General features: G+C 69.5%; 54 protein-coding genes and 7 pseudogenes. 30 read left to right on the top strand and 31 right to left on the bottom strand.

Annotated features, from left to right (window positions below):
* Window positions 1-13: 13 nt before the first annotated feature.
* Window positions 14-487: an NUDIX hydrolase gene (locus AB8Z75_RS01450; protein ID WP_369199467.1), complete on the top strand. Its 474-nt coding sequence runs from the start codon at window positions 14-16 to the stop codon at window positions 485-487.
* A gap of 354 nt (window positions 488-841) precedes the next feature.
* On the opposite strand, the gene AB8Z75_RS01445 is transcribed toward AB8Z75_RS01450, so the two are convergent.
* Window positions 842-1,156 carry a hypothetical protein gene (locus AB8Z75_RS01445; protein ID WP_369199466.1) on the bottom strand — a complete coding sequence of 105 codons (315 nt, stop codon included), beginning with the start codon at window positions 1,154-1,156 and terminating at the stop codon, window positions 842-844.
* A 673-nt stretch (window positions 1,157-1,829) separates the two neighbouring features.
* On the opposite strand from AB8Z75_RS01445, the gene AB8Z75_RS01440 reads away from it, so the two are divergent.
* Together AB8Z75_RS01440 and AB8Z75_RS01435 are read left to right on the top strand one after the other, a co-directional pair.
* A complete protein-coding gene (locus tag AB8Z75_RS01440; protein WP_369199465.1) occupies window positions 1,830-1,979 on the top strand; it encodes a hypothetical protein in 150 nt (49 codons plus the stop codon).
* A 292-nt stretch (window positions 1,980-2,271) separates the two neighbouring features.
* Window positions 2,272-3,858, top strand: a complete 1,587-nt coding sequence (locus AB8Z75_RS01435; RefSeq protein ID WP_369199464.1) for a sensor histidine kinase — start codon at window positions 2,272-2,274, stop codon at window positions 3,856-3,858.
* A gap of 247 nt (window positions 3,859-4,105) precedes the next feature.
* On the opposite strand, the gene AB8Z75_RS01430 is transcribed toward AB8Z75_RS01435, so the two are convergent.
* Both AB8Z75_RS01430 and AB8Z75_RS01425 read right to left on the bottom strand, forming a co-directional pair.
* Window positions 4,106-4,909, bottom strand: coding sequence for an ABC transporter permease (locus tag AB8Z75_RS01430; protein ID WP_369199474.1), 804 nt, complete (start codon window positions 4,907-4,909; stop codon window positions 4,106-4,108).
* Between the two features lie 5 nt (window positions 4,910-4,914).
* Entirely contained in the window at window positions 4,915-5,874 is a 960-nt protein-coding gene (locus AB8Z75_RS01425; RefSeq protein ID WP_369199463.1) for an ABC transporter ATP-binding protein, read from the bottom strand.
* Between the two features lie 227 nt (window positions 5,875-6,101).
* Between AB8Z75_RS01425 and AB8Z75_RS01420 the strand changes: the two genes are divergently transcribed.
* Entirely contained in the window at window positions 6,102-6,746 is a 645-nt protein-coding gene (locus AB8Z75_RS01420) for a response regulator (protein WP_369199473.1), read from the top strand.
* 290 nt (window positions 6,747-7,036) lie between these two features.
* On the opposite strand, the gene AB8Z75_RS01415 is transcribed toward AB8Z75_RS01420, so the two are convergent.
* The 4 genes from AB8Z75_RS01415 to AB8Z75_RS01400 form a co-directional block, all read right to left on the bottom strand.
* A complete protein-coding gene (locus tag AB8Z75_RS01415) occupies window positions 7,037-7,852 on the bottom strand; it encodes an SDR family NAD(P)-dependent oxidoreductase (protein WP_369199462.1) in 816 nt (271 codons plus the stop codon).
* Window positions 7,849-9,258, bottom strand: coding sequence for an MFS transporter (locus tag AB8Z75_RS01410; protein WP_369199461.1), 1,410 nt, complete (start codon window positions 9,256-9,258; stop codon window positions 7,849-7,851). The genes AB8Z75_RS01415 and AB8Z75_RS01410 overlap by 4 nt, the downstream gene beginning before the upstream one ends.
* Window positions 9,259-9,383: 125 nt before the next feature.
* On the bottom strand, window positions 9,384-9,980 hold the full coding sequence (locus AB8Z75_RS01405) for a TetR/AcrR family transcriptional regulator (protein WP_369199460.1): 597 nt from the start codon (window positions 9,978-9,980) through the stop codon (window positions 9,384-9,386).
* 171 nt (window positions 9,981-10,151) lie between these two features.
* Window positions 10,152-10,628, bottom strand: coding sequence for a hypothetical protein (locus tag AB8Z75_RS01400; protein WP_369199459.1), 477 nt, complete (start codon window positions 10,626-10,628; stop codon window positions 10,152-10,154).
* Between the two features lie 340 nt (window positions 10,629-10,968).
* Between AB8Z75_RS01400 and AB8Z75_RS01395 the strand changes: the two genes are divergently transcribed.
* Both AB8Z75_RS01395 and AB8Z75_RS01390 read left to right on the top strand, forming a co-directional pair.
* The gene (locus AB8Z75_RS01395) at window positions 10,969-11,166 is read left to right on the top strand and encodes a hypothetical protein (RefSeq protein ID WP_369199458.1); all 198 of its coding nucleotides are present in this window, start codon (window positions 10,969-10,971) and stop codon (window positions 11,164-11,166) included.
* Between the two features lie 172 nt (window positions 11,167-11,338).
* Window positions 11,339-11,887, top strand: coding sequence for a GNAT family N-acetyltransferase (locus AB8Z75_RS01390; RefSeq protein WP_369199457.1), 549 nt, complete (start codon window positions 11,339-11,341; stop codon window positions 11,885-11,887).
* Between the two features lie 230 nt (window positions 11,888-12,117).
* On the opposite strand, the pseudogene AB8Z75_RS01385 reads toward AB8Z75_RS01390, so the two are convergent.
* Window positions 12,118-12,504 (bottom strand): annotated as a pseudogene (locus tag AB8Z75_RS01385) (fumarylacetoacetate hydrolase family protein); the annotation flags it as partial.
* Window positions 12,503-12,742, bottom strand: a pseudogene (locus AB8Z75_RS01380) (fumarylacetoacetate hydrolase family protein); the annotation flags it as partial. The pseudogenes AB8Z75_RS01380 and AB8Z75_RS01385, both read right to left, overlap by 2 nt.
* A gap of 502 nt (window positions 12,743-13,244) precedes the next feature.
* On the opposite strand from AB8Z75_RS01380, the gene AB8Z75_RS01375 reads away from it, so the two are divergent.
* Window positions 13,245-13,622: a hypothetical protein gene (locus AB8Z75_RS01375; protein WP_369199456.1), complete on the top strand. Its 378-nt coding sequence runs from the start codon at window positions 13,245-13,247 to the stop codon at window positions 13,620-13,622.
* 283 nt (window positions 13,623-13,905) lie between these two features.
* Here AB8Z75_RS01375 and AB8Z75_RS01370 read toward each other — a convergent pair whose 3' ends face one another.
* From AB8Z75_RS01370 to AB8Z75_RS01360, 3 genes are all read right to left on the bottom strand, one after another.
* The gene (locus AB8Z75_RS01370; RefSeq protein ID WP_369199455.1) at window positions 13,906-14,580 is read right to left on the bottom strand and encodes a DsbA family oxidoreductase; all 675 of its coding nucleotides are present in this window, start codon (window positions 14,578-14,580) and stop codon (window positions 13,906-13,908) included.
* Between the two features lie 320 nt (window positions 14,581-14,900).
* The gene (locus AB8Z75_RS01365; protein ID WP_369199454.1) at window positions 14,901-16,400 is read right to left on the bottom strand and encodes a UbiD family decarboxylase; all 1,500 of its coding nucleotides are present in this window, start codon (window positions 16,398-16,400) and stop codon (window positions 14,901-14,903) included.
* 163 nt (window positions 16,401-16,563) lie between these two features.
* Window positions 16,564-17,187: a UbiX family flavin prenyltransferase gene (locus AB8Z75_RS01360; protein ID WP_369199453.1), complete on the bottom strand. Its 624-nt coding sequence runs from the start codon at window positions 17,185-17,187 to the stop codon at window positions 16,564-16,566.
* A 98-nt stretch (window positions 17,188-17,285) separates the two neighbouring features.
* Between AB8Z75_RS01360 and AB8Z75_RS01355 the strand changes: the two genes are divergently transcribed.
* Complete coding sequence (locus AB8Z75_RS01355) at window positions 17,286-17,747, top strand: MarR family winged helix-turn-helix transcriptional regulator (protein ID WP_369199452.1); 462 nt, start codon at window positions 17,286-17,288, stop codon at window positions 17,745-17,747.
* Between the two features lie 130 nt (window positions 17,748-17,877).
* Here the strand turns inward: AB8Z75_RS01355 and AB8Z75_RS01350 are convergent.
* Window positions 17,878-17,988 (bottom strand): annotated as a pseudogene (locus AB8Z75_RS01350) (oxidoreductase); the annotation flags it as partial.
* A gap of 130 nt (window positions 17,989-18,118) precedes the next feature.
* Window positions 18,119-18,883 carry a glucose 1-dehydrogenase gene (locus AB8Z75_RS01345; RefSeq protein WP_369199451.1) on the bottom strand — a complete coding sequence of 255 codons (765 nt, stop codon included), beginning with the start codon at window positions 18,881-18,883 and terminating at the stop codon, window positions 18,119-18,121.
* Window positions 18,884-19,443: 560 nt separating this feature from the next.
* On the opposite strand from AB8Z75_RS01345, the gene AB8Z75_RS01340 reads away from it, so the two are divergent.
* Window positions 19,444-20,370 (top strand): helix-turn-helix transcriptional regulator, encoded by a 927-nt coding sequence (locus AB8Z75_RS01340; RefSeq protein WP_369199450.1) that lies wholly within the window; start codon window positions 19,444-19,446, stop codon window positions 20,368-20,370.
* A gap of 1,201 nt (window positions 20,371-21,571) precedes the next feature.
* Here the strand turns inward: AB8Z75_RS01340 and AB8Z75_RS01335 are convergent.
* Complete coding sequence (locus tag AB8Z75_RS01335) at window positions 21,572-22,030, bottom strand: ASCH domain-containing protein (RefSeq protein WP_369199449.1); 459 nt, start codon at window positions 22,028-22,030, stop codon at window positions 21,572-21,574.
* A 73-nt stretch (window positions 22,031-22,103) separates the two neighbouring features.
* On the opposite strand from AB8Z75_RS01335, the gene AB8Z75_RS01330 reads away from it, so the two are divergent.
* The 8 genes and pseudogenes from AB8Z75_RS01330 to AB8Z75_RS01295 all read left to right on the top strand — a co-directional run.
* Window positions 22,104-22,229, top strand: a complete 126-nt coding sequence (locus tag AB8Z75_RS01330; RefSeq protein ID WP_369199448.1) for a hypothetical protein — start codon at window positions 22,104-22,106, stop codon at window positions 22,227-22,229.
* 42 nt (window positions 22,230-22,271) lie between these two features.
* Window positions 22,272-22,423, top strand: a pseudogene (locus AB8Z75_RS01325) (IS5/IS1182 family transposase); the annotation flags it as partial.
* 566 nt (window positions 22,424-22,989) lie between these two features.
* Window positions 22,990-23,397, top strand: a complete 408-nt coding sequence (locus tag AB8Z75_RS01320; RefSeq protein WP_369199447.1) for a hypothetical protein — start codon at window positions 22,990-22,992, stop codon at window positions 23,395-23,397.
* 336 nt (window positions 23,398-23,733) lie between these two features.
* Complete coding sequence (locus tag AB8Z75_RS01315; RefSeq protein ID WP_369199446.1) at window positions 23,734-24,096, top strand: ArsR/SmtB family transcription factor; 363 nt, start codon at window positions 23,734-23,736, stop codon at window positions 24,094-24,096.
* Window positions 24,093-24,599 carry an SRPBCC family protein gene (locus AB8Z75_RS01310; RefSeq protein ID WP_369199445.1) on the top strand — a complete coding sequence of 169 codons (507 nt, stop codon included), beginning with the start codon at window positions 24,093-24,095 and terminating at the stop codon, window positions 24,597-24,599. The genes AB8Z75_RS01315 and AB8Z75_RS01310 overlap by 4 nt, the downstream gene beginning before the upstream one ends.
* Window positions 24,600-24,734: 135 nt before the next feature.
* Window positions 24,735-25,691: a GlxA family transcriptional regulator gene (locus tag AB8Z75_RS01305; protein ID WP_369199444.1), complete on the top strand. Its 957-nt coding sequence runs from the start codon at window positions 24,735-24,737 to the stop codon at window positions 25,689-25,691.
* Window positions 25,692-25,816: 125 nt separating this feature from the next.
* Entirely contained in the window at window positions 25,817-26,815 is a 999-nt protein-coding gene (gap, locus tag AB8Z75_RS01300; protein WP_369199443.1) for a type I glyceraldehyde-3-phosphate dehydrogenase, read from the top strand.
* A gap of 27 nt (window positions 26,816-26,842) precedes the next feature.
* Window positions 26,843-27,004: pseudogene (locus tag AB8Z75_RS01295) on the top strand (SAM-dependent methyltransferase); the annotation flags it as partial.
* Between the two features lie 267 nt (window positions 27,005-27,271).
* Here AB8Z75_RS01295 and AB8Z75_RS01290 read toward each other — a convergent pair.
* Window positions 27,272-28,180 carry a 2Fe-2S iron-sulfur cluster-binding protein gene (locus AB8Z75_RS01290; protein ID WP_369199442.1) on the bottom strand — a complete coding sequence of 303 codons (909 nt, stop codon included), beginning with the start codon at window positions 28,178-28,180 and terminating at the stop codon, window positions 27,272-27,274.
* 32 nt (window positions 28,181-28,212) lie between these two features.
* A pseudogene (locus AB8Z75_RS01285) lies at window positions 28,213-28,838 on the bottom strand (MSMEG_1061 family FMN-dependent PPOX-type flavoprotein).
* 134 nt (window positions 28,839-28,972) lie between these two features.
* Here AB8Z75_RS01285 and AB8Z75_RS01280 point away from each other — a divergent pair.
* Window positions 28,973-29,647 (top strand): TetR/AcrR family transcriptional regulator, encoded by a 675-nt coding sequence (locus AB8Z75_RS01280; RefSeq protein ID WP_369199441.1) that lies wholly within the window; start codon window positions 28,973-28,975, stop codon window positions 29,645-29,647.
* A gap of 230 nt (window positions 29,648-29,877) precedes the next feature.
* Here AB8Z75_RS01280 and AB8Z75_RS01275 read toward each other — a convergent pair whose 3' ends face one another.
* The 3 genes from AB8Z75_RS01275 to AB8Z75_RS01265 all read right to left on the bottom strand — a co-directional run bounded on the left by AB8Z75_RS01275 (window position 29,878) and on the right by AB8Z75_RS01265 (window position 32,044).
* Window positions 29,878-30,225, bottom strand: coding sequence for a VOC family protein (locus tag AB8Z75_RS01275; protein WP_369199440.1), 348 nt, complete (start codon window positions 30,223-30,225; stop codon window positions 29,878-29,880).
* A 404-nt stretch (window positions 30,226-30,629) separates the two neighbouring features.
* The gene (locus AB8Z75_RS01270; RefSeq protein ID WP_369199439.1) at window positions 30,630-30,980 is read right to left on the bottom strand and encodes a hypothetical protein; all 351 of its coding nucleotides are present in this window, start codon (window positions 30,978-30,980) and stop codon (window positions 30,630-30,632) included.
* Window positions 30,981-31,219: 239 nt separating this feature from the next.
* A complete protein-coding gene (locus AB8Z75_RS01265) occupies window positions 31,220-32,044 on the bottom strand; it encodes an alpha/beta fold hydrolase (RefSeq protein ID WP_369199438.1) in 825 nt (274 codons plus the stop codon).
* 71 nt (window positions 32,045-32,115) lie between these two features.
* Here AB8Z75_RS01265 and AB8Z75_RS01260 point away from each other — a divergent pair, with 71 nt between their 5' ends.
* From AB8Z75_RS01260 to AB8Z75_RS01250, 3 genes are all read left to right on the top strand, one after another.
* Window positions 32,116-33,066: a GlxA family transcriptional regulator gene (locus AB8Z75_RS01260; RefSeq protein WP_369199437.1), complete on the top strand. Its 951-nt coding sequence runs from the start codon at window positions 32,116-32,118 to the stop codon at window positions 33,064-33,066.
* Window positions 33,067-33,351: 285 nt separating this feature from the next.
* On the top strand, window positions 33,352-34,047 hold the full coding sequence (locus AB8Z75_RS01255) for an alpha/beta fold hydrolase (RefSeq protein WP_369199436.1): 696 nt from the start codon (window positions 33,352-33,354) through the stop codon (window positions 34,045-34,047).
* A 194-nt stretch (window positions 34,048-34,241) separates the two neighbouring features.
* Window positions 34,242-35,186: a phosphotransferase family protein gene (locus tag AB8Z75_RS01250; protein ID WP_369199472.1), complete on the top strand. Its 945-nt coding sequence runs from the start codon at window positions 34,242-34,244 to the stop codon at window positions 35,184-35,186.
* A 42-nt stretch (window positions 35,187-35,228) separates the two neighbouring features.
* Here AB8Z75_RS01250 and AB8Z75_RS01245 read toward each other — a convergent pair whose 3' ends face one another.
* From AB8Z75_RS01245 to AB8Z75_RS01210, 8 genes are all read right to left on the bottom strand, one after another.
* Window positions 35,229-35,789 carry a 2'-5' RNA ligase family protein gene (locus AB8Z75_RS01245; protein ID WP_369199435.1) on the bottom strand — a complete coding sequence of 187 codons (561 nt, stop codon included), beginning with the start codon at window positions 35,787-35,789 and terminating at the stop codon, window positions 35,229-35,231.
* Window positions 35,790-36,063: 274 nt separating this feature from the next.
* Window positions 36,064-36,990, bottom strand: a complete 927-nt coding sequence (locus AB8Z75_RS01240) for a LysR substrate-binding domain-containing protein (protein WP_369199434.1) — start codon at window positions 36,988-36,990, stop codon at window positions 36,064-36,066.
* Window positions 36,991-37,028: 38 nt separating this feature from the next.
* A complete protein-coding gene (locus tag AB8Z75_RS01235) occupies window positions 37,029-38,396 on the bottom strand; it encodes an MFS transporter (RefSeq protein ID WP_369199433.1) in 1,368 nt (455 codons plus the stop codon).
* A 64-nt stretch (window positions 38,397-38,460) separates the two neighbouring features.
* The gene (locus AB8Z75_RS01230; protein ID WP_369199432.1) at window positions 38,461-38,826 is read right to left on the bottom strand and encodes a hypothetical protein; all 366 of its coding nucleotides are present in this window, start codon (window positions 38,824-38,826) and stop codon (window positions 38,461-38,463) included.
* Window positions 38,823-39,971: a M20 family metallopeptidase gene (locus AB8Z75_RS01225; protein WP_369199431.1), complete on the bottom strand. Its 1,149-nt coding sequence runs from the start codon at window positions 39,969-39,971 to the stop codon at window positions 38,823-38,825. The genes AB8Z75_RS01230 and AB8Z75_RS01225 overlap by 4 nt, the downstream gene beginning before the upstream one ends.
* The gene (locus tag AB8Z75_RS01220) at window positions 39,968-40,642 is read right to left on the bottom strand and encodes a DUF1028 domain-containing protein (protein ID WP_369199430.1); all 675 of its coding nucleotides are present in this window, start codon (window positions 40,640-40,642) and stop codon (window positions 39,968-39,970) included. Before AB8Z75_RS01220 ends, AB8Z75_RS01225 begins: the two co-directional genes overlap by 4 nt.
* Complete coding sequence (locus tag AB8Z75_RS01215) at window positions 40,639-41,109, bottom strand: RidA family protein (RefSeq protein ID WP_369199429.1); 471 nt, start codon at window positions 41,107-41,109, stop codon at window positions 40,639-40,641. Before AB8Z75_RS01215 ends, AB8Z75_RS01220 begins: the two co-directional genes overlap by 4 nt.
* 12 nt (window positions 41,110-41,121) lie before the next feature.
* Window positions 41,122-42,408, bottom strand: coding sequence for a flavin-containing monooxygenase (locus AB8Z75_RS01210; protein WP_369199428.1), 1,287 nt, complete (start codon window positions 42,406-42,408; stop codon window positions 41,122-41,124).
* A 292-nt stretch (window positions 42,409-42,700) separates the two neighbouring features.
* On the opposite strand from AB8Z75_RS01210, the gene AB8Z75_RS01205 reads away from it, so the two are divergent.
* Together AB8Z75_RS01205 and AB8Z75_RS01200 are read left to right on the top strand one after the other, a co-directional pair.
* Window positions 42,701-44,179, top strand: coding sequence for a glycosyltransferase (locus tag AB8Z75_RS01205; RefSeq protein WP_369199427.1), 1,479 nt, complete (start codon window positions 42,701-42,703; stop codon window positions 44,177-44,179).
* Between the two features lie 65 nt (window positions 44,180-44,244).
* Window positions 44,245-46,464 carry an ArnT family glycosyltransferase gene (locus AB8Z75_RS01200; RefSeq protein WP_369199471.1) on the top strand — a complete coding sequence of 740 codons (2,220 nt, stop codon included), beginning with the start codon at window positions 44,245-44,247 and terminating at the stop codon, window positions 46,462-46,464.
* Window positions 46,465-46,687: 223 nt separating this feature from the next.
* On the opposite strand, the gene AB8Z75_RS01195 is transcribed toward AB8Z75_RS01200, so the two are convergent.
* Together AB8Z75_RS01195 and AB8Z75_RS01190 are read right to left on the bottom strand one after the other, a co-directional pair.
* Window positions 46,688-47,524, bottom strand: coding sequence for an alpha/beta fold hydrolase (locus AB8Z75_RS01195; protein WP_369199426.1), 837 nt, complete (start codon window positions 47,522-47,524; stop codon window positions 46,688-46,690).
* A 173-nt stretch (window positions 47,525-47,697) separates the two neighbouring features.
* Complete coding sequence (locus AB8Z75_RS01190; protein WP_369199470.1) at window positions 47,698-48,363, bottom strand: DUF4097 family beta strand repeat-containing protein; 666 nt, start codon at window positions 48,361-48,363, stop codon at window positions 47,698-47,700.
* A gap of 124 nt (window positions 48,364-48,487) precedes the next feature.
* Here AB8Z75_RS01190 and AB8Z75_RS01185 point away from each other — a divergent pair.
* The 3 genes and pseudogenes from AB8Z75_RS01185 to AB8Z75_RS01175 form a co-directional block, all read left to right on the top strand.
* Window positions 48,488-48,808: pseudogene (locus AB8Z75_RS01185) on the top strand (helix-turn-helix domain-containing protein); the annotation flags it as partial.
* Window positions 48,809-48,901: 93 nt separating this feature from the next.
* Window positions 48,902-49,369 carry a MarR family transcriptional regulator gene (locus tag AB8Z75_RS01180; protein WP_369199469.1) on the top strand — a complete coding sequence of 156 codons (468 nt, stop codon included), beginning with the start codon at window positions 48,902-48,904 and terminating at the stop codon, window positions 49,367-49,369.
* A gap of 481 nt (window positions 49,370-49,850) precedes the next feature.
* Window positions 49,851-50,681 carry an aldo/keto reductase gene (locus tag AB8Z75_RS01175; RefSeq protein ID WP_369199425.1) on the top strand — a complete coding sequence of 277 codons (831 nt, stop codon included), beginning with the start codon at window positions 49,851-49,853 and terminating at the stop codon, window positions 50,679-50,681.
* Between the two features lie 63 nt (window positions 50,682-50,744).
* Here AB8Z75_RS01175 and AB8Z75_RS01170 read toward each other — a convergent pair whose 3' ends face one another.
* Window positions 50,745-51,335, bottom strand: a complete 591-nt coding sequence (locus AB8Z75_RS01170; RefSeq protein WP_369199424.1) for a TetR/AcrR family transcriptional regulator — start codon at window positions 51,333-51,335, stop codon at window positions 50,745-50,747.
* 162 nt (window positions 51,336-51,497) lie between these two features.
* On the opposite strand from AB8Z75_RS01170, the gene AB8Z75_RS01165 reads away from it, so the two are divergent.
* The 4 genes from AB8Z75_RS01165 to AB8Z75_RS01150 form a co-directional block, all read left to right on the top strand.
* Window positions 51,498-51,953 (top strand): iron chaperone, encoded by a 456-nt coding sequence (locus tag AB8Z75_RS01165; RefSeq protein ID WP_369199423.1) that lies wholly within the window; start codon window positions 51,498-51,500, stop codon window positions 51,951-51,953.
* Between the two features lie 385 nt (window positions 51,954-52,338).
* Window positions 52,339-52,707, top strand: a complete 369-nt coding sequence (locus AB8Z75_RS01160) for a hypothetical protein (RefSeq protein WP_369199422.1) — start codon at window positions 52,339-52,341, stop codon at window positions 52,705-52,707.
* Between the two features lie 481 nt (window positions 52,708-53,188).
* On the top strand, window positions 53,189-53,851 hold the full coding sequence (locus tag AB8Z75_RS01155; RefSeq protein WP_369199421.1) for a class II aldolase/adducin family protein: 663 nt from the start codon (window positions 53,189-53,191) through the stop codon (window positions 53,849-53,851).
* Between the two features lie 271 nt (window positions 53,852-54,122).
* On the top strand, window positions 54,123-54,700 hold a 578-nt coding region (locus AB8Z75_RS01150; protein WP_369199420.1), incomplete at its 3' end, for a dihydrofolate reductase family protein.

Below are 54,700 nucleotides of genomic sequence, written 5' to 3'. Positions count from 1 at the left end.
TAGGGTGACGGAGATGAGTTTCCGGCTGGCGGCGTACGCCGTTTGCGTGGAGGACGGACGCGTGCTGCTCGCCCGTCATGTGCCCCCGAAGGGTGAGACCAACTGGACCCTTCCGGGCGGAAGGGTCGAGCACGCGGAGGACCCGTTCGACGCGGTGATCAGGGAGGTCGCCGAGGAGACCGGCTGCGACGCGGTGGTCGAACGCCTGCTGGGCGTGGATTCGAGGATCATCCCCGCAGCCGAACGCAACATTCCCGGCGACCGCGAGCATCAGAACGTCGGCATCTTCTACCAGGTGCGCATCACCGGCGGCCGGCTCCGGCCCGAGCCGAGCGGCGAGGTCGCCGAGTCGGTCTGGACTCCGGTTGCCGATGTCGCCGGTCTGCGACGCTCCTCGCTGGTCGACGTCGGCCTCGCGCTGGCGCAGAACCTCCCCGCGACCGGCCATGTGGCCACCGTGCCGGTCGGCGGACTGATTCAGCACTGAGGGCGCTCGCAGCGCCGGGACCGCGGAGGCCAGGCCCGGAGCGGTGCGGCCGTGTGCCCCCTTCCGTGCCGGCCGGCCGAAGTGCCACCGGCCAGTCGCCACCCCTTTGGCGTACACCGCTTCGGGAGCCCGTACGTCGAGCACGGCGCCGTCAGCGCCGAGGACCACCTCTGTGGTCGGGGGGGGCGGCTGAGAAAGCCCTGCAGGCTCGCCGACAGGCCGTACGCACCCATGTTGTCGATCCGCAGTGCGTCCCCGGGGCGGGGAACGGGAAACGGAGATACGGGCCGCGCGGGCGAGGACATCGAGCGGTGTGCACAGCGGGCCCACCAGCGTCAGCTCGGCCCGACCGGTCTACCCGGCGGCACCGTCCGCCTCGGCCGACGGCTGGACCGCCTGGGTGAGGAGCCGCCCGGCGCCGGACATGCCGCCGAGCACGTTGACACCCGCGTCGAGGACTACGTAGGTGGTGCCCCGGCTGTGCTTGACGTCGAGCACCGTGGTCAGCAGCGAGCCGCAGTCGGCGGCGAGGTAGCGGCCCGGCTCGAAGGCGACGCCGGGCCGGCCCGCACGCCACCGGGGCACCGTCGCGTCGAGCCGTTCCTCCAGAACGGCACGCAGCCCGGTGTACGCCGGTCGCTCGCCGGGGGCTGCGAACGGAGCGGACAAGCCGCCGCCGAGGTCGATCAGCGAGGGGCGACCCCGGCGGTGCCGAACGTGCTCAGCGCCGTGCGCAGGACCGAGTCGAACTCCTCGCTGAGGGCCTGCTCGTCAGCGATGCCGATTTGGTGGTCGGCGAACACCTGGGAGAGGGCGGTCCGGTCCCGTACGTCGATGACGTACAGCTCCGGGGACCCCGGCGCGGGCTATTCCCGCCGCACGCTCCAACGCACGCTCGCGGTGAACTGTTGGACGGTCGTCGACCACCCCCACTTCGTATCCGTGCTGGAGGAGTTCGACACAGGGTATGGCTGTCGATAAAACCGGCACCGCCGGGCACGAGAACTTTGGTGGGCATCACAGCCGGATTCTCCATCCCCCGGTCCTCGCTTGGCTCTTGTTCAAGGGTGGATTGCATCTTCCCCCGAACCGGGGTGTCCCGGAGTGCCCGGACATCCCGTTGCCCCTCTTTCGGTCCATATCTGGAGCATGGCATTCCATTCCTTAGGGCTTTGGGGATATATCTTTCGTTAGGATTGCAGTGCACCGTACTCCGTGCCAGCCCACGCGACGATCCTTGTGATGCAAGGTTATCAAGTGAGCACTTGACGCCTGCATTTCGCTGACGCTTCACTGCTGCACTCGCCGGGTAATGCAAACCCCCGACCGATCAGGGAGTGACATGGCCGAGAACAACGAGGGCGATTCCGTCGAGTTCCTCAACGAGGTCGAGGTCGAGACCTCGGAGCCTGAGCACATGGCCACCGCGCACCACAGCGCCGAGAACGTCCGCGAATGGGCCGAGCCCACAAAGTCGGGAACCAAGGTCTGAAACGGAAAGCGGGTGGCAGTCAGGCCTACCTGGGTCGGATCTCCGCCCGGGTCTCGCACCGGTCGCGGTGCCTGCGACCGTGCGGCGGGCCGGGGTCTGCGGATCGGGCGACGTGCTCGCCGATCAACGGCGCCAGTGCGGTACGAAAGGTGTCAACGAGCTGTATCCGTGCTGGAAAGTCCCTCGTCACAGCGGTTTTCGGGCTGGCGTCCCGCCCGGGGCCTTTGGGTAGTCTCGGCGCGTGATATGGCGAACCGGCAAGGCCGGAACAGGCGGGAGTTCCCGGTTTCCGGTGCCTTCCGTCAGGGTGGGTCCGGCGTTCTGGGACACGGCACTGTGGCTGCTGCTCTCCGGCATCGGGCTCCTGTGGTTCCTGCACAACGACACCGCTTCCTCCCCGCTCCTGGACCTCGTGCTGCCCACGGCGGTCCTCGCGGGTGCGGTGCCGGGCAGCCGGGCAAGCCCCGGGGCCGCGGTGCTGGCGGCCAACGGCATGTGCGCGCTCGGCCTGGCGAACGAGACCACCCCGGCCACCCCCTCGCTGCTGACGCTCGCGGTGATGAGCTACCTCATGGGGTCGAGGGCGACGACGACGCGCACCTCGCTGCTCGTGTTCGGCGCCTCCATGGTGATCGATCTGGCGCTGTGCGCGGCGCTGGGGGTTCCGCTCGTCTGGTGGTTCTACGTGCTGACGATGGTTCCGCTGGCGCTGCTGCCGCCCTGGCTCGCCGGCCGCTACCGAAGGGCGCGGGCCGCACTGGTGCGCGGCGGCTGGGAGCGGGCGGTGAGCCTGGAGCAGCGGCAGCGCTTCGTGGCGGAACAGGCCAGACTGCGGGAGCGCACGCGGATCGCGGCCGACATGCACGACTCGCTCGGACACGAGCTGAGCCTGATAGCGCTGCGTGCGGGTGCCCTCGAGCTGGAACCCGCGCTGCCCGACCAGCACCGCGCTGACCTCACCGAGCTGCGCGCGGCAGTGTCGGGCGCGGTGGACAACCTGCGGGACACCATCGGGGTGCTGCGGGACGCCGAGCCGGTGTCCACGGCAACGGCCACCGAGCCGGTGGAGGACCTGGTGCGCCGGGCCGCCACCTCCGGCGTCGAGGTGACGCTGCACCAGGAGGGGACGGTGCCCGTGCTGGCCCCGCTGGTGGACCGGGCGGTGTACCGCGTGGTCCAGGAGTCGCTGACCAACGCCACCAAGCACGCTCCGGGCAGCTCGGTGCGGGTCGCCGTCCGGCACGCTATCGACACCAGCGAGGTACGGGTGACCAACTCGGCGCCGCGCGCCGGGGCGCGGCCGGAGGGGAAGCGGCCGGTGCCGGGCAACCGGGGCCTGGCGGGGCTGCGGGAGCGGGTCGCGGTGATCGGGGGGACGCTGCGTGCGGGCCCGCACCGGGGCGGGTTCGAGGTGGTGGCGACGGTACCGCACAGGGTGATGGCCGACCGGCCGCAGAGCGCGGAGGTGCCTTCGCCCAGGGCGGGCTCGGAGTCGACGCAGCAGCTCGCGGTGGCACGGCGCCGGGCCCGGCTGCGGTTCGCCGCCGCGTTCCTGGCGCCGGGCGCCCTCGTCCTCACCGTGCTCCCCGCGGCGGCCCTGCTCGCCTACCAGCTCAGCACATGTGTGCTGCGGCCCGCTGTCTACGAGTCGCTGCGCGTCGGCGAGAAGCGTGCCGTGGTCGAACAGCGCCTGCCGGAGCAGCAGTTCAAATACCCGTCGGACGAGATGCGGGCGGCGCCCGCACCGGCGGGAGCCTCCTGCGCGTTCTACCGCTCGAACGGCAATCTCCTGGACGAGGTGGACGTGTACCGGCTGTGCTACTCCGGTTCCCGGCTCATCGCCAAGGACGTGCTGTCGGGACGCCCGGAGGGTTCCTGAACCCTCTACTGAACCGCCTACTGGGGCGCACTGCCCCCGGACGGCCGGTCTTCGGACGGCCGGTCCTCGGACGGCAAGCCTCCGGACGGCCGGCCGGTGCCAGCCGTGAGCCGTTCGGCCGGCGACCGGCGACCGGCGACCGGCGACCGGCGACCGGCGACCGGCGACCGGCGACCGGCGACCGGCGACCGGCCGATGGTGGCGACGGCCGGAGACCGCAAGGGACCTGGCGGCACCGCTCGAAGGGTCAGGCGTCCCTCCGTCGCAGCACGGTCAGGCCGAGGAGGTGGGCTGCCGTCGCCCAGGCCACCACGAGCAGCAGGCCCACCATGGACGAGTAGGGGGTGGTGTCCCCGGCCATGAAGTGATGGCCCGCGCTCTGCGGCAGGCCGTCATTGATCTTCAGGAGGGTCTCGCTGCCCGGGCCCATGAGGAGGAACGGCAACCCCGCGAGCAGGAAGAACAGCGAGGAGAGGGTTCCGACGGCGGACCGGCAGGCGAAGGACAGGCCGACCGTGAGTACCGCCACGAGCGCCAGGTACACGCCCATCGACAGCAGCTGTACGAGCGCTTCCGACATCTCGAAGGTGGCGTACCCGTCGAAGGAGGGCCACGCCACGGCCATCCCCAGGGCGCCGAGCAGTATCCCGGCGACGAACGCGACCGCGCCGTTCACGAGTGCCTTGGCCGCCTGCACCCGGTGCCGTACCGGTACCCACTGGAGCGAGGTGCGGATACTGCCCGTGGCGTACTCGCTCGTCACCGTGGTCATCGCCAGAACGACCACGAGGAACTGCACGAGGACCATGGCGGTGACCGGCGCGTTGCCGACCGGCTGCACCGGCTCGTCGTTGATCTGCGCGATGGAGCCGAAGTAGAAGGCGAACACCGCCATCAGCACGACGCTCGCCACCAGACAGGCGTACGGCGTGCGGATGGTCCACAGCTTGCCCCACTCTGCGGCCACCGCACCGGGGAGGCCACCGCCCTTGTGCTCCCGTGCGGACCGCTCGGGGGTCCCGGCCCCCGCCGTACGCGTCACCGCCGACATCTCGCTCACACCTTCGCCTTCCGCACCGGGGGCTGCGCGCCGAACACCGCGCTCGCCGTGCTGTACTCCACGCTCTCCGCGGTCAGTTCCATGTACGCCTGCTCCAACGACGCGGTGACCGTGCTCAGCGTGTGCAGTCGCAGGCCCAACTCGTGGGCGAGGTCGCCGACCTCCTCCACGCTTCTGCCCGAGACCGCGATCTCGTCCTGACCGACCGTCTCCACCTCGACGTCCGCACCGGCAGTGAGCTTCTCGGTGAGGGCCCGCAGGCCCTCGGGCTGCGGACTGCGCAGCCGCACACCCGCCCGTGAGCTCTGGGCCAGCAGGTCCGCGATCCGCGCGTCCGCCAGCAGTCGGCCCCGGCCGATGACGACGAGTTGATCCGCCGTCAGCTGCATCTCGCTCATCAGATGGCTGGAGAGGAAGACGGTGCGGCCCTCGGCCGCCAGTGACCGCACCAGCTCTCGCACCCATCGCACCCCGTCCGGGTCCAGGCCGTTGACCGGCTCGTCGAAGATCAGCACCCCGGGGTCGCCGAGCAGGGCACCGGCGACGCCGAGCCGCTGGTACATGCCGAGCGAGAAGCCTCCGGCACGCTTGCGGGCCACCTTCGTCAGGCCCACCGTCTCCAGGACCTCGTCCACCCGTCGCGCCGGGATGCCGTTGGTCCGCGCCATCGAGAGCAGGTGGTGGCGTGCCGAGCGCGCCGGGTGCAGAGCCTTCGCCTCGAGCAGCGCGCCGACCTCCCGCACGGGGTGGCGCAGCGCCGAGTACGGCTTGCCGTGGATGAGCGCCTCGCCCTCGGTGGGGTTGTCGAGGCCGAGGATCATCCTCATCGTGGTCGACTTGCCCGCGCCGTTGGGGCCGAGAAAGCCGGTGACCTGGCCTTCCTTGATGTCCAGGGTCAAGCCGTCCACGGCGACGGTGTCGCCGTAGCGCTTGGTCAGTCCTCGCAGGGTGATCACGTTGGTCTTCCTCGTTCGTCGCCTCGGGCCTCCGCGTTCTGGTGACACCGTAGAAATCCGGCACCACCCGGCACATCGGTCGTTCGGCAGCGACCCTTCCTACTTTCGGCACCTCGCACCTCTGACTTGCGTCAGGGGTGCGAGTGACTTTCGTCAGGGGTGCGAGGCGAGTGCCGTCAGCATCCGCCGCCTCACAGGGGGTTTCGTATACTCCACCTGTGATCCAGGTGATGCTCGCGGACGACGAGGCCATGATCCGTGCCGGTGTTCGCGCGATCCTCGCGAAGGCCTCCGGCATCGAGGTGGTCGCCGAGGCATCCGACGGGCACGAGGCGGTGGCGGCGGTGCGCCGGCACCAGCCGGACGTGGCACTGCTGGACATCCAGATGCCCCGGCTGGGCGGCATCGCGGCGGCAGCGCGGATCCGCCGCGAGGCGAGCGGCACGGCCGTCATCATGCTCACCACGTTCGGTGAGGACGATTTCATCGCCGGTGCCCTCCAGGAAGGTGCCAGCGGCTTCCTGCTCAAGGCCGGTGATCCCAGGGAACTGATCGCTGGCGTGCACGCCGTGGCGGCGGGCGGCGCGTATCTCTCGCAGAAGGTGGCCGCACGTGTGGTCGCCGGGCTGCGCATGGGACACGCCGCGGGCACCTCGCGCTACCCCATCGAGCAGCTCACCGAGCGCGAGCGCGGGGTTCTGGCACTACTCGGCACGGGCCTGTCCAACGCCGAGATCGCCGCCCGGCTCCACCTGGTCGAGGGCACCGTGAAGGCACACGTCAGCACCGTCCTCAGCAAGCTTGGCGTACGTAACCGGGTGGAGGCGGCCATCGCCGCGCACGAGGCGGGACTCACCGGCCGTTCGACGTAGCCGGGCCTGCGCGGGGCCCCGGTGTGGGCGTGGCAGTGGACGTAGCGGTGGGTGTGACCGTGGACATTGCGGTGGGCGTGGCGGTCCGCGCCGGTTTCCCGCCGCACGCTTGTCACGTACTGGCGGGCCCGGAGCCGGCCGCCGGTGCCAGCCCGAGCCCGGCCGCGAGGCCGGCCGAAAGGCACAGCTCGCGCGAGGGCGTCGGTGTCCGACCGCTCCGTCGGCCGCTCGGGAGCGGGTGCCGTCGAGTCGCCCGGCGGCTCGCGCCTGAGGCTGAGCAAAGCCAGCCGTCAGGCCGCGGCTCCTCCGTCCATGACGAGGTCGGTGCCGACGCAGAAGGCGGCTTGCGGTGAGGCGAGGAAGAGCACCGCTGCGGCGACCTCGGTCACGGTCGCGACGCGTCCCGCGGGCAGTTGCTGTGCGTAGCGGGCGTCACGGTCGGCCCTGGACTCGGAGGGCAGGTAGGACATCGCGGTGTCGACGGGGCCAGGGCTGACGGCGTTGATGCGGATGCCCTCCTGGCAGTGGTCAAGCGCCGCAGCGCGGGTCAGCGCGCTGAGGGCCGCCTTGCCGGCGCCGTAGGCGGCGGTGCCGCGAAAGCGGGCGTGGGCGCCGATGGTCGAGGAGATGTTGACGATGGTTCCCCGCCCGAACCGGCGCATATGACGGATCTCGTGCCTCATCGAGAGCATCGTGCCGGTGAGGTTGACGTCGAGCAGTCTGGCCCACTCGTCCTCGTCCAGGTCGCTCACGGGGCCGCCGGCGGCGAGCGTTCCCGCGCAGTTGACGGCGATGTCCAGGCTGCCGAGTTCCTCGACGGTGCGGGCGACCAGCCCGGCCACCTGGTCGCTTCGGGTGATGTCGGTCCGGACGGCGAGGGCACGGCTGCCCCGTGAGGTGAGGGTTTCGACGGTACGGGCCAGCTTGTCGGCGGAGCGCCCCGCGACGACGACGGCGGCCCCCTCCCCTGCGAAAGCTTCCGCGACGGCCTGCCCGATGCCGGATCCGCCGCCGGTCACCAGGACGTTCTGCTGCGCGAACCGTGCTGATGTGATGCCTGTGGCAGGCGTGGTGGCGGACGTCGGGGCAGACATGGGACTGGTCATGGCGCGCTGGTCTCCTTGGTGAGGTTGACGTCTGCGGTACGGCGGGGCAGGTGGCACGCGGCCACGGCGGCGAGGACGAATGCTGCGGCGTCGAAGACCAGAACGTGGCTGAAGCCCGTAGCCCCGCCCGCTGCGGGAGCAAGTGCGCCGGCCCCCGTGATGCCGAGCGCTCCACCGACGTTGAGCGCGGTGGGCAGGAGCCCGGAGGCGGAACCGACCGCTTCGGGGGTGACGTTGGCCAGGACGACGGAGAAGCCGGCTGCGGTGAAGCAACCGAAGGCGAAACCGCCCGTCAGCAGCGGCACGGCCCCCGCGAACGGGTGGTGGGCGACATCGGCGACCCGTACGGCGGCGGCGAGCACGGCCATGCAGCAGGCCAGCACCGTTCCGCAGGCCACGAGCAGGCGGTGTCCGAGGCGTCGGCCCAGGATGTCGGCGGAGCGTGACCCGGCGATCGCGGCGACGGCGAACGGCGAGAAGGCCAACCCAGCGTGCAATGCGCTGTGCCCGGCGGCCTGTTGGTAGACCGAGAAGAAGTAGGAGAACGAGGCGATGCCGACGTAGAAGAGCAGGACGACGATCAGCCCGCTGACGGCGCTGCGGTCCCTCAGCAGGCTCGGATGCAACAGAGTCTCGCGCTGCGCGCGCCCCCGCGCCGCCTGTACCAGGGAGAAGAGGCCCAGCACCAGGAGTGCGCCGAGCAGACAGCACCACATCCAGGCCGGCCACCCCTGCTGGGCTCCGAGCGCGAGCGGAAGCACGAGCAGACCCAGGCCCAGGGTGATCAGTCCGGCTCCGGCGCAGTCGAGGGGGGTTGCACTGCCCCGCCCGGCGGGGAGCACCCGTGCGGCGGCCAGGACCGCGACGCCCACGGGCACGTTGACGAGGAAGATGAGCCGCCAGCCGAGTCCGGCCAGGTCGGCGGTGACGAGCAGCCCGCCGAGGAGGGGACCTGCGATCGAGGCCACGCCCATGGTGGCACCGTAGAGCCCGAACACCCGGGTCCGGGAGGCCCCGGCGTACGCGCACTGGATGGTGGAGAGGACCTGGGGGTTCATCAGCCCGCCGCCGATGCCCTGGGCCACGCGGGCCGCCACCAGCACGGATACGGAGGGGGCGGCGGCGCTCGCTGCGGACGCCACAGTGAACAGGACCATGCCGAGGACGAAGAGGCGGCGGTAGCCGTAGCGGTCGCCGAGCCGGGCCCCGCAGATGAGGGTGCAGGCGTAGGCGAGGACGTAGCCGGCCACGACCAGTTCGACGGCGCCGGGTCCCGCGTCGAGATCGTCGCGGATGGAGGGCACCGCGACGTGGACGATCGTCACGTCGAGCAGTTCCATGAAGGTGGCGAGCAGGACGACGGGGAGGAGGAGGGGGGAGGGTCTCGCAAGGGACGAGTCCGACATGATCACACCTTTTTCTTGACTGTTTAGTCAATAATTCGGGCAGGGTGACCCGAGCACCCGGACGGAAGTCGCCGAGGCGCGGGGTCGAGAGGAAGGAGCAGGGCGGGGCAGGGCCGAGGCGGACGCTAACGGAGGGCGGAGAGCGTGACGTCGACGACGTCACGCAACTCGGCCTCGGGTGTGCCCATACGGAGGGCCACTTGAAGGCCTCGGAGGGCGTTGGCGAGGTAACGGGCGAGGGCCCGCAGGCCGGCGCGCCCGTCAGCCCGCCGCTCCGGCAGCTCCCCGGCGGCCGAGGCCCGTTCGAGCGCGGCCAAAAGCGCGGACTCGATCCGTTCGGCGTTGCGATGCACGCGCAACGCGGCCTCGGGGTCGCGCATGGCCACCTCGACGGCCGCGTTCACAAGGAAGCAGCCGCAGCGCATTCCCTCGCGCTCGCGAGGGTCGATCACCGAACGCAACACGCTCTCGATGGCACCGACCCCCTCTCCCGGAGCTTCCAGGACGGCAATCATCTCCTCCCGCAGTCGCGCCTCGTACCGGTCGAGCGAGGCCAGGTAGAGCGCGCGCTTGTCGCCGAACGTGTCGTAGAGACTCTGGCGCTTGATGCCGATACCGGACACCAGGTCGTCGACGGACGTGGCCTCGTACCCACGCGTCCAGAAGATTTCCACGGCGCGGTCGAGCGCGGCGTCCGGGTCGAAGCTCTTGGGTCGGGCCATGGAGAACCGTACCCATATTTCGGACTGCTTAGTCAAGAACAAGTCCGCGGAGCACCCTCACCGTGCCGCCCCGTGTCGCCGGGTGCCGCCCCGTGCCGCAGCCCCTTCTGAAGCGGCTCTGAAGCGACTCTGAAGACCGTCCCGTAGAAGGTCTCCGCGGTTGGCAGTGCGCTACCCCATGACTGCGCGGGCCGCGTCCAGAAACGCCAGCCGGTTGTCCTCCAGGTAGTCCCGCACGCTCTCGCCGTCGGGCAACCCCTCCCACACCGTCCTGTTGAGATCGAGGAAGTACGCGCGTGCCGCGTCGTGCACGGGCAAGGGAAACTGGATACGGACGAGCCGCTCCGCGACCCACAGCCTGTTCATGACGTCCTGGGTATTGAGGAACCAGGCGTCGGTGTCCACCCACGCGGAAGGCCGGCTGAACGCGGAGCGTTCGGCCTCGGCCGCCACCTCGACGAACCGCTCCAACAGGGCCAGCCGTTCGGCACGCCGGGTCTCTGACAAGGCGATCTGCTGTCGCTGCTGTTCAGCGCGTTCCGCCGAGAGCTGGGTCCGGTGCTGGACGAGGTAGGACAACATGCCGCCGAGGACAACGCCGCCCAACGATATGAGTGACACCCAGACCTGACCTGACATGGCGGTCATCGTGCCATGCCGTCGACCCCCCGAGACGATCCAGCTGCGGCTGCTGCGATCACGGCCTCTGAACCGTCCTGACCGGCCCCGCTCACTGGGCTGCGCCCACGTCTGTCCGGCAAGCTGGCCACCGAGGTCCGGCGCGGGAGCCGGATCCGCACCGACATCACGCCGGAACGCCATATTGACTCCCTCATGGGCGAACCATAGCTTTTGTGCTCACGAAGTGGGCGCCATCGAAGGTGAGTGCACGATGAGGCACAAAGAGACCCTCCTGGCATCGGTGGTTGCCGCCGTGACCGCATCAGCTGCGATAGCTTGGAGATCCGCCATGGCGTACACCGCCAACATGGATGAGGCCAGCGCAAGCTGGCTCGCCGGTCTCGACGAGCCGCAAGGCATCACCCATCTCGGCAACGGGAAGGTCAGATTCAGCCAATCCGCCTACTCCTACCTGCGGAACGTCCCGCCCCACATGGATGTCCACATCGACAGCCACGACCGCATATGCCTCTCAGAAGGCTCATACCAGCTGACCCGCTCCTGAATAGCTGACCCGCTCCCGATGGCTGACCCACTGCCGATAGCTGACGTCTCCCGTCGGCGCCTCCTTCGCGGGGCAGCACCCAGGCGACCAGGCTTGGGTTGATGCGGCCCTTGGACACGGTCCGCGCAGCACGTAGCCTGCGAGGACCCGAGAGCGTTCCGGAGCGGTCCTCATGGAGATCACGTGGCGTCGGATCGAGGAGCAGGACTTCCCTCTGCTGCGGATGTGGCTGAAGCAACCGCATGTGAAGCGGTGGTGGAATCATGAGACCACAGCGGAAGCGGTAGCACGCGACTTCGGCCCCGCCGCCCGAGGCGAGGAGCCCTCGGAGGATCTCCTCGCCTTCCTCGAAGGCCGTCCCGTCGGTCTCGTCCAGTGTTCACGCCTGCTCGACTACCCCGAGTACCTGTCCGAGCTGGCAGCCATCGTCCCTGTACCTGACGACGCGATGACCATCGACTACCTGATCGGCGATCCCCGCCAGACCGGCCAGGGCATCGGGACAGCGATGATCCACGCCGCCATTGTGCGGATCTGGGCCGAGTACCCGTCCGCACCGTGCGTCCTCGTCCCGGTGGTGGCAGCCAACCGCCCTTCGTGGCGGGCGCTCGAGCAGGCGGGGCTACACCGGGTGGGGACCGGAGACCTGGAGCCGGACAATCCAATCGATGACCCGGCCCACTACCTCTACCGCGTCGACCGGCCAGGGGCCGGCGACTGACGGTCTCACCCGTGCGTCAGCCAGAACGCACACCCTCGGAGAAACCAGCGCGCGTCCGGCAAGCGGGACGCTCAGTCAAACGAAATTCGCGAGCTGTCAAGCAGACAGCCTTAGCCACTACTCGACGGTGCTGCAGCAGCGCGCGACGACGTCGCTGCGGCGGGAGACGTGTCGGTCGAAGCCGGGCGGGGCGGGTCGCGTCGGCGGCCCCGGTCGGGGTTGCGACCCGGTCACGGCCATTCGCGCCGGCGGCGGCGCCCCGCCGGCAGTGCTACGGGGTCGGGACCGGGGATCACCGTGTTGGAGAGGATGCCGATCCCCTCGACAGTGAGCGTGACCCTGTCGTCGGGCTTGAGTGGGGGCGGAGTCCGTTCGCCGCGTAGTCCCCACAGTTCGGCGAGACAGCCACCATTGCCGCAGGTTCCGGAGCCCAGTACGTCACCTGGGACGACGCGCGTGCCGCGTGAGGCGTAGGCCACCATCTCCTCGAACGTCCAGCTCATGTTGGACAGCAGATCTTCGCCGACCACCTGCCCGTTGACCTCGGCCGTCAGCGCCAGGCGCAGGAAGCCCTCGGGGTCGCGATACTGTTCCAGTTCGTCCGGGGTCACCAGGTAGCTCCAGTTCCCAGACGGGCTGCTGGGCCCAGGCGGGCAGGGTGACGTCGTCGTACGGGCCGGTGATGGCACTCGGCAGTCCGATGAAGACGTACGGCCGGTCCTCCCTCGCACGTCCGTCCATGATCCCCGCGATCTCGGCACGGGCCTCCTCGACCGTACGCGGGTCGTCCGGTCGGCGGTGCGCGACCTCGAGGTCGATCACGTGCTGCCGGTAGTTCGCCCCGGACTGGAGTACACCCGCTCCCCGGTGGGCCAGCTGCGCGCGGAGCAGGCTGGTGTGCGAAGTGGTGGTGCATTTCCCGGCCCCACCACTCCCCCAGTCTCGCCTGATGACCGATGGCGTCGGGGTGAGAGTGGCGACGGTATGCCGGAGCCCGAGGCGGCGCAGTAGGCCGTTGGGCAGCCGGGCGGCGTCGGGCAGCGGGCGCGCCGCGCCCCGAGGTGGAGCCGGGGTTGGGCCGTGGGGTCACGTGCTCTCCGAGGCGGAGGCGGTGGACCCACCGCTCGGACACCTCGGATAGGCGGCATACCAGGAGTGTCCGGGGTATGCGGCAGGAAAGAAGCGTCCGGCGAACCTGCGCGGGCGGTCCCAGCAGCCGCGGAAACCGGACGCACCGGTTCGGGGTGTCGAGCCGTGAGCGCTGCCATAAGCTCAAGGTATGGGTGGGGAGCGACGGCAAGGGGTGCACATGGCGGCGGATGCTGAAGGGATCGGACCGGTGAGTTCGGTACCACCAGTGACGAGTCTGGCCCGTTTTCTCGCTGGGTTGGCGCTCACGCTGGTCGTGGTGGCCATGGTCCTGCTCTTCCTTCCGGTCAAGGCCGAAGGGGCCACAGACGACGACCCTTCGTGCGGACCGCTCGTGGCGCCGGAAGCCCCGCACCTGGACACCGTCGAGTGCAACACCCGGCACGTCCGCCAGCTGGGGCATGTCGCCATGATGGTGACCGGTGCCCTCGGATGCGCCGTGGTCAGCTTCATGCTGCGTATCGAACAGCGAGCAGGAGCGCACACCGATGGGCGGAGCCCCGTACAGGGCCACGATGGGATGAGCAGGAGGGAGAGCCCGGGAGTCACGACAGGAACAGACTCCCCGCATCCTGCCCAGGAGTGACGCGAGAACACCGGCGTTCGCTGCGGTCGCCGACGGTGCCCATGGTGATCAGCAGTTCGGCGATGCGGAATCCTTGGATATCGATGGCTGACAGCAGCTGCCCGCCGGTGGGCCCAAGTAGTCACTCAAATGCGGCACCGCGACGTTCAGGTCCGTCGTGCTCAGCGCGTTCGTGAGCGCGGGCAGCGCGAGCACGGCCTGCCCGAGTCCCTTCCGGGGACGCCACGTGACAGGCGTGACGGTGTATCGGGGAACCACCGGCGGGCGGCGGCCGGCGTGGAGGTCAGGCCGTCCGGGGAGCGTGTCCGTCACCGGGCGGGGTCTTCCGCTCCCATTCCTCGTTCAGCATCGCCAGCATGTTCTCGGCCTCCGCCACGCCGTGCAGGACCTGCCGCCCGTCGACCACGAAGGACGGCACCGAGGTCACGCCGGCGGCACGGGCCGCTTCCTCCTGCGCACGTACATCATGGGCGTACCGGTCTCCGCTCAGCACCGCCGCCACCTCTCCGTCCGGCAGGCCGGCCTCAGCGGCCAGTTCCCGCAGGACACCGTGATCGGCGATATTGCGGGTCTCGGCGTGATAGGCGTGGAAGAGAATGTCGAGCATGGTCGCGCCGGCACCGGCGTCGGCGGCGAGCAGGCAGATCCGGTGCGCGTCGAAGGAATTCACGGGACGCACCTGCTCAGGGCGCAGGGTGATGCCTTCCTGTACACCGAGCGCACGGATTGTGTCGAAGACCTCGGCGATCTCGGAGGGTTGCATGCCGTAGTTGGCGGTCATGAGCTCCGACAGCCGGCCCCCGGGAAGGCGCGGCTGGTTCCTGCGCAGTTCGAAGGCGCGCCAGACGACGTTGACTTCCTGAGCGTGCGGGAAACCGGCCATCGCCCTTTCCCAACGGCGTTTCCCCAAATAACACCAGGGGCAGACGATGTCGGACCAGACCTCGACCGTCAGCATCGAGCACTTCCTTTCCTGTGGCCGGTCTTCCCTGTCATGCGGACGCCGTGGGACGCCGGCGGACTCGCACGCCATGTTTCGACTTGAAGCGCAGTTGAGGTCAAGCGATGCGCCGAACGAGCCGGGCAGCTCGGGGGTCTCCCGCCCGCCGCCTCGGCACGTCACCGCGCCGGGCCTCTGCGAGTGCGCCCCGGCCGACGCGGGGTGAACGCCCGGTGTCCGGCCTCTTGTTGAGGACGCTGCTGGTTCGTCATGGCCACACGCCGGCGGCCGGCGCATCGCGGGCGAAGGCGATGACGCGCACATGGGCGCCTGGTCGCTCAGCGGACCTCGGAAAAACCGTACTCGGCCCAGTTGTCAAGGACGCGGGTGCGTACATCCTCCGGGTAGGAGTTGTCGAAGCACGCGGCGATGCCCGGGGTATGTCCCGTGAGCTGTTCGGGCAGCAGGCAGCTGGTGACGGACTTGCCTCCCCTGCCGGTGCGCGCCTCCTCTGCGGTGAGGTACGGGACCATCGGGATGCCGGGCGCGTCCGGGTAGACGTACTCGCCCGTGCCGGGGTGGTAGCGCGTCGCCATGGCCCAGGCCACCTGACGGATGTCGGTGACGTCGATGTCGTCGGCGACAAGGAGGACCTTGGGCACGAGCCAGCCGGTGTGCGAGCCGAACAAGACCTCGGCCACGGTGTCGGCGAGCTCCCGCTCGGTCATCTGCGTGCGGGCGAGTCGTTCGACGTCGAGGGCGAGGACGATCCAGCAGGTCGCGGCCTCGTACGAGCACCAGGCCATCGAGACCGGCAGGCCGTTCGAGCGCAGCACGTCCAGGCTCGTGGCCGAGATCATCGTTCCCCAGATCGTGTGGTTCTCCTCCGGCGGCAGGCCCGCCACGCAGATGGGGAGGATGGGGTTGTCGCGGTACGTCACCCTCTCGACGTGGAAGACCGGCTGCTGCTTGCCTTCGGGGAAGGCGTAACCGTGGTACTCGCCCATCGGGCCCTCGGGCGCCGTCTCGTCGGGGCTGATCCAGCCTTCGAGTACGATCTCGGCGTTGGCCGGGACGTAGAGGCCGCCCGACTCCGTGCGCACCACCTCGACGGCGCTGCCGGCCAGTGCGCCGACGTAGCCGTCCTCACTGACGTGTGCGGGCAGCGGCATGCCCGCGGCAGCCAGGGCCGCGGGCGGGGCGCCGAGCACCATCGCCCAGGGGGTTCGCTCGCCCTTGTCCCGCCACATCTGATGGATCATGCCGATGTGCTGCTGCGGCATGGCGGGACCCACCAGGGTGTTGCGTGTGTTGAGCATGGTGCGCGCGACGGACCAGCTCGTCCACGCGCCGTCGGGGGTGCGGACCACATGGAAGCCGTAGGTGCCGAAGTAGCGGCCACCGTCTTGTTCGTGCAGCAGCGGTACGGGAAAACGTTCCAGGTCGACGTCGTCGCCAGTGAGGACGTTCTCCTTACAGGGGCCATCGCCCACCACACGGGGAGGGACCGGGTCCGCGTGCATGGCTGCCACGAGGTGCTCGACGAGCTCTCGCGGCGCAGTGCTCCGCGGCAGGCCGAAGTGCGCGGCGAGACGACCGTACATCCCTCCCGGGAGGCTGCTCAGGCCGGCAGGTGCCCCGAGGATGCGGAATCCGGGGTCGCCCTCGGTGAGGTTGCCGAACAGCGGGGCGGGTCCGTTGGTCTCGTAGACGCGGCGGGTGATGGCACCGGCTTCGAGCGAGGGGCTGACCGGCGTACGGATGTCGACCGCGTCGCCAGCGGCGAGCAGTTCCCGGACGAAGTCACGGAAGTTGAGGGCGCTACCGCGCTGTGTCATGGCGATACCTTTCCTACGGAAGGGAGACGAGGTGACCGGCAGCGCGTAAAGCGCCAGGAGCCGATCGGGACGGAGCGGGTGCGGCCGTCCGCCCGCGCCGCGAGCCGCCCCGGCGGACGGCGGGGCGGGGGGCGCCTGTGCAACGGAGCGTCGTGCCCGAAGGTCACACTGGCGGCGGGGCCGTCCGTGGCGCCGGGTGGACGGAGTTCCCGCCCTCATGCGCGGCGGCCCGCATGCCCTGCCACCGCTTGGCGGTGGGCATGTCCAGGTCGAACTGGTCGAGAATGCGCACCACGAGGTGCTCGACCATGTCGTCGACGGTTGCCGGCCGGTTGTAGAACGCAGGCATCGGCGGCATGACAACGGCACCCAGCCGTGTCATCTCCAGCATGTTCTCCAGGTGCACGGCCGACAGCGGAGTCTCCCTGGCCATCAGGACCAGACGGCGCCGCTCCTTGAGCGTCACGTCCGCCGCGCGCCCGATCAGTCCCTCCCCGTAACCGGTTCGGATCGAGGCAAGCGTCTTCATGCTGCACGGCACGACAATCATGCCGTCCACTCGGAAGGACCCGCTCGAGATCGGCGCGCCCTGGTCGTCGGGGCTGTGGCACACCGAAGCGAGCGCCTGCACCTGGCGCACCGTGAGCCCGGTCTCCTGTGCGAGCGTGGCCCGGGCCCAGCGGCTGACGACCAGATGCGTCTCGGCGCCCAACTCGCCCAGCGCCTCCAGCAGGCGCACCCCGATGGGGGCGCCTGTCGCACCGGTCATCGCCACCACGAGCTTCATACCGCACACCTCCCGCTCCGCCACAGTATTAGGACGTGTACGTCCTAACGCGTCAACGGTATAGTACGTACACGTCCTAAACAAACGGAGGAGCGGCAGTGGACACGTCTCAGGACACCGAGACCCCTACCGATCTGCTCGCCGCACTCAGCGGCCTCGGCCCGCTGGCCCGCCAGCTGAACCAGGTGCACACACGCCTGTGGCACGAACAAGTCCACCAGTCACTGACCGGGCCTCAGTTCACGGTCCTCAGCCTGCTGCACACCCGCGGCCCCATGGATCAAGGCACCCTCGGCGCCCTCGCCCACCTCGACAAGTCCACGGCCGCTCCCCTGCTCGACCGGCTGGACCAACGCGGGCTCGTCGACATCACCCGCGACAGCAATGACCGGCGCCGGAAACTGGTCCACGTCACTGACAACGGCCGGGCGCTGGCCACCCGGCTGGCTCCCGCGGTCGTAGCCGTCAGCGAGCAACTACTCGATCCCCTCACCTCCGAGGAGAAGGCCCTCTTCCTCGCCCTGCTGCGCCGAACCGTCCACAAAGCTCAGGACCACTGAGTTTTCGTTTGGTGCCCGTGTCAGGTAGCGCGCCGCAACTCGACCTCACGCGAGGCTGAAGAGCGAGCTTGCGGCGGGTTGGAGGGCCGCGCCCTGACTGCTGCGGGCTCTCCGGCCGGGGCCCGGGATCTCATCGGGCGACGTAGCCGCCGCCGACGGGGAGAGCGACGCGGACGACGTAGCCGACGGCGGGGCTGTTGAGCCACAGGACGGCCTGGGCGATCTCCTCGGCGGTGCCAAGCGGCTGATGGGGCCGGCCGATGAGGGCGTCCGATGGGGGCGTCCGCTGCGGCGGCCTCGGGGGCGAGTTCTTCCCTGGCGAGCATGTCGGCAGGTTCATGCGGGTGATTCCTTCGCCGGTAGTCGGCGGGTCAGACGGTCTGGCCGCCGTCGACGACGAGCGCGGTGCCGGTGGTGAAGGCGGCGTCATCGGAGCACAGCCACAGCACGGCAGAGGCGATCTCCTCGGGCCTGCCCAGGCGGCCGACGGGTTCGTCGGCGACGAGCCCTGCGCGACCGCCGGGGCGGGTGTCGCCGAAGCGGCGGATCATCTCTGTGTCGACGATTCCAGGGCACACGGCGTTGAGGCGGATGCCGTCGGCGGCGTGGTCGAGGGCGGCGGAACGGGTGAAGCCGATGACGCCGTGCTTGGCGGCGGCGTAGGCGGCCTGCCCCTGGAATCCCTTGACCCCGGCGCCCGAGGAGACGTTGACGAGGGCGCCGCCGCCCTGGCGGAGCATCTGCCGGATCTGGGCCCGCGCGCACAGGAACATGCCGGTGAGGCTGACACCGACGATGCGGTCCCAGTCGGCCTTGGCGGTCTCGGCTGCCGACTGGACGGCCTGTTCGACCCCTGCGTTGTTGAAGGCGACGTCCAGGCGACCGAAGCGCTCCACGGTCGAGTCCACGGCTGCCTGGACGTCCTCCTCTCTGGTCACGTCGCAGGTCACGGCGAGGGCCTGGCCACCGCCGTCGGTGACGAGCCGCGCGGTCTCCTCAAGACCTGAGGCGGCAAGGTCGACGAGGGCCACGTGGGCTCCGGCGCGGGCGAAGGACAGCGCGGTGGCGCGTCCGATGCCGGAGGCGGCGCCGGTGACGAACGCGACCCGGCCGGTGAAGTCATAGGTGGTGTTCATAGGTGCCTTCCGGGAGGAGATTGAGGAACAGGTGGGCGGATCAGTGCCGGAACGAGGCCGTGGCAGCCGGCGCCGAGGTCTCGACCTCGCCTGGTCGGTCCGAGAACGTGTGCTGGGCCGCACCCAGTCGGTCCGAGACTGTGTGCTGAGCCACGCCCAGTCGGTCCGAGACTGTCTGTTGAGTCACGCCCCGTGAGGCCTGGTGCGAGCCCGCACAGGGCGAGCGCGGCCAGGGTGAGCGCGGCCAGGGGCACACATCGCCGGGGGCGTGGAGGACTCCTCCGCGCATGAGAGGGGGGTTCCTTGCCTACTGAGGGTGTCTGAATACGGAGAGTGGCGACATGTCGCCGGATGCGATTGTCCCTCCGGGGCAGGCGACGACGACCTCACCCGTCCGCTCGGCCTCGGGCGGGCTCTCGGACCGCCCCTGTGGTCCGGGGCCGGACATCGAGCGCCACGTCCTCCAGAGAACCCCCGTCTCGCGCGGGTAGCGAGTTACTGATGAGGGGTGTACCGGCAGTACACCCCTCCCTCCCCGTGAAAGCCGTACCGTCGTAGGTGTGGACAACCGTGAAGAGGTCCGCGAGTTCCTCACTTCGCGGCGAGCCAAGGTCAGCCCGCAGCAGGCAGGGCTGCCCTCCGGGCCCCGGCGGCGCGTTCCGGGGCTGCGCAGAAGCGAGGTCGCGGCCCTGGCCGATGTGAGCGTGGAGTACTACGCCAAGCTGGAGCGCGGCAACCTCGGCGGCGTCTCACCGGCCGTCCTGGAAGCCGTCGCCCGTGCCCTCCAACTCGACGAGGCCGAGCGCGCGCATCTCCTGCACCTGGCGCAGGCCGCTGACGGCTCCGACGCCCTCACCCGCCCCCGCCGCCGCGCCGGCACCCGGCAGTGGACCCCGCGCCGCAGCCTGCAGTGGACACTCGACGCGATCACCGCCGGGCCCGCGTTCGTGCGCAACGGCCGCATGGACATCCTCGCCGCCAACCCGCTCGCCCGCGCCTTCTACAGCGACATCTACGCCGACCCGCACAACCAGAAGAACCTCGCGCGCTTCAACTTCCTCGACCCGGCCTCCCGGCGCTTCTACCCCGACTGGGAGCTCTTCGCCGACATGGCCGTCGCGATCCTCCGTACGGAGGCCGGCCGCGCGCCCCACGACAAGGAGCTGCACGACCTGGTCGGCGAGCTGTCCACCCGAAGTGAGGAGTTCCGTACCCGCTGGGGCGCACACAACGTCCGCCACCACGGCACCGGCACCAAACGCTTCCACCACTCTCTCGTCGGCGACCTCACCCTCGCCTTCGAGGGCCTGGACATGGCCGCCGAACCCGGCCTCACCCTGACCATCTACACCGCCGAACCCGGCTCCCCCTCCGAAGAAGGGCTGCGCCTGCTCGCTTCCTGGGCCGCCACCCACGAGACGGACAACCCCACCGGGCAGCCCACAACCAGCCAGCGGTTTCCTTCACCTGAGGGTGACTTCGCGTGACAACTCGACCGGCATCTCAGCTCAGGGGTCCGGGCGCGGGAACACTCACTGCTGACGGGCCGGCCGCGCTTTCGCGCAAGGTGCTACTCACATCACGCGGGTCTGCGACCACGGGCGGCGGCCTGGTTTTTTGGGTGTTGCCGCACACGACTACTGAAGGTGGCAGCTTTACTGATCGTTTCAGAATGAGATCTGAGTCTGCCCTTTGGCTGAGATGATGCTCAGTGGTTCGACGGAACCGCTTGCCCTGCAAAGACCGGGCACTGGCTTGCACTGGGCATCCATCCCGTGGCCGCGCACCCGCACGCGCCCTACCCGTCGGGCGTCTTCATGTTTCCCTTCCGGGGCTTCGACGTGGTGGAGGTGCGGAACGGCCTGTGGGCTTCGGACCGGTCCTGGAACGCTGACAACGAGGCCGCCCCTTGGCGGAGTGGGGGTGAGCCTCGCGGCAGACATCGGCACAGGCACGTGGCGGCCCGCAATGGGCAGGAGAACGACTCGCGACTCATGGTGGACAGGTGGCAGTGCGGGCAGCAGTACGAGGTGTGCCGGTGGGGACCGTCAGCTTTCACACCGACCGAGGAAAGGTCCACCAGGCGCCCGCTCCCCGCTGACGGGACAGGCATGGTCCGGTGGGACACGACAGAGGAGCACTCGGCGTTCGTCCGCATCGAGGTCCGCCATCCCAACGGGGACGTCGCCGCACTCACCAATCCGATCATCCTCAACTGACCGCTCGCTTCGCCAAGGCGGGCACCTGGCACCTCGTCGCCGACTGTGCCGGAGTGGCACGGATGTACCGACTCGAACGGATCACGATGTGGAGAGAGGTCGACCAGCCACGACGAATCCGTGAGACCCGCAACAAGCGGCCTATGCCAGAAGGTTTCGGCAGCTTCAGCGACCGCCTCGGTGGTCAGTGTGTGCTTCCTCGTGACGATCTGCCGTCGTCCCCGGGGCTCCTCGGTGTGCCGCGAGACTGCGCGAATCTCGCCTCGTTTCTCCGCTCGGCAGACGGCAGCTGGATCAACGCGCAGCTTCCTCCAGAGCAACGGCGGCCCTGGGGCAAGTCGAGCACGCCCTCAGCGCCTGGGTCGGTCACCACCTATGGCCGGACATGGGGCCGGTCGCCCCTGATGGTGGGCAGGGGCCCGGTGTGAGCAACCCGTACGGGGCTCTGTCGGTCGTCAGGGAAAGCTGGTCAACCAGCCGGGCGAAGGTCGGCGGTGATGAGGCGGAAGCGTTCCAGGACCGCGAGCGTCCGATCGTCCACGGTGAACTCGGGTTCCCCCAAGCCCGCACGCATCTCCTCGCTGTGCCAGAACCGCTCGTGGCCTTCCCGCCACTCCGCCACGCTGGTGTGCCCTTCTCCCTCGTCCACCACATGGTCGAGATCCACCTGCGCCAGCGGGACCACGCGCACCTCGGTCACCTCGATGACGGCGACCGGTCGGTCGTCGGAGTCGATGACGACCGAACGGCTCCCCACGCGCGGCAGGGGCTCGCTTTCATGCTCGTAGTCGATGACAAGACTTGTCGTGGAAGTCTTGGAACCGCTGAGGATCGCGGCGACGAGCTGGTCACGTAGGGGCCCGGGAAAGCCGAACTCGGCCCTGGGCATCGACGCGAGGTTCGCGGGTGAGAGGGAGTCAGCCTGCATGTAGTCACAGTAACGGCCCTCTCCTCGGAGCGGAGCTTCCTGCGGAGCGGAGCTTCCTGCGGCGGCCCAGCCGATGGGCGAGCGGCATCCCGACTACGCGTCCCTGGGCCGCGCCGACGACTACCGTCTGCGGCTCGGCCCCGGCAGCGGCCTGAAAGACGCGGCCGAGACCAGCGTCCGGCTCCTCGGCAGCCGGTAACGAGTAGCTGGGCCGGGCCAGCCGAAGTCGAGCGACCGCCCGCACGAGCTCCGCCTCGCTGAGCTCCACGAGGCGGGGCTGCTGGAGTGGGACGCCGCCGCGGTCGACTGCTCGCGTGTCCGAGCCGTGAAAAGGGGGCGCGCGCCGGACCTTCGCCGATCGACGGCAGCCGTCGGGGCAGCAAGCACCATGTGAAAACCGACCGGCACGGAACCCGACGGCACGCTGCACGCCGAGGGATTGGGCGGTCTTCCACGACGCCCGCACCAGCGAGTGGGTCTCTCGATCGCGGGTCCCGCCTCTGTTTCCCTCTCAAGTCTGTTTCCCTCTCGCATTCGGCAGTGACAACACCGCCGGGCTCGTCGAGGTTCTGGAACAGGTGAAGGTGTTCTACCGCGGCGAGCGGGTGGTCCTGGTCTGGGACGGCCTGTCCCCCAATGGAGCCGGCCATGCGGGCCTGGCCGCCGAACAGGGCTGGCTCACCCTGGAGCGATGACCGGCCTACGCTCCCGAGCTGTGCCCGGTGGAACTTGCTGTGGGTGACCCCATGTCATCCGATCGGTTGATTACGGCATGGTCCGGTAGCCCTATCGCAGCGTATCCACGTGAAGGATCACTCATCCCTCCCCGACGACCGAGGCTTCTGGCAGAGCCGCGGAACCTCCGGGAGCCGACCCGCGGCGACTGCCCTGACGTGTCAGGCATGCCATCGGCCGCCTGAGGGCCGATCCGGTGATCGCGGAATGTGAGGTGAGGCGTCGTGGGCGCGTTGTCGTGGAGCGCTGGCCTGATACGAGGGCTCAAAATGTGGCAGCGGCTGGTGGTGGTCGTCTGCCTGTGTCTTCTCACTCTGCCGCTCTGGTTCGCCGGGAAGAACACCTACCGGTTCATCGCCGGCCATCACACGAAGACCGACGGATACGTCCGCTGCGAACAGGGCGGTTCCTGTCACGGCACATGGCATCTGCCAGGTGGGCAGTATGGCAGGGGCGAGATCGAAGGTATGCGTTTCGAATACGATGAAGAATGCATCACGGATATACCTATCTACGCAGGTCCGGATTGGGGAGTCCGCAAGCGCTCTGCTCTGATGACCCGAGCAGTCGCACAACTGGTCGGCGCTGCGCTCGGTGCGGCTTTCGTCCTCTTCCTCGCCAGTAAGCCCTAAGCTTGTTCGTTCGCCACAGAGCGTTCCCGACCGGCTGCGGACGTGGGCGTCGACGGGCCTGGAGCAAGAGCCACCTCGTTGCCGATGGCCGGTGCCGGCCATCGGCTGCCCTCTCACCACTGATGAGACCTGGGCGGCACGGTGCCCGCTTGCCGGGAGGGACTGCCGGCGGCGAAGCTCACAAGCTCGCCTCAGAACCGTGCCCACCACATCGCCCCCGTCCGCTGCGGTTTTCGCATGCGACACCGTGTCCGGTCCTGGGCCGCTCCTCGGCTACTCCTCCCCGCTGGTCGACACCTTCTTGACGTATTCCGATATGGGCATACGATGGCTGGTATGGCACGGGCCGCAACAACAACAGACACGTTCAACGCGGTGGCGGAGCCGCAGCGCCGACGGATACTCGATGTCCTGACCGAAGGCGAACGGTCCGTCACCGCCCTGGTCGAGGAGCTGGGGCTGTCGCAGCCGCAGGTCTCCAAGCACCTGCGCGTCCTGCGGGACGTCGGTGCTGTGCACGTCCGGGAGGCCAGCAGGCGGCGGCTCTACCGGCTCAACGCCCAAGCACTGAAGCCGATCCACGACTGGGTCGCACGATACGAGCGGTTCTGGTCGGAGCGGTTCGACCGGCTGGACACCGTCGTCGAGGAGCTCAGACGTCAAGAACCGCCCGACGAGCGAACGGAGAACACGCCATGAGCAGCAACCGCACCGCGAACCTGACCCTGCCGGCGGACGACCAGATCCTCATCACCCGGGACTTCGACGCACCCCGGCGACTGGTCTACCGAGCGTGGACCACACCCGAACTGGTCAAGCGCTGGTGGTGTGGCGAGCGCGGGACGATGGACACGGTCGAGATGGACTTCCGGGTCGGCGGCGCATGGCGGTACGTCATGACAGTCGACGGGGGCTCCGAGGTCGCTTTCCACGGCGAGTACCGCGAGATCGTCCCGGAGGAGCGTCTCGTCTGGACCGAGGTCTTCGAGGGCGCGCCCGGGATGACCGCGGAGGAGGCGGAAAGGAACGCCGCGGTGAACACCGCCGTCTTCACCGAGCAGGAGGGCCGCACGTCGCTGTGGATGCTCACCGAGGTACCGGACCGTGCCGTACGTGACGCGATCATCCAGTCCGGCATGGAGGCCGGCATGCAGGAGCAGATGGCGGCATTGGAGGAGCTGGCGGCGTCGCTGACCGATTAGCTGGTTGCGCCTGGCGAGGCGGCTACAGCCGGCTGCGGACGTGGCCGGCTGCTCCGGGCCCTCGCACCGTTCCCCGGCGTACAGGGGGCGAGACGCAGTGGGCGTATCGGCGTCACGCCCCGCTAACCTCTCCTTGTGCCAGCTCCCCACCTGCGTCGCGTCGCCGTTCTCGTGCTGGAGGGTGCGAAGCCGCTCGATATCGGGATTCCCGCGCAGGTCTTCACGACCCGCGACAGCATGCCGTACGAGGTGCGGGTGTGCGGGGCGACACCCGGCCTCGTGTCCGGCGGCGACGGCCTCGCGTACTACGTCGCCCACGGCCTCGACGCGCTTGCGTGGGCCGACATCGTCTTCGTCCCCGGGTACCGCTTCCCGGACCGCAACGACCCGCCGCAGGACGTCGTCGACGCACTGATCGGCGCCCACGGCCGGGGCGCCCGGCTCGCCGCCATCTCGACGGGCGCCTTCGCGCTCGCCGCCACGGGCCTGCTCGACGGCAGGCGCGCCACGACGCACTGGCACTACACGCGAGCACTCGAGGCCAGGCATCCGCTCGTCCAGGTCGACGAGAACGTGCTGTTCGTCGACGAGGGTAGCGTGCTCACCTCGGCCGGCGCCGCCTCCGGCATCGACCTGTGCCTGCACATCCTGCGCGGCGACCTCGGAGTGGCCGCGTCCAACCACGCGGCCCGGCGTCTGGTCGCGGCTCCCTACCGCAGCGGCGGCCAGGCCCAGTACGTGCCACGCAGCGTCCCCGAGCCGCTCGGCGAGCAGTTCGCCGCCACCCGCGAGTGGGCGCTGCACCGGCTCGGCGAGCCCCTCACCCTCGGCATACTGGCGCGGCAGGCGGGAGTTTCGCCGCGCACGTTCTCGCGGCGTTTCGTCGAGGAAACCGGCTACACGCCGATGCAGTGGGTGATGCGCGCCCGCATCGACCTGGCCCGCGAACTGCTCGAGCGCTCGCAGCGCGGCGTCGAACACATCGCCGCCACCGTCGGGCTCGGCACCGGTGCGAACCTGCGCCTGCACTTCCAGCGCATCCTCGGTACCACACCGAGCGAGTACCGGCGTACTTTCACCAGGGGCGAGTGACCCGGCCCCGGACAACGTGGCGCTGTGGCGGGCGTGGCGGAATCCTTGTGAACCCTGGCGCTCCCACCGCTGTCAGCGGCCACGGCCGCGGGCGAGCCTGGTGCGGAAGGGAAGGGACCTCACTCATGACGCGCATCGCCATCAACGGCTTCGGCCGCATCGGACGCAATGTGCTGCGCGCGCTGCTGGAGCGCGACAGCCCCCTCGAAGTCGTCGCCGTCAACGACCTCACCGAGCCCGCCGCTCTCGCCCGGCTGCTCGCCTACGACAGCACGGCCGGCCGGCTCGGCCGCCCGGTGACCGCCGACGGTGACGCCCTTGTCGTCGACGGCCGTCGGATCACGGTGCTGGCCGAACGCACGCCGGCACAGCTGCCGTGGGCCGAACTCGGCGTGGACCTCGTCCTGGAAGCCACCGGCCGCTTCACCTCGGCCAAGGCTGCCCGCGCCCACCTCGACGCGGGCGCGAAGAAGGTACTCGTCAGCGCGCCGTCGGAGGGCGCCGACGTCACACTCGCGTTCGGGGTCAACACCGACGCCTACGACCCGGCCGCGCACTCGGTCGTCTCGAACGCCTCCTGCACCACCAACGCGCTCGCACCGCTGGCCGCTGTCCTCGATGAACTCGCCGGTATCGAGCACGGGTTCATGACGACGGTGCACGCCTACACGCAGGAGCAGAATCTGCAGGACGGCCCGCACCGCGACGCCCGCCGCGCCCGCGCCGCCGCTGTCAACATCGTCCCGACCACGACAGGCGCCGCCAAGGCGATCGGCCTCGTCCTGCCGAACCTCGAGGGCAAGCTGTCGGGCGACTCGATCCGCGTGCCGGTGCCAGTGGGCTCGATCGTCGAACTCAACACCACCGTCGCCCGCGACGTGACGCGCGACGACGTGCTGGCGGCGTACCGCGCCGCGGCGCAGGGGCCGCTCGCCGACGTCCTCGAGTACTCGGACGACCCGCTCGTGTCGTCCGACATCACGGGCAACCCCGCCTCGTCGGTCTTTGACTCGTCCCTCACCCGTGTCGACGGCCGCCACGTCAAGGTGGTCGCGTGGTACGACAACGAGTGGGGCTTCTCGAACCGCGTGCTCGACACGCTCGCGCTCCTCGCCGTCCGCTGACCGCACTCCGGTGGTGCCTCACCCGCGACCGCCGACCGCTACGGCGGCCGAGGGAAAACCGCGAGGTCCTCGGCCGCCGTCCTCGCACCGACTCCTGCCTTCCTCGCAGAGCTCGCCGAAGGCGACCGGGCACTGGCGTGCGCCGTCGGGACCGGACGAGGGGGCGTCCCGCCCCGGGGACGGTGCGTGGTCTCGCTCGGGGATGTCGCGCCGCGGACGGGGGCGAAGCCCCGTTCAGCCAGAGTCCGGCAGAGCACATCTCCGTGTGGCGCAAGCCGGCATCAGGTCAGTCACGCGGCCGTCGACGTCACGGCGTTGTCGGCTGTTCGTAGTCGGAGAGGAGCCGGCTCACAGGTGGGAGCTCCGCGCCGGCCTTCCCGCGTGGCGGACGTGTCGTGGTGCGCGGGGTGCGGACAGACCGCACCGGGATGGCCGCGGTCTGTCCGGGAAACCTCTTCACAGGTCGAGGACGAGGCGGGGGGACAGCGCGCGGGACACGCACGCGTACATGCGGCCTTTGGGCGCGCCGATGTCGTCCCGGTGCTCGGGGGCGCCGTCCAGGACGGCGACGTCGCAGCTGCCGCACACGCCCTCGCGACATCCGGCCGGGAGGGGGTGTCCGGCGTGAGCGAGAGCGTCCAGCAGGGAGACGCCGGCCGGCACGGCGACCGTGTCCGCAGACCGGGTGCATACCGCTTCGAAGGCCGTATCGGGGGCGAAGGTGCGAGGGGCGGGCTGGAACCGTTCGGCGTGCAGCCTCTCGGCGGGGAAGGCCTCGCCGGCCGCCGCCAGCATGCCGGCCGGGCCGCAGCAGTAGACCAGGGCGTCCGGCTCCAGGGTGGCCGCGAGGGCGGTGAGGTCCGGCCTGCCTTGCCGTGTCGTCTCCACGATCCGCACCCGGTCGTTGTAGGAGCGGCGCAACTCGTCGGCGAAGGGCATACGGCCGACTGAGGCGCCCACATACAGCAGGGTGGCGGGGAGACCGGCGGCCACTGCCTCGCGCAGCATCGGCAGCAGGGGGGTGATGCCGATTCCGCCGGCGACGAAGAGGTACCGCGGGGCGCGGACGAGGGGAAAGTGGTTGCGGGGCAGGGACACGTTCAGGGCGCGGCCCGGGCGAAGGAAGCGGTGGAGGTATTCCGAGCCGCCGCGGCTGAGCGGATCGTAGCGGACGGCGATGCGATAGGCGTCCTGGTCGGCGGGGTCCCCGCACAACGAGTACTGCCGGGTCAGCCAGTTCGGTACAGACAGGTCGATGTGGGCTCCGGGCTCCCAGGAGGCGAGTTCGCCGCTGGTGGCGCGCAGGGTGAGGGCGACGATGTCCTCGGTGAGACGGTCGATGTGTTCGACGACGGTCTGTTGCATCGATTCTTCCTCTGTCGGCCGGTGCGGCGTGGTCAGTAGAGTTCGCGGTACCCCTTTTGGAGGGCTCGTTCGAGCAGTTCGGGGTCCTGGTCGACGCCGAACTGCGCGGCTGCGATCTCGCCGAGTGACGGCAGGCCCTCGGCCAGTTCCTGGCTGGCGGGGTCCCACAGCCGGGAGCGGATCAGCGCCCGCCCGCAGTGGAAGTAGGCTTCGGCCACACGACGATCGCGAACTGGGGCTGTTTGGCCTCGGTGCGCATCCGCACCAGCACCTCGGGTTCGTCGGTGACGTAACCGCTGCCGTTGACGCGCAGGACCTCACGTACACCGGGGATGAGGAAGCACAGCCCCACGCCGTCGTTCTCGGCAAGGTTGCGGAAAGAGTCGGCGATCTTGTTGCCGGGGCGGTCGGGCAGGGCGACGGTGTGCTCGTCGAGGACCTTCACGAAGCCCGGATAGTCCCCGCGCGGCGAGCAGTCGGCGCGTCCGGCGGCGTCGGCCGTGGCCATCATCGCGAGGGGTGAGTGGGCGATGAAGAAGCGGATGTAGTCGTCGACGCGGTCCCGCACCTTCGCCTCGATCATGGGTTCTGGTGGCCCGAGCCGGGCCAGTACCTCGTCCACGGAGACGCGGCGGGGGCGCGCCGGGGCATGCGTCATGGCACCTTCCTTGTACGGGTCAGCGGTGCGGCCTCGGACGCCAGGCGCCCGCATCGTCGCAGTTCATGGCACTATTGTGAGCAATTACTCAGCTCGTGCGCTACTCGCTTTCCCACCCCTCGCCAGGAGGCTCCATGACGTCCGACCGCCGTGGACTTGCGCCACGTAAACAGCCCCGCCAGGTCCGGGCCGAACTGACCCGGCAGCGCATCCTCGACGCAGCTGCTCACGTTTTCGCCGAGTACGGGTACGCCGCAGGGACCACCAACCGGATCGCGCAACGGGCCCGGGTCTCGATCGGATCGCTGTACCAGTACTACCCCAACAAGGACGCGATCCTGGTCGAGTTGCTGACCCGGCACCTCGACGCCGGCATGGCCGCCACTCCCCCAGGCCAGGACGAGGAGCCACCGGCACCCCTCGAAGGCATCATGCGCTTCCACGTGCGCCAAGCCATCGACAACCACCGCGAAGACCCGCAACTGCTGCGCGTGATGATGGAGCAGGGCCCTCGCGCCCCCGACGTGCTCGAACGCATCGCACGGAGCGAACTCGAACGCATCGCCTACGCCAGCAGACTGCTCCACGACCACCCCGAAGTACGGGTCGCCGACACCGACACGGCGGCCCGGCTCGTCGTCTCCACGATCGAGATGGTCGTCCACAAGATGATGGCCACCCCCGAGCAGACCGACACCACACGCCTCGAGAACGAACTCGTCGCCATGCTCACCCACTACCTCACCAGCGGCCCGGCCCGGACCTCGGGAAACCCGCACACGCAACCGGACCCGAACCCACACACATGAGTGTGCGAGCCGGTAGGTGACGACGCGGTGGCCGTCCAGTCGGCGTCGGCCCGCGCACGCTGCTCACCGACCCGTGCCCCAACCAGTCCGGTACGAGCAGCCCCGCGTCCCGGTCCGAATGCAGACCCAGGCCAGGTCCAGGTCTACCGACGGACGCAGCATCCGGCCGGGTGCGATGTCCCAACGAGTCCGACCGTCCGCAAAGCCGAGCCGTGTGCCATGGGGGGTGGTCAAGCCACAGGGTTCTCCAGCAACGTGACCCGGTTGCCGTCGGGGTCGTCCAAGGCAGCGAACCGGGTGACCTCACCACCAGTCAGCACCGGCCCCGTGGTCAGACCGCGCTCCACGAGACCGGCCAGCTCACTGTCCAGGTCGTACACCTCGATATTCAGCAGCGTCGAACCGGCGCGCGCGGAGTCCTCGAAGACCTGCAGCCAGCCACCCGACGTGAGGTGCCAGTCGGCCAACGACGGCATCGGCCGAGTGTCCGCCGGACGCCCCAGCAACCGTTCGTACCAGATGACGGCTGTGTCGAGGTCCCGGACCGGCGCGACCATCAGTACACGCGCGACGTTCATGACTCCACCAGCTTCCTCGTTGTCTCCTGCCTCTTACTGTTCACACAACCAGAGACTTCAGAACTCACCACTACTCATCGCTCATGTCCCGAACATTCAGCCAGCGCGAGTTTTAAACCCCCAGGCCGGCTTGTCGGATCCGTCTCCGCAGGGTCGCCCAGGAGCGCGGCGAGCGTGCCCCAGCGACGGCACTCCAGAGCGAACACGGGTGCCTTAGGGGTGCGTGCGCGTACGGTCGCGCGCTGAAGCAGATGTTGCCGCTTCGGTACTGCACGGCGCCGCGTGCACGCGCACGTGCGCGTGCCCCATGTCCGCGTCGGCGTCCGCGTCCGCGTCCGCGTCCGCGTCCGCGCAAGGAAGCCACCTGGTACGACAAGATGCCGTGCGCAGGACATTGGACTCGATCAGGCGGGGTGTTTCTCGCAGCGTCCGTCCAGCCGGGTCTCCTCGAGACGAAGGAGAACACTGGCCACTACGCAGCCGAGCGCGCCGACCATCGTCAATCCGACGCGCCCTGTCTGACGGAGCTGGCTGGTGTGGCATGGGTCCGTTTCCGCCCATTGCTCATCGGGGAAGACAAGGGAGCCGCACGGCGGGGTGGCAGTCTGCGAGTAGTTCGATTGTGCGTCGATCCCGACAAAGAGCAGGAGGGCTGCGAGCACGACCAGGGCGAGGGCCACACCGGCGCAGAACCGGGCCCATCCGCGCAAGAGAGCGACGCGCCTGGGTATCTGCGTACCTTCCGTGCCTGGCATAACTCTGCACCTCTCCCCCGGATCACCTACCCGACCAGCAAGAGAGAATACGCCCTGGGCAGCGGCGGATACGAAGGGGCCGCAGCCGCCCACTCGGAGGTCTCACTCGCCGAGAGCCCCGGCTCAGACGAGCCTGGTGACCTGAGCCGGGGCAAGCTGACGGAAGAATCCGCAAGAACCTGGCGAACCGAAGGGCGCAAAGGACTCGAAGGACTCGAAGCTGATCGTCCTTGATGCCTCTAAGCGGTGAAGAAGTCGGCGAGCGCGCGACCGATCTGGTCAGGGACGTTCTCCGTGGGGATGTGGTCCGCGTCGGGGATGCGGATGAGCCTGGTGTGGGGCATCTCCGTGGCGAACCGTTCGGCGTATTCCACCTTCTCGTGGAGGTCGTCCTCACCCCATATCAGCAGCTTGGGCGTGGTGGATCGCTGCAACGCGGGAACGAGGTCCAGGGTGTAGCGGTTGTCGGCCGCGCCCGCCAAGGCCATCCAGGAGCGTCGGACCCGCTCGTCGGTCCACGGATCCACGTAGTCCGCGACCAACGCTTCGGTGGCGACACCGGCCAGCACCCTGGTGACCGCCTGCCGGCGGGACGCGAGTACGCCCTCGGTCGTGTCCCCGCCGCGGAACCGGGCCACGTGGGGTGCGGGCCAGGAATCGTAGAGGACCGAGTTGACCAGGGCCAGCCGCGACACTTCGAGCCGGCCGTGGGCGAGGAGGTGCTGGGCGATGGCCCCACCGATGTCGTGGCCTGCCACGGCGATCGGTGCGGAGAGGTTCAGCGCGGAGGCGAAACGTGTCACCCAGTCGGCGAGGGCCGGGACCGTCGCTGTTTCCGGAGTGAGTCGGCCTCCTGAGCGGCCCAGACCGGGGAGGTCGACCGCGAGGGGCCGCAGCCCCGCATCGGCCAGGTGGCCCAGCACGGGGAGCCACACACGGCTCCAGTATGTGCCGTGCAGCAGCAACACGGGGGGTCCCTCCTGCCCTGCCGTCAGGTAGCTGGCCGGTTCACCGTCGACATGGACCGCGGTCCGCGACACCGTCATTTCGGAGGATTCACTCATGGGGCCACTGTGGCCTGTGGGGGCCACCCGGCCCGAGAGTCCAGAATGACACCTACAGGTACAATCTTGCCATGCGTCTCCATCGGGTCGTGGCCCTGCTCAAACCGCCCCAGTCGCCCTTCGAGCTCGCCTGCGCCACCGAGGTCTTCGGTACCGTCCCGCAGGAGGAACCGCCCCGCTACAGTTTCCGGTTCTGCGCCGAACACCCCGGTTCTCTGCAGACCACCGCCGGCTACGCGATGCTCGTCGACGCCGGGCTGGAGGCCCTGGAACAGGCGGACACCGTGGTCGTTCCCGGCTGGCAGCCTCCTGGCGCGTCCGCCCCACCGACCGTCACCGCGGCACTGCGGGCCGCCCACCAGCGCGGCTCGCGGATCATCGCCATCTGCACGGGGGCCTTCGTTCTTGCTCAAGCCGGACTGCTCGACGGCCGCCGCGCCACCACCCACTGGCGCAGCACCGCTCAACTCGCGGCCACCTTCCCCGAGGTACGGGTGGATGCGGACGTGCTCTTCGTGGACCACGGTGACGTGGCGACCAGCGCCGGGACCGGCGCGGGCATCGACCTGTGTCTGCACCTGGTCCGTTCCGACCACGGCGCGGCATACGCCGCCCAGATCGCCCGGAACATGGTCCTGCCGCCGCACCGGGACGGCAGCCAGCTCCAGTACGCTGCACAACCCGCACCGGCCAGGGCTGACGCGTCATTGGCGCCGCTGCTGGAGTGGGCGATCTCCCGACTTGACGCCCAACTGACTCTGGAGTGTCTGGCCGAACGTGCCGGGCTGTCCAGCCGGACCCTCGCCCGTCGGTTCGCCGAACAGCTGGGCACCAGCCCCGGTCAGTGGTTGCTCAGCCGGCGCCTCGACGCGGCACGGGCGCTGCTGGAGCAGACCGACCTGCCGGTCGAATCCATCGCCGCCCGGGTCGGACTCACTTCGGCCGTCAACCTGCGCCGCCGCTTCCAGGCACACCTCGGCACCACACCCGGCGCCTACCGGCGCACCTTCAGTCAAACCTGATGGCCGGGAAGCCCGAGAGCGAAAGTGCCCCGCCCTCGGGCGACCACCGCCCCGCCCCGGCAGCGCCCGGGCGATCCGACCGACCCGACCGACCGGGTCGACCCGGATCACTCGGGTCACCCGGATCACTCGGGTCACCCGGATCACTCGGGTCACCCGTGACGACCCTGCCACCCGGCACCCCTTCAAGTCCTCTGTCGTCGGACCTTGCTCGCTGCTTCCCGAAGGCGAGTGACAAGATGCTGGGAGTATCCATCGCAGAACGAGGCTGAGGACGAGGTGGCGATGCGGGTCATTTTCGTGCACGGAGCATGCGTGCGGGACGGGTCGTGGTGGTGGCACCGCACCGCCGAACTGCTGCAGGAGCGAGGGGTACGGAGCGTCTCCCCCGCGCTGCCGAGTTGCGGCGAGGCAGGCCTGCCCGGGAGCGCCGGCAGCCCGGGGCTGCCCGAGGACGTCGCCGCGGTACGGCAGGCGCTGCTGGACAGCGACGAGCCGACCGTCGTCGTCGCTCACAGCTACGGCGGCATCGTCACCGCGGAAGCCGCCGCAGGGGTCGGGACGGTACGCCACCTGGTGCTGGTCTCCAGCTACCTTCCCCAGGTCGGGCAGAGCCTGTCGGAGTTCGGGGACGCCGGACCCGCCCCGTTCCTCGACGTCGACCCCGACGCCGGCACCTTCGGGGTCCGCCCCGAGCTGCTTGTGGACACCTTCCTGCAGGACTGCGATCCGGAGGTGCAAGCGCAGGCAGCGGACCACCTCGCCCGGCAGAACGTGCAGGTGACCGAGCAGCCGGTCGGGGCGGCCGCATGGCAGCAGGTGCCCTCGACGTACCTCGTCTGCGCCCAGGACCGTGGCACCCCGCCGCGCCTGCAGCGCGAGTTCGCCCGGCGGGCCGGCAGCGTCGTCGAACTCGACGCCGGTCACCATCCGTTCCTGTCCCGGCCCGCCGCGTTCCGGGACCTGGTGCTGAGCCTGTGACGGCAGCCGCGGTCGAGCCGAGGTCCGGGCGCCACCGACGAGAGCGCGACCGGTCCGGTCACCTGCGCCCCGCAGGGACAGCGCGTCCTCGGTGACGAACGACAGCGCTCGCACGTGCACTCGAACAGCTCGACAAACACTTTGCGCGTGCCGCCACCGAATGCTGAGGTGGCACGGTGACCAACCACGGCAAGATGGCGGCTGTCCGACCGTTGACGCTGGCTTGGGTGAGCCGGCATCTGGAGGTCGGGGAACGGATCCTCAGCACCGAGGCGCTGCACGGCGGTATCACCGCCGACATGCGAAGGCTGACCGTAGGCACGCGGGAAGGAGGCACTCGCGATCTGGTGCTGCGGAGCTTCGTCGACCCGAGCTACGCGGAGCACGCCGAGGACTGGCTGCACAGGGAGGCCGGCGCCCTGTCCTCGCTTGCGGAGACCGGCGTGCCGGCTCCCGGACTGGTCGCGGTCGATACGAGCGCAACGCATTGCGAGTACCCGTCGCTGCTGATGACGCATCTGGGAGGCCGGACGGTCCTCGACGACGAGGGATTGACAACGCGTCTTCCTCTGCTGGCCCGTCAGCTTGTGGAGATCCATGCGTTGCGACCCGCCGAACGGCCTCGCAAGTACGTGACGTTGACGACCGCCGACACCGTCGTGGTTCCGAAGGGCGCCGACGCGACGACGTGGGAGGCGGCGATCAATGTGATCCGCGCGCCCGCACCGTCCTACGAAGGCCGGCTCCTGCACCGGGACTTCCAGCCCGGCAACGTGCTGTTCGACGTGCCGCCCACGAGGCCGGCGGGTGCCAGGATCACCGGCGTCGTCGACTGGGCAGCGACCTCCTGGGGCCCGGCAGATCTCGATGTGGCGCACTGCTCGACCATCCTCGCGCTGCTGCACGGCCCGGCATGGGGCCAGCGGTTCGCTGAGGCGTATGAGGAGGCTGGTGGGGTCCTGGCCGCGACAGCGGGCGAGCGGCTGTACTGGCGGGTGCGTGACGGGCTGGCGTGCTCGGAAGAGGTGCGGCTGGTGGCGCAGCCCTGGCGGGAGGCAGGGAGAACAGATCTGACGACGCGAGCCATGGAGGAGCGGCTGGACGCCTATGTCACCGTCCTGATGGACACGCTGGGCTGAGCCGGAGCAGTCCGGAGGGGCGGGAGCGGACGTGGGGGTCGTTCAGGCGAGGTGGTTGGCGACGAGGACTCTGAAGTCGGAGACGGTGATCTCCTGCTGGAGTTCGACGCTGAGGGCGGGCTTCGCCACGGACGGCACGGACATGGCTTCGGCGTCCCCGACCGGGAAGTCCTTGCGGGCGAGACCGAGCGTGACGTGCGGCCAGAAGCCGTCTTCCGCGATTCCCAGGCGTTCGGTGATCTGCGTGGAGAGGGTGGTCAGCTCCGGCGTGCGCTCGATCCCCAGACGGACCTGTTCCTGCTTCTGGACGACCTGGTCGTCGTACCGGTACGCGGGGTCCTTCTGGAGCCGCCAGCTGCCGTGCCGCACCTCTCCGGTGAGCCGGAGTACGGGAGCGGTCCAGTGGCCACCGCTCAGCACCGCGGCCGCGTCCGCCAGTGTGCCTGCGTCGGCGTCGTGGAGGAAGCCCAGCGTGATGTGCATGTGGTCAGGCCGCTGCGGCTCTACCCGGTCCGCGTGTTCGCCCTGCACGGTGACGAGAGAGTCGACCAGTTCGCAAGGAAGCCGGAGGCTGACGAATGCGTTTACCGTCTGGCTGGCCATCGTGTGCCCCTCTTCACGGGCTCTCACGCCCGCGACGTCATGACTGGTGTCTGGTCGCCTCGCTACCCGTCGACGTGTCGTGCAACGCCTTCCGGCGCGCCGACTCATCCCAACGGGGCAGTGCGTCACCGGCAGCGTGACGCGTCGGCCACGACCGCCATCGGCGGGGCCTCGGCCAGTGCGGCGATGCCGGGGACACGGGCGTCCAACCGGTCACGCTCGTTCGCGCCCGGCCCGGAGCTCCTACAGAAAGCCCTCTGTACGCTGCCCCGGTTCAGTCGTCGAGGGAGCCGGCAGCGATCTCCCGCAGCAACCCCATCACCGCCCGGGCGCGCGGGCTCTGCGTCATGCCCTCCACCGAAGCGATCTTGACTTCCAGCGCAGGGCTGCCGTCGCGCAACTCCAGTTCCGCGACCTCGCCGCCGCCGTAGGTCTGGCTTGTCGCCGGCCGCTGGTTGAGCACGGAGAAGCCGAGTCCCCTGGCCACCAGGGAGCGCACGGTCTCGTAGCTCTGAGTGCGGTAGCGCACGTCGGGGGCGGTGCCGGTGGCCGCCACCAGCGAACGGAAGTAGTCACGGCTGTGGGGAAGGTCCAGCAGAACGAGTGGCTCCGTGGACAGTTCCGCCAGCTCCACACTGCCCTGTCCGGCCAGCGGGTGATCGGTTGAGACGATGACATAGGCCGGGGCCCGGGCGATCGTCTCGCTGCGCAGGGCCGGCTCCGCTGCCAGGCCGAGGCCGTAGGTGAGGGCGAAGTCGATGCGGCCCGCCGCCAGTGCGTGGACGAGCTGATCCGTCTCCCCCTCCCTCACGTCGATCTCGATGCCCGGGTAGCGTCTGGTGCATTCGCTGAACAGAGGCGGCAGGTAGGACGGGGCCAAGGTCACGAAACAGCCGACGGCCACCGGCCCGGAGATGATCCCACCGTTCCCCTGGGCCTCGCGTTCGACCTCGCGTGCGCGGGCCAGCAGGTCCCGCGCCTGCTGTCGGAGCCGCTCTCCTGTGGGGGTGAGGGTCAGTCCCCGGCCCCGTCGTCGGATGAACAGCTGCACCTGCAGGTCCCGCTCCAGGTTGTCGATGGCCGCCGACACGGCGGACTGCGCGATGTGCAGTTCCGCCGACGCCTCCGTCATCGAACCGCGTTCGGCAGCGACGAGGAAGTACCGGAGCTGAACGAGGGTGAAGCCCACTGGTGATGTCATCCGTGCTCCTCGCGCCGGTGGTCCGCTGCGTCCCAAACCTAGGCGGCTTCGCCAGGCGGTGTCCTGGAGGGCAGGTCGGAGACGTCCTCGGGGCGCAGCAAGGTGGAGCCGGCGGTCTCCCGCAGGGACAAGGCGGCGACGAGACCACCGGCGGCGAACACCATCAGGTACGGGCCGGGCACCAGGGTGCTGCCGGTTGCGGAGATGAGCATGGTCATCAGGTACGGCACCGTGCCGGCGAACAGGGCCGCGGTGAGATTGTAGGAGATGGACAGGCCGCTTTGACGTGTGCGGGTGGGGAAGACCTCTGCGGACCACACTGCGTAGGTGCCAAGGATGGCGGCCAGGATCACGCCGAGCAGCAGGCCGGCGGCCCAGGTTCCGGCGAGTCCGGTCCGCATGAGGAGGAAGGCCGGAGTGGCGACGACGAACAGCGCTGCCGTCGCCCCGACGAACACGGGCTTGCGTCCCACCCGGTCGGACAGCAGGCCGAACAGCGGCACGAGCGCCAACCCCAGGAGCGATATCGCGGTGGACAGCAGGGCGGCGCTGTCGGCCGAGTGTCCCAGGTGGTCCGTTTCGTAAGTGACGAGGTACGTCAGCACCGCGTAGAAGGGCACGTGCATGGCTGTCATCAGCCCCGTCGCCTGGAGAAGCTCGCGTTTGCGGGAGCGCAGCAGCTCCCGTACGGGACTGCGCGGGGCGGTGTCGTTCGCCTCCATGGCCCGGTACTCCGGAGTGTCTTCGATCTTGGTCCGGATGATGAAGCCGATGACGCCCAGCGGTGCGGCGATGAGGAAGGGGGTGCGCCAGCCCCAGGAGGTCAGCTGGCTCTCGTCGAGGACTGTCGACAGCAGCAGGAAGACGAACGACCCTGCGAGGAAGCCCAGCAGGGAGCCGACCTCCAGCCAGCTGACGCCGAATCCGCGGCGGCGCCGGGGCGCGCTCTCGGCAAGGAAGCTGGCTGCGCTGCCGAACTCACCACCGGCGGCGAAGCCCTGCACCAGGCGGAGGATCACCAGGACCACGGGGGCCGCGATGCCGATCGACGCGTAGCCGGGAAGCAGACCGATTGCCAGGGTCGCGCCGGACATCGTGAAGATGACCAGTGACAGGGTGCGTTTGCGGCCGATGCGGTCTCCGAGCGAGCCGAACACCAGGGCACCGACCGGTCGGATGCCGAACGAGACGGCGAACACGCCGAACACGGCCAGCAGCCCCGTCGTGCTGTCCTCGGACGGGAAGAAGACGGTGGCGACCGTGCCGGCGAGGTAGGCGTAAGCAGCCCAGTCGAACCAGTGCACGAACACGCCCACGGCTCCCGCGGCAACGCTCCTGCGCAATGAGATCACATCGGTGGTCACCTCGACGTCGGTCGTGGTGGCTCCACGGTTACAGGTGCGCATACGCGCCTCCTTGTGAGGTGGGTGGAGAAGCCGGAGCGTGTGGCGGGCCCCCGGTGCTGGGCCCTCAGGCAGTGGACCGGCCGGTCGGCGAGGCCGGACCGGTGGGGTTGCCGAGCTCCGTGTCGGTGAGCAGTCCGCGCTCGCGGGTCAGGTCGAGGGCCGGTCTGCCGCTGTGGTGTGCCTCCAGTGCGAGAGCGCAGGCGGTTCCGCAGCCCAGTGCCCGGCTGAGTGCGGTGACCAGCCCGGTGGAAGCGGCGACGGCCTGGATGAGCCGGTGCCTGGTGGCGGTGCTGGCGTGTACGCAGTGCTGGGTGAGGGCAGCGACACCGGCGGTGATGTGCTCCAGGCCGGCTCTCGGACGCCGGTAGACGACGGGCTCCAAGGCATTGAGCTGGAGCTGACCGCCCTCGGCCGCGAGCGTGACGGTCACGTCATCGCTTCCCGGCTCGCCGCACTGCGGTCCACAGCAGTCCAGGCCAGCGCGATCGCCCCGTCGAGCAGGGCCTGCTGTGCGCTCCCGCCGACACAGTACGCGGCGAACTCACGCTGGTGGTTGGTGGCCGGCAACGAACCGATCCCGATGTAGGGGTGGATGGCCGGTACCGCCTGCGACACGTTGCCCATGTCGGTGGAGGCGCGGTTCATGCGCGCGGCCTGACCGGGCGGCGCGAACTCCCGGCCCAGTGCGAGAGCGTTCGCGCGGTAGTACCCCAGGGCGGTCTCGTCCGCACGGAACTCGGCGTACGGTTTGCTCTCCGGCTCGATCTCCAGCTCGCAGCCGGTCGCCAGGGCGCCGGCCTCGAAGGCCCGCATAACCCGTGGCTCCAGCTCGGCCAGCTCGGCGAGGGTCTCCGCCCGCACGTACCACCGGCCGGCCGACCGCTCCGGGACGGCGTTCGGGGCGTCACCTGCGTGCGTCACCACTCCGTGCACCCTGGCCGAGGCCGGCAGTTGCTGGCGCAGCAGGCCGATGGCGACCTGGGCCACGGTGAAGGCATCGGCTGCGTTGATTCCGGCCTCCGGATAGGCCGCGGCGTGCGCGGACTTGCCGGTGTAGGAGATCTTGGAGTGGCTGACCGCGAAGGGGCGTGCCTCGGCGACGTCGACCGGCGCGGGGTGGACCATCATGGCGAGATCCACTCCGGCGAAGGCTCCCCGGTCGAGCATCTCGATCTTGCCGCCGCCTCCTTCCTCTGCCGGTGTGCCGTACACCTCGACGGTCAGGCCGGCGTCTTCGGCGACGGTGGCCAGGCCGAGCGCGGCACCGACCGAGCTCGCCGCTATCAGGTTGTGCCCGCACGCGTGGCCGAGGCCTGGCAGTGCGTCGTACTCGGCGCACAGCGCTATCCGCACGGGTCCGTTCCCCATCCGGGCGAGGAACGCCGTCTCCAGGCCGAGGTAGCAGGAGGTGACGTCGAAGCCGGCGCGGTCCAGCAGTTCCGGGACCGCGGCAGCGGCCCGGTGTTCCTCCCACGCGGTCTCCGGGTCGGCATGCAGCCGCTCGGAGAGCCCGACCAGCTCCTCGGCGTGGTGCTCCACCGTCTGCCGTGCCGCCTCTTTCAGCCCGCCCGTCACAGGTCACCCGGAACGCCGTAGGAGGGTGACGCGGCCGGGTCGAGTCCACGGCGTACGTAGTCGTCGCGCTGCGGCAGCCAGACATCTAGGAGTTCACCGAGCCGGTCCACGGGATCGTCCGCCCAGTCCACCCGCAGGTCGGTCACCCGCCACCCCACGTCCGCCACCACCGCCAGGCCCGCGGAGTGCACAGGGCCTTCTTCCCCGCCGGCCGCGAGGCCCGCCTTCAGGGCAGTGATCAAACGCTCCTCCAGCTCGCCGTCGGCCGCGAGGTAGGCGTCGAGGAGCACGCCGGGCACGTGTGCGCCGGAGAGCATGTTGCCGGCCGCCACCGCGCCGTCCACGGTGGCCGAGGCGTGTGTGCCCAGTGTCCCCGAGCCGCTGTAGGCGAACCCGGGGCCCGTGCGGCCGAGCACCGTCAACTGCCGGTACGCGATGGTCTTCGCGTGCCGGGCCGCGCCCGTGACGTCGGTCAGGGCACGCTGCGCATCACCGTGCTCCCCGAGCCCGTCCAGCAGGCTGGTGCCGAGCATGGGGTCGGTGACGTTCTGCGATGCTGCGGCGCCGACACCGGGCCGCAGGTGAGCGGCCCGGGCCGCGACCGCCGGACTCGACGAGCTGACCGCGATGCCGAACCGGTCGCCGTCGCGTGCCACCAGAGAGAAAGTCATGCCTGCTCCTTGCCGGGGATCACGGCGATGGCGTCGATCTCGCACAGCCACTCCGGGCGAGCGAGGGCGGAGACCACCAAGCCGGTGGAGATGGGGTGCACGCCCTGGGTCCAGCGGCCCACGGTGCGGTAGACCGCCTCGCGGTAGCGCGGATCGATCAGGTAGATCGTCAGTTTGACCAGGTGTTCCATGCGGCTGCCCGCTTCTTCGAGCAGCATCTTGATATTGGCCATGGCCTGCTCGGCCTGGGCCCCGGCGTCACCGATGCCCACGGACTCGCTGGTGTCGAGGTCCTGGCCGATCTGCCCCCGGACGTACACGGTGTTCCCGGCGACGACGGCCTGGCAGAGATCGTTGGCGAGCTGCTGCTCGGGATAGGTGTCGCGGGTGTTGAACGGCCGGATCCTGGTGTGTCCGCCCGCGGTGACCGGGGCCTTGGGCTGCCTGCTCTCGTTCATGGAGGTCATGGCTGCTGCTCCTCAGTTCTTCTGCGTTGCCGGCGCGGCACCGGGCCGCTCGTCGGTGGCGTAGGCGAGGTAGCTCCGCCGGGTCGCGATGTGGTCGGCGACGTACCGGGCGTCGTGCCACACTCCCCAGATGAAGCTCGATCCGCGGCGGGACAACCAGGGCAGGCCCAGGAAGTAGACCCCCGGTTCGCGGGACACTCCTCGGCGCTGCTCGGGCCGGCCGTTCTCGTCGAACGCGTCGACCTTCAGCCAGCTGTAGTCGGCGGCGAAGCCTGTCGCCCAGACGATCGAGCCGACACCGGCCTCGACGAGATCGAGCTCCGGACGGGGGTCGGTCACACACTCCGGGTCCGGCCCGAGGACGTGGGCCTCCGGCTCCTCGGGAAGGTCGAGCCCGTCGCGTTCCACGTACTCGTCGGCCGCGCGGAGGAACGCCAGATACTTCTCGTCGCCGAGTGCGATGTTCGTGCCGAGGTCCGGCGCGAAGCGCAGCACACCGTGGTCGTAGGACGCAGTCATGCCGACGAGTTCGATGCCGGCGGCGGCCAGGGCGCGGAAGTCCACGGTGTGGCCCCCACGCGCGCCGCTGACCGCGATGGTGACATGTTCGGCACCTCGGGGAGGGGTTTCCGCGTCCCAGATGCCGAGTACGCCCAGCCACCAGCAGAAGTCACGTCCGCGGTACTGGCGGGGAGGACGGTCGTGCGGGCCGACGGAGAGGAAGACCTCGCGCCCGGACCGGCGCAGCTCGTCGGCGATCTGGACGCCCGAGGAACCGGCCCCCACCACAAGCACCGCACCGTCGGGCAGCTGCTCCGGATTGCGGTACGCGCTGGAGTGGATCTGGGTGTGTACGGCACCGTCCGGAACGATGGGCGGAACCACGGGCTGTTGGAACGGCCCGGTGGCCGTCACGACGAAGCGCGCGTCGATGGACCCTTCCGACGTCTCTACCCGGAACCCGGGCCTGCCGGTGTGCCTGCGCACCGACGTCACCTCGACACCGCACCGGATCGGTGCGTCGATCTTCTCCGCGTACGTGACGAAGTAGTCCGCGATCTGCTCCTTCGAGGCGAAGGCGTCGGGGTGGACGTCGGGGAACTCCAGCCCGGGGAAGCGGTCGTGCCACGCGGGCCCGTTCGCGACCAAAGAGTCCCACCGCTCCGAGCGCCATCGCTCCGCTATGCGGTCGCGCTCCAAAACGAGGTGCGGCACACCGTGGGCCCCCAGGTGCTCGCTCATCGCCACGCCTGCCTGGCCGGCCCCGACGACCACCACTTCAGTCTCTTCACTCGGCACTCTCAGCCTCCACTCACGCGGCAGTTCACCCCCCGGCCGCGTCGGCCGGGCTGCCGCACGAGACATCCTTGAGATGACACGGAGTGCTGTCCAACAGATGTTTCCGTGGAAAGTGATCTGATTTTCCGATGTGGAGTCGGTGGAGGTACCCAGCCAGGAGCCGCAGCCGGTGGCTCGCGCGGCGCCGGGCCTCTCACCTCCACCGCCAACGGCCACCAGCCACCAAGGATTCACAGCCAGGGCACAGGCGGGCCACAGGGTAGGTACAGGGCGGTTCGCGAGCGTCGCAACCATGCCAACCGAGACCACCAGCGACGCCGGGGCGCTTCCCGAGGAAGGCGACAGGCGTGGCAGCGCCCGTTCCGCGCACGTCACGGCGGCCCTGCCCGCTCGCCGCCATCTCACCGCCGCGCACTCCGGCCGCACCACGCAGACCGTGCTGGACGTCGTCGTCCCCGTCTACAACGAGGAAGCCGACCTTGAGCCGTGCGTCCGCCGACTGCACGCGTTCTTGCGCGACACGTTCCCGTACGGGTTCCGCATCACCATCGCTGACAACGCGAGCACCGATCGGACACCGACCGTCGCCGCCCGGCTCGCCGCTGAGTACGCCGAGGTCGGTGTCGTGAGACTGGAGCAGAAGGGCCGCGGACGCGCGCTGCGCCAGGTGTGGAGCGCATCAAGGGCGCCGGTACGCGCCTACATGGACGTGGACCTCTCGACCGACCTCAACGCGCTGCTCCCCCTCGTCGCACCCCTGATCTCCGGGCACTCCGACCTCGCGATCGGCACCCGCCTCGCGGGCAGCTCACGCGTCGTGCGCGGTGCCAAGCGGGAGCTGGTCTCCCGCTCCTACAACCTCATCCTCCGCCGGTCTCTGGCCACTCGATTCAGCGATGCGCAGTGCGGTTTCAAGGCGATCCGCGGCGACGTCGCCGATCTGCTGCTGCCACTCGTGGAGGACACCGGCTGGTTCTTCGACACCGAAGTGCTGGTGCTCGCCGAGCGGGCGGGTCTGCGTATCCACGAGGTGCCCGTCGACTGGGTCGACGACCCGGACAGCCGCGTCGACATCGTCCGCACCGCCGTCGACGACCTGAAGGGGGTGTGGCGCGTGGGCCGCGCGCTGGCCAACGGCGCGCTGCCACTGGGCCGGCTACGCCGTCCGTTCGGCGACGACCCCCGGGACCGGGCGGTGAGCGACGTACCCGGCAAACTCCCCGGTCAGCTCATCGGCTTCTGCGCTGTCGGCGCGTTCAGCACGCTGCTGAATCTGCTGCTGTACGTGCTGCTGCGTCAGGCGACCGGCGTGCAGGTGGCCAACGCGCTCGCGCTGCTCCTGTCCGCGATCGTCAACACGGCGGCCAACCGGCGGCTGACCTTCGGCGTGCGGGGGCGAACCCGGGCCGCCCGGCACCACGCCCAGGGTCTGCTCGTGTTCGGTATCGGGCTGGTACTCACCAGCGGTTCGCTGGCGGCGCTCGACCTCGCCGACCCGCAGGCCGGACGCAGCACGGATGCCGCGGTCCTGATCGCCGCCAATCTGGCCGCGACGGTGCTGCGCTTCGTGCTCTTCCGCTCCTGGGTCTTCTCCGACTGCGACGACCGGCCCGAGGACGAGTCAGCCCTGCCGCGCGACACCGCCCTTCCGCACGACGCCGCCGAGGACACCGGAGCCGCCGGACAGCACATCGAGTACTGCTTCCCCCGCGACCACATCGACCGCCCCGGCACCGACGGCACCGAAAAGGAACGGACCACCGCATCATGACCACCCTCGCCCATCCGGGCCCGGCCGGCGCACAGGCGGATGGCGCGCCCGGGCTGCGCGCCCGAATGTGCGCCCGAATGCGCGCGCGGCAGGCAGCACGGCCGCGCTGGGAGCGTCCCGCGTTCTGGGCGCTGCTCCTGCTCACCGCAGCGCTCTACCTGTGGAGTCTCGGTGCCTCCGGGTACGCGAACTCCTTCTACTCCGCGGCGGCACAGGCCGGCAGCGCCAACTGGAAGGCGTTCCTTTTCGGTGCGCTGGACGCAGGCAACGCCATCACCGTCGACAAGCCGCCGGCGACGCTGTGGCCGATGGCTGCGTCAGTGCGGCTGTTCGGCCTCGGCTCGTGGCAGATCCTGGTGCCGCAGGCGCTGATGGGCATCGCGGCGGTAGGCGTGTTGTTCGCCGCCGTAAGGCGCCGTGTCGGTCCAGCCGCCGCGCTGCTCGCCGGGGCGTTGCTCGCGGTCACGCCGGTAGCGGCCCTGATGTTCCGCTTCAACAACCCGGACGCTCTGCTGTGCTTGCTGATGGTCTGTGCGCTGTACTGCGTCGAGCGGGCGCTTGAGGGCGTGCGGACGAAGTGGCTCGTCTTCGCGGGCGCTTGCTTCGGGTTCGCTTTCCTCGTCAAGACTCTGCAGGCGTGGTTGATCCTGCCGGTCGCCGCGCTGGTGTATCTGGTGTGCGCGCCGACGCCGGTACGTCGCCGGATCAGCCAGCTGCTGCTCGGTGGGGTCACGATGGTGGTGACGGCCGGCTGGTGGGTGGCGCTCGTCGAGTTGTGGCCCGCCTCCTCCCGCCCGTATGTCGGTGGCTCGCAGACGAACAGTTTCCTGGAACTGACCTTCGGCTACAACGGGCTCGGACGTATCACCGGCAACGAGACCGGCAGTGTCGGAGGTGGAGCTCCAGGCCGCCAGGTCGGTGGGCCGGGAAGCGGAGGCGGCCCGGGAGACGGAGGCGGTCCGGGAGGCGGTGGCGGAGGCTGGGGCGAGACCGGCATCGGCAGACTGTTCGACAGCGACATGGGCGGCCAGATCGCATGGCTGCTGCCGGCCGCGTTGCTGCTGTTGATCGGCGGGCTGCTCCTCACCCGCAAAGCGGCTCGCACGGACGCGCTCCGCTCGTCGTTCCTGCTGTGGGGCGGTTCGCTGGTGATCACCTTCGTGATCTTCAGCTTCATGTCCGGAATCTTCCACCAGTACTACAACATCGCGCTGGCGCCCTACATCGCCGCGCTCGTCGCCATGGGCGGCGTGCTGCTGTGGCGGGCACGGGAAAAGATGTGGTGCGCCGGAGTGCTGGCAGTGGCAGTGGCCGGGACGGCCGTGTGGTCGTACGTGCTACTCGCCCGAACCCCTGACTGGTTCCCCTGGTTGCGCTGGGCCGTTCTGGTCGCGGGCGCTTTTGCCGCGTCCGGTGTGCTCGCGGGGCGGGTGCTGCCGCGCCGGCTCGGCGCGGCAGCGGCGATCGCCGGCCTGCTGGCTGCGGTGGCAGGGCCTGTGGCGTACACGCTCAACACGGCAAGCACACCGAAGACCGGCTCCATCGTCACCGCGGGCCCGTCCGCCCACGGCGGGATGGGCGGTCCGGGCGGCGGTGGTCCAGGCGGTGCCCCGCCCGGGATGCCGGGCGGTCAGAACGGCAAACAGGGCCGCGGCCAGCAGGGCGGCCCCGGCGGAGGCCAAGGGGCGCCCGGACGCGGTCAGGGAGAAGGCCAGGGCGTGCCGGGCGCCCCACAGGGCCAGGGTGACGGAGGCGGCTTCCCGCCCGCCGGCGGCAGAGGCGGTCAGGGCGGCCAGAGCGCGCAGGGCCGGCAAAGCCAGCAGGGCCAGGACAGTCAGCAGGCCCCAAATGACCAAAAGAGCCAGAAGGACGAGGGCCGCAGCCGACCCGGCGGCATGGGCGGCGGCGGCATGGGCGGGCTGCTCAACGGCAGCAAGGTCTCCGCCAAGGCCGAGGCCATGCTGGAGAAGAATGCGTCGGACTATGTCTGGGTCGCGGCAGCGGTCGGCTCGCAGAACGCCGCGAGCTATCAGCTCGCCACCGAGTCTCCGGTGATGGCCATCGGCGGCTTCAACGGCAGCGACCCGTCACCCACGCCGGGACAGTTCAAGCAGTACGTGAAGGACGGAAAGATCCACTATTTCCTGTCCGGCGGCATGGGCCCCGGCGGCAATCAGGGCACCGCCTCTGAGATCAGCTCGTGGGTGACAAAGAACTTCACCGAGGTCACGGTAGGTGATGCCACCTTCTATGACCTGACGAAACCCAGGTCATCCGGGAACTGAGGTCCCTCAGCACTCGCACGTGACCGCGAGAGGCGGGGGCGACCAGGCTTCCGGTCGCCCCCGCCTCGCAAAGTGCACGCCCAGTCAGTTCCCGACACTGCGCCGCCGGGCGACGACCGCTCGGGGAACCGTCCGGAGAGCACTGGCCGGATTCGCCCACCGAGGTGAACGAGCCGATGCGGCGCACGCCGGACGGGGTCGCTCCGTACTGCTTGGCCGGCCGTCAGTGCACCGTCCCGCCGGCAGCGACCCCGCGGTCGAGGGCGGCGACCTCGCGGACGGCTCCGGCGATGGCCCGGTAGTCCTTCTTCAACAGCGCACCGTGGTTGCTGGGTACCTTGGCGCTGACGCGTACGTTCGCGTTGCCGGCGGTCACCGAATCGAGGCCGGCGCGTATCCGCTCCTGCTCATCGCCGCGACTTCCGAAGGACGTGCCGGAAGCGACCACGTACCGCACCGGGGCGGTGATGCGATCCAGAACGGGGCCCAGTTCGCGCTTACGGGAGAGTCTGCCGAGCTCGATGTTGCTGTTCGCCTGTTCCTCGGCGGTCATCCGCGGGGTCAGGCCCGTCGGGCGCAGCAGCGGCGTGACCCAGCCCGTCCGCCGGAACAGCTTCCGGATCCGCTGCTCCATGGCCTCATCCAGCCAGTCGTACGGGAACGCGCCGTCGACCAGGACCGCGCCCAGGGTACGGGCCGGATGACGGTCGGCCCAGTGCGCCGCGACGACCGCTCCGTAGGACCAGCCCACCAGCAGTGCCCGGTGCACCTCCCTGGCGGCCAGAACGGCGTCGACATCGCGGACGGCGGCCTCGAAGGAGTAGTCGGCTGAGCGCTTCGACTTCTTCCCGCGGGCCCGCTCGTCGAAGGTGATGTGGCGCCACGTCGTGCCCAGGTCGGCGATGACCCGCCGCCAGTAGCCCTGGGTGGCGAACTGCCCGTTGAGGTAGAGCACCGGAATGCCCGGGCCACCGCTGTCGGTGACGGCCAGGGCCGTGTCGTCGACCGTCACCATGCCGGTCCACTGTGCGGTGGTCGAGGATGTGCTGTTCTTCGGCATGGGTCCCTCTTGGTCGCGTGAAGCGTCGTATTCGACGTGTTCGGCTCAGCCTGTGGAGCGCGGGCCCGCGAGGGGCCCCGGGCGACCGGGGCGTCGGCGGCGACCGGCGAGGAACGCGGTCGCCGCGAGCCCGGCCGGACGGGTACCGGCTCTGCTCATGTCGAGGCTGCGCATCACAAGCTGCGAGCGGTGATGTCGCCGTGGGAGGTGGTGGCGCGGATGTCGAGAGTGGTGGTGCCGTCGTTCTTGAGGGCGTTGCTGGTGCGGCCATGGCCGGTCTCGGCGTCGAGGGCAGCCGAAACACCGGCGGCGGCGATGAGCGAGATGTCGCCGGACTGGGTGCGGAGCACCACGGTGCCGCCCGCGGCTTCGCCGATCCGGATGTCGCCTCGTGCGGTGCTGATCTCCGCAGGGCCGCCCAGCCGGCCGACCTCGACATCGCCGTCGGTCGCGGTGAGGTGGACACTCGCGGCCTCGTCGATCTTGATCTGGCGGTACGCGCCTTCGCATGCGACCTCGCCCAAGCGTCCGACGCCGCGCACCTCGCAGCTGACAGCCTTCGCCTCGACGCTGGAACCGGCCGGAAGTTGGATGGTGACCTCCAGGGAACCGGAGGGGCCGGTGAGCCGGTTGCGCGACTCAGGGGCCTCGATGCGCAGGACGCCGTCCGCGTAGGCGACGGTGGTCTGCTCGGCGGTGTGGACATCGCGGCTCTTGGAGGGGTCGGCGGGCCGGACCTCGACGGTGGTGTCGGCACGGTCGGCGGCGATGAACTGCATCCGGCCGGCGGGGATGTTCAGGACGGCGGAGATCGCGGCGGGGGTCTCGAACTTGTGCATCATGCTCTCCCGTACTCGTTGCTGTTTCCGACACCAGAAACGCTACGTTGCTTTCCACCTGGCTACAACTACCAAGTTGCATCACGGTGCTATATAGCCAGGTCAGCGCCGTATAACTGTTGCAATGGTCCCGCAACTAACGCAACGAACTTCCCCCTCCCGTTGCAATGGAATGGAAGTGAACGCTACAGTGAGGCCCCGAACGGACTCACCACGACGGACCATCAAGGAGACCGCGATGCCGGGAGGCAGGCTCACCCAGCGGGAACGCCAGCAGATCGCACTGGGACTGGCCGACGCTCTCCCCTACGCACAGATCGCCCGCGGTCTCGACCGTCCGACTTCGACGATCACGCGAGAGGTGATGCGCAACGGAGGCCCCACCGCCTATCGGGCGGACTTGGCCCACCGCGCCACCGAACGCCGCGCCCATCGGCGCAGGCCCGCCTCCTCCCGACGGACGGACTCTGCCCACCAGCCACCCGGACGCGATGCCGAGGTCGTGGCCGAGTACGCGGAGACACTCACCACCGTCCTCATGGCTTCGGGCCTGCCCAGGATGTCGGCACGGGTGCTGACCTGCCTGTTCACCACGGACACGGGTAGCCTCACCGCGTCCGAACTCGGCCAGCGCCTCCAGGTAAGCCCGGCGTCCATCTCCAAGGCGATCGCGTTCCTGGAAAGCCAGAGCCTCGTCCGCCGGGTACGCGACGAGCGTCGCCGCAACCGGTACGTCGTTGACGACGAACTCTTCTACCAAGCGACCATCGCCAGCGCCCGTTCCAACGACAAACTCGTCGAGACCGCACGCCAAGGCGTCGCCGTCCTCGGCCCCCACACCCCCGCCGCCGCCCGCCTGGAGAACATCGCCCGCTTCCTCGACTTCATCAGCGAATCCATCACACGCGCCGCCGAACAAGCCCGCGAAGTCCTCCACACCGCACCCGGAACAAGCCCGGACGACACCGGCCCACCACGACCGAACCGGGCCGAGCAAGCGGATTGACCACCTCGCGCCACCGACACCCCCCCCTCCCCGGGCCGTCGACGAGGCAGCCGGACAGACAGCGGTACCGACGTACTGATAGCCGAAGCCAACGGCGAGTGCCGGGGGTCTGACGCCTGCAAAAACCGCGCCGCGGCCGATGCGAGTTGCGCAAGCGGCATGTGGCCGACGCCCCCCGGCCGAAGAACAGCGGCAGCTACCGCCCCGCCACCTGCCCGGAGGGTCGGCACCGAGCCGCACACTTCCTCCAAGGGAATCAGGACGAGGGGGCTTTCGTCCTCGGCCTACGCGTCCTGACCTCCTGACCGGCACCGCCCTCACCGCAACCGACTTCGAGCCCCCTGGCTACAGGCCGTACCTCCTCGATCAGTGGCCGTGTTCTGACCATGGCCAGCCGACGTCCGGCCTCGCCTGGTGGGCCGACTCCGTGGCGAACTCCGGTGCTAGCGTGGCCTCTTGACCGAGGGGATGAAGACAGCGGATGGCATGGAAGACCTTTCACATCGGCGGAGACCTGGCCGTACAGCGGCTCGGGCTCGGAGCCATGCACTTGCCGACCGAAACCGCCCACGATCGCCGGGCGTCCCTCGAGGTCGCCCGGCGGGCCGTCGAGCTGGGCGTCACGCTGATCGACACCGCTTACCTGTACGGCGGCGGCGCCAACGAGGAACTGCTTGCTGAGGCGCTGTACCCGTACCCCGACGGGCTCGTCATCACCACCAAAGTTGGCGTTGCACGATCGGCCTCCTCGGGCGAGTGGGAGCTGAACGGGCGCCCTGACGTCCTACGCGCTCAGGTCGAACAGGCCCTCCGTCGGCTCCGCGTCGAGCGCATCGAACTCCTCCAGCTGCACCGCATCGACCCCGAGACACCTCTCGCCGATCAGCTCGGCGCCCTGCAGGACCTTCAGACCGAAGGCAAGCTCGTCCGGATCGGGCTGTCGGAGGTCACCGTCACCGAGCTGGACCAGGCACGAGAGCTCATCAACGTCGCAAGCGTGCAGAACCGCTACAACCTTCTCGACCGTGAGCACGAGTCCGTGCTCACGGCCTGCGAGGCGGCAGGCATCGCGTTCTTGCCGTGGCGGCCTGTCGCGGCAGGAGCCTTTGGCGCGCAAGCCGAGATCGCCTCCGTGGCGGCCGAGCACGATGCCACGCCGACCCAGGTCGCGCTGGCCTGGCTCCTGGGCCACTCGCCGGTCGTCCTCCCGATCCCTGGAACCTCCCGAACCGACCACCTGGAGGAGAATCTGGCCGCAGCAGACCTCCGCCTCACACCCACCCAACGCGAGCGTCTCGACCGGCTGGCCTAGCACAGCCCCAGCCCCAGCCCCAGACCCGGTCCCAGCCCCAGCCCCAGCCCCAGAGCGCGCTGTTCAGCCGGCGGTCCCGTACGCGGCCATGAACATCTCCAGCAGCCCGTCGACCGCGGCTTCGTCGACGGGACGGGTTGAGAGCAGGGCGCGGTAGTACAGGGTGCCGCACAAAACCTCGGCGGCGAACTCCAGGTCCACTCCGTCGACGAGTTCGCCGGTGTGCTGCGCGCGGGTGATCCTCTCCAGGGTGCTCTGCTCGACAGTGACCAGGAAGCGCTCGTGCAAGGTCGCCCGCAGCGTGGCATCGGACTGCGCCTCAGCGATGACGGCACGATAGACGGGTCCGATCGGCGGGCTGGACAAAGCAGGGGCTGAGCGCAGGAACTGCTCGCGCAGATCCGCACGCACGTCGCCGGTGTCGCGGTAGTCCAGGTCGCTGGTCCACGCGCGGCTCAGCGCGTCGAGCAACAGCTCCGCCATGGACGACCAGCGTCGGTAGATCGTGTGCTTGCCGACCCCGGCCCGTCTGGCCACCGCCTCGATACTCAGACCCGCGTACCCCACCTCGACGGCCAGATCAAGGGTCACCTGCAGCAGTTCCTCGGTGCGCGCGGCGCCTCGGCGTCGCGGCGTGGCGGGCGTATGGGTCACACACCCATTCTATCGGCACAGGCCGTGCCGTTGACAACCCTCCGGATGTGCGCGCACTATGCACTCACGATCGGCACGGGCCGTGCCGATGTCTCTCGGGGATCAGGCCGCATCCCGGCACACCCCGCACCACCGCAACCGCCACAGAAGGGGAGGTCTGCCATGAGCAGAACCGAACACACCAGCGAGCACGAGCACTTCACCGCCGAAGAGCGGGCCGCGATGAAGGACCACGCCCGCGAACTGAAGCAGGCGGCTCGCCGTACCTCACGCGCCGACAAGGCAGCTGAAGCACTGCGGGACGTGCTCGCGAAGATCTCCGAGATGCAGGACTCGGACCGGGCGATGGCCGAACGTGTCCACGCCGTCGTCACCGCCAGTGCCCCGGCTCTCGCGCCCAAGCTCTGGTACGGGATGCCCGCCTACGCACTCGACGGGAAGATCATCTGCTTCTTCCAGAGCGCCGCGAAGTTCAAGGCACGCTACGCCACGCTCGGTTTCAGCGACCAGGCAAAGCTGGACGAGGGCACCATGTGGCCGGCCGGATACGCCCTCACCGAAGTAACACCCGAGACAGAAGCCCGGATCAGCGCGCTCGTGAAGCAGGCGGTGAACTGAGTTCTACGCCCGGACAGCCCGCGGGAATACGCCTACTCCCTCACGCGAACCCGCGGGCGTGGCCGGCCAGTTGGCTTCCCCCTTCTCGATGCGGCCATGAGGGGCCCCGCCCAGGTGCGCCGGTTACCTCTCCGCTCACGCCTTCCACGTTGCGGCTCCCACAGCCCCGGCGAGGGGTGGCGCGAGTGCGGTCGGCAGGGACGGCCTCGCGGATGTAGGGGTAGGCGGCACTCGTCCTGATTCCCCGTCGAGAAGACACGAACAGTTCGTGCGACTCCAGTTACTCGATCGGACTCGCCATGTACTCTTCAACCGTCTGGCGCGCCGTAAGAAGCGGTGCTTCGAGACTCAACGGGAGGTAGGGAACTTGAAGGTCAGAAAAGTGATGGGTGTCGTGACCGCGGCGGCGGCGATGACGGTCATGGCGTCCGCACCAGCGTCTGCCGACGAAGCGGTCACCGACGGCAACGTGGAAATGGTGATCTTCGGCAGCGGCTATCACGTCGACTCGGTCACGATCCACGGGGTCCCCGAACCGCAGGGTCCCGCCGAGTACCAGTTCACCTACTATGCATCCACCTCGCCGACCAAGTCGTACACCATGATTTGCGGTGGCAGCAGCACGGGGAACAGCTGCTCTCACAAGTTCAGCATCAACGCCACTTACGGGGGCGGAGCCGGGATCAGAAGCTGCGGGTCCATCAAGCGTATGGACAACCAGCAGATCCTCGGTACTGCCTGCAAGAACTGGTAAGGGCGCGAGGACCCGCCGCGCAAAGCTGAGTTGTTTTCGATCCTGAAGGCGGCGTCCATCGGTTTCGCGACTCTGTGACGCGATGGAGCTCCTGGCAGGAGGGGTCACGGCCACGACTCCTCCTGGCAGGAGGGGTCACGGCCATGTCCCACCGCGCCCTGCCAGGAGCTCCATCGTCTGCCTTGCCTAGCCCTCGGCGGTCGCTCCGGCCTCCGAACATGTACGCCGCCTTGGCCGTGAACTGGTGGCGCGGCCAACGAGGGGCTTACCCTCCACCTGACCTCAGCGCGAGAGCGGAAAAGACTCACTGCCTCTCAGACGGCCACGAAGCACCTTCGTCGGGCCTTCCACGTAAAGACAGCACGGCGCGCCGTCCCGTGACCCGTGACCCCCGAAAGCCACACCTGGAAGTCATTACACCGGGTTACTGGTCAACTGCGGTAAGAAAGGGACGTCACGCACGGCCAGTCCGACGAAAGGGGTGCAGGTGAGTTCTACCGAAGAACGTGAATCACTGATCCGGGCAGTGCGAGCACTGTTCGAAGCCGGAGTCATGTCACATGCGGGCCATGCGAACGCGTCCGTCCGGGTCGGCGAGGGCAGCATGCTGCTGACATCTTCGGGTACGGTGCGCGGCCTGACGCCTGAACACCTCGCCGTGGTCTCCTTCGACGGAACGGTCACCGAGGGGGAACTGGAACCGGTGACCAAAGAGATCGTCTCCATGCACACGACGGTCTACCGGGCCAGGCCTGAGACAGGAGCGGTGATCCACACCCACTCGCCGCACGTGACGGGCTTCGCTCTGGCCAACGAGGCGCTGCCATGCCGGTACGAGGCACTTCTGCGTTTCGGGCAGACAGACGTGGTCCCGGTGGTGCCGTGGGCGCCGCGCGGCTCGCGCGAGTCCACGGAGGGGATCGCCGAGGCAGTTCGCGACCACCCGCACACCCATGCCGTCCTGCTGGGCAACCATGGTCTGCTCGCCTTCGCTGCCGACGCCGCCACGACGGCCTCGCTCGTGGTGGCAATCGAGGAGGCGGCAGAGGCGGAGCAGCGGGCGAAGGCCTTCGGCGGGGCGCGTGACTTCCCGCCGAGCGCGTGGGAGAAGGCGCGCGCGTCGATGGCGCGCGCCGAGGGGTAGAGGACCCCACCGGCCAGTGCCCGGCTCCCGCCAGCGTGCATGACTGCTGACGCCTGGACCGTGTCGGGCGGTGTCTCGGCCGGTGTGTCGGCCCCTCCCCTGCCGGTCCCTGTCACTGACCACGACGCCCTTCCCCACCGTCTCGGCCGCGGTCAAGCCCGTGGGGGCCACATCCGAGGGTGGCGGACTCCAGGGGTCCGCGGTGGAAGAGTCCGCCGTGGCGCTGTGACCGCCCCTCCCTATCTGATCGACCGCACGCGAGGAGAGCAGCATGGCCGCCACGTACACCTTTGACGTCTTCTCCAGTCTCGACGGCTTCGGCGCCGCCGGCGGCAACTGGACCGGCTACTGGGGCAAACAAGGCCCCGAACTGCTCGACCGCCGCCTTGCCTTGTACGACGACGAGCAGCGGATGGTCTTCGGGGCCCACACCTACCGGTTGTTCGCGCAGATGCTGGCCTCGAGTTCCGAGGCGTCCGACGTACGGGACCCTTGGGTCACGCGGATGAGGAGCCTGCCCGCAACGGTGGTGTCGACCACGCTGGAAGGAGAACTCGACTGGCCGGACGCGACCGTTGTGAGCGGCGACGCCGTCGACGTCGTGGCCCGGCTCAAGGAGGAGTCCGCTGTGCCGATGCGTTCGCACGGCAGCCTGTCGATGAACCGGGCACTCATGAGAGCCGGCCTGGTCGACCGCGTCCAAGTGACGCTCTTTCCCGTGATCACAGGACAGACCGGGCTGGACCCGATCTTCCAGGGAGCGGCCGACTTCGACCTGAGGCTGCTCGAGAGCCGGACCCTCGACGGCCATATCCAAGAGCTCATCTACCAGCCCACCCTGCATCTGTG

It is taken from the genome of Streptomyces sp. PU-14G, from assembly GCF_041028275.1.
GTDB lineage: Bacteria > Actinomycetota > Actinomycetes > Streptomycetales > Streptomycetaceae > Streptomyces.
The sequence above is the reverse complement of the archived record's forward strand: the minus strand, read 5'-3'. Positions and strand labels throughout refer to the sequence as shown.

Excerpts from the sequence above, each read along its gene's own strand:
- AB8Z75_RS01310 (WP_369199445.1), top strand. The coding sequence starts at position 24,093 with ATGAGCAGCAACCGCACCGCGAACCTGACCCTGCCGGCGGACGACCAG.
- AB8Z75_RS01395 (WP_369199458.1), top strand. The coding sequence starts at position 10,969 with ATGGATGAGGCCAGCGCAAGCTGGCTCGCCGGTCTCGACGAGCCGCAA.
- AB8Z75_RS01205 (WP_369199427.1), top strand. The coding sequence starts at position 42,701 with ATGCCAACCGAGACCACCAGCGACGCCGGGGCGCTTCCCGAGGAAGGC.
- AB8Z75_RS01160 (WP_369199422.1), top strand. The coding sequence starts at position 52,339 with ATGGGTGTCGTGACCGCGGCGGCGGCGATGACGGTCATGGCGTCCGCA.
- AB8Z75_RS01180 (WP_369199469.1), top strand. The coding sequence starts at position 48,902 with ATGGCTTCGGGCCTGCCCAGGATGTCGGCACGGGTGCTGACCTGCCTG.
- AB8Z75_RS01360 (WP_369199453.1), bottom strand. The coding sequence starts at position 17,187 with ATGAAGCTCGTGGTGGCGATGACCGGTGCGACAGGCGCCCCCATCGGG.
- AB8Z75_RS01190 (WP_369199470.1), bottom strand. The coding sequence starts at position 48,363 with ATGCACAAGTTCGAGACCCCCGCCGCGATCTCCGCCGTCCTGAACATC.
- AB8Z75_RS01415 (WP_369199462.1), bottom strand. The coding sequence starts at position 7,852 with ATGACCAGTCCCATGTCTGCCCCGACGTCCGCCACCACGCCTGCCACA.
- AB8Z75_RS01330 (WP_369199448.1), top strand. The coding sequence starts at position 22,104 with ATGGGCGAGCGGCATCCCGACTACGCGTCCCTGGGCCGCGCCGACGAC.
- AB8Z75_RS01405 (WP_369199460.1), bottom strand. The coding sequence starts at position 9,980 with ATGGCCCGACCCAAGAGCTTCGACCCGGACGCCGCGCTCGACCGCGCC.
- AB8Z75_RS01215 (WP_369199429.1), bottom strand. The coding sequence starts at position 41,109 with ATGACCTCCATGAACGAGAGCAGGCAGCCCAAGGCCCCGGTCACCGCG.
- AB8Z75_RS01200 (WP_369199471.1), top strand. The coding sequence starts at position 44,245 with ATGTGCGCCCGAATGCGCGCGCGGCAGGCAGCACGGCCGCGCTGGGAG.
- AB8Z75_RS01440 (WP_369199465.1), top strand. The coding sequence starts at position 1,830 with ATGGCCGAGAACAACGAGGGCGATTCCGTCGAGTTCCTCAACGAGGTC.
- AB8Z75_RS01195 (WP_369199426.1), bottom strand. The coding sequence starts at position 47,524 with ATGCCGAAGAACAGCACATCCTCGACCACCGCACAGTGGACCGGCATG.
- AB8Z75_RS01270 (WP_369199439.1), bottom strand. The coding sequence starts at position 30,980 with ATGCCAGGCACGGAAGGTACGCAGATACCCAGGCGCGTCGCTCTCTTG.
- AB8Z75_RS01345 (WP_369199451.1), bottom strand. The coding sequence starts at position 18,883 with ATGAACACCACCTATGACTTCACCGGCCGGGTCGCGTTCGTCACCGGC.
- AB8Z75_RS01335 (WP_369199449.1), bottom strand. The coding sequence starts at position 22,030 with ATGCAGGCTGACTCCCTCTCACCCGCGAACCTCGCGTCGATGCCCAGG.
- AB8Z75_RS01250 (WP_369199472.1), top strand. The coding sequence starts at position 34,242 with ATGGCGGCTGTCCGACCGTTGACGCTGGCTTGGGTGAGCCGGCATCTG.
- AB8Z75_RS01275 (WP_369199440.1), bottom strand. The coding sequence starts at position 30,225 with ATGAACGTCGCGCGTGTACTGATGGTCGCGCCGGTCCGGGACCTCGAC.
- AB8Z75_RS01265 (WP_369199438.1), bottom strand. The coding sequence starts at position 32,044 with ATGAGTGAATCCTCCGAAATGACGGTGTCGCGGACCGCGGTCCATGTC.
- AB8Z75_RS01220 (WP_369199430.1), bottom strand. The coding sequence starts at position 40,642 with ATGACTTTCTCTCTGGTGGCACGCGACGGCGACCGGTTCGGCATCGCG.
- AB8Z75_RS01315 (WP_369199446.1), top strand. The coding sequence starts at position 23,734 with ATGGCACGGGCCGCAACAACAACAGACACGTTCAACGCGGTGGCGGAG.
- AB8Z75_RS01175 (WP_369199425.1), top strand. The coding sequence starts at position 49,851 with ATGGCATGGAAGACCTTTCACATCGGCGGAGACCTGGCCGTACAGCGG.
- AB8Z75_RS01255 (WP_369199436.1), top strand. The coding sequence starts at position 33,352 with ATGCGGGTCATTTTCGTGCACGGAGCATGCGTGCGGGACGGGTCGTGG.
- gap (WP_369199443.1), top strand. The coding sequence starts at position 25,817 with ATGACGCGCATCGCCATCAACGGCTTCGGCCGCATCGGACGCAATGTG.
- AB8Z75_RS01390 (WP_369199457.1), top strand. The coding sequence starts at position 11,339 with ATGGAGATCACGTGGCGTCGGATCGAGGAGCAGGACTTCCCTCTGCTG.
- AB8Z75_RS01280 (WP_369199441.1), top strand. The coding sequence starts at position 28,973 with ATGACGTCCGACCGCCGTGGACTTGCGCCACGTAAACAGCCCCGCCAG.
- AB8Z75_RS01235 (WP_369199433.1), bottom strand. The coding sequence starts at position 38,396 with ATGCGCACCTGTAACCGTGGAGCCACCACGACCGACGTCGAGGTGACC.
- AB8Z75_RS01240 (WP_369199434.1), bottom strand. The coding sequence starts at position 36,990 with ATGACATCACCAGTGGGCTTCACCCTCGTTCAGCTCCGGTACTTCCTC.
- AB8Z75_RS01365 (WP_369199454.1), bottom strand. The coding sequence starts at position 16,400 with ATGACACAGCGCGGTAGCGCCCTCAACTTCCGTGACTTCGTCCGGGAA.
- AB8Z75_RS01450 (WP_369199467.1), top strand. The coding sequence starts at position 14 with ATGAGTTTCCGGCTGGCGGCGTACGCCGTTTGCGTGGAGGACGGACGC.
- AB8Z75_RS01245 (WP_369199435.1), bottom strand. The coding sequence starts at position 35,789 with ATGGCCAGCCAGACGGTAAACGCATTCGTCAGCCTCCGGCTTCCTTGC.
- AB8Z75_RS01165 (WP_369199423.1), top strand. The coding sequence starts at position 51,498 with ATGAGCAGAACCGAACACACCAGCGAGCACGAGCACTTCACCGCCGAA.
- AB8Z75_RS01400 (WP_369199459.1), bottom strand. The coding sequence starts at position 10,628 with ATGACCGCCATGTCAGGTCAGGTCTGGGTGTCACTCATATCGTTGGGC.
- AB8Z75_RS01430 (WP_369199474.1), bottom strand. The coding sequence starts at position 4,909 with ATGTCGGCGGTGACGCGTACGGCGGGGGCCGGGACCCCCGAGCGGTCC.
- AB8Z75_RS01370 (WP_369199455.1), bottom strand. The coding sequence starts at position 14,580 with ATGCTGACGGTCGAGGTCTGGTCCGACATCGTCTGCCCCTGGTGTTAT.
- AB8Z75_RS01290 (WP_369199442.1), bottom strand. The coding sequence starts at position 28,180 with ATGCAACAGACCGTCGTCGAACACATCGACCGTCTCACCGAGGACATC.
- AB8Z75_RS01410 (WP_369199461.1), bottom strand. The coding sequence starts at position 9,258 with ATGTCGGACTCGTCCCTTGCGAGACCCTCCCCCCTCCTCCTCCCCGTC.
- AB8Z75_RS01260 (WP_369199437.1), top strand. The coding sequence starts at position 32,116 with ATGCGTCTCCATCGGGTCGTGGCCCTGCTCAAACCGCCCCAGTCGCCC.